The sequence below is a fragment of the Kitasatospora cheerisanensis KCTC 2395 genome, assembly GCF_000696185.1.
Lineage (GTDB): Bacteria > Actinomycetota > Actinomycetes > Streptomycetales > Streptomycetaceae > Kitasatospora > Kitasatospora cheerisanensis.
Map to the genome: position 1 here is coordinate 4,337,565 of NZ_KK853997.1, position 57,671 is coordinate 4,395,235.

A 57,671-nucleotide genomic window follows, 5' to 3' on the forward strand; every position below is an offset into this window, starting at 1 on the left:
GTTGGCGGAGTGTGCGAAGGCGGGGGCCGCCGCGCCGGCTATCGCCAGGGTCGCGATGGCTCCGGCCGCGATGCGACCGATGGTCTTCTTGATGGTCATCTGTGCCTCGTTCCGTGAGTTTGAACGGGACTTGCTATGACTGGGGTGCATTGTTCGGGGCGCCGTCAAGAGGTACCTGGAAATCGATTCAACGGAATCCCCTGCCCCCGTTGAAAACAGTAACACGGAAGAAGTGGAGAGTGTGTGCGAATCTAGAACTCCGCCTTATTGTCCGGCTGCATCGGGGATTGTGTTGCAATGTGGGCTGTAGGACCTTCTTTCGCATGAGACTCCTATTGCCTGCTTTGGGTGTTGTCTTTACCGTCTTGGGGGGAATGTCGGGTCGTCGGGCGGCTGACGGGCCCGGCACCGACGACCGGTCCGAGGCGGCCGAGGCGGGTCGAGTGGATCCGGGGCACACGGCCCCGTCGGCGGAGCGGCGGCTTTCCGGGACGCGGGTGAGCGGGCACCGATAGCGTGATCGGCCACGAGGTGTCGGAGTTCGGCCGAGTGGGAAGCGGGCACAGTGGCGCGCGAGCGGGTGACCGATCTGGTGGTGGTGGTGCCGGGGATCCTCGGCAGCCGGCGTTCGACTCCGACGGCCGTGAGGTCTGGGGGCTGTCCGGGCGGGCGCTCTGGCGGGGAATCAGGACGTTCGGCGGCTCGGTCCGGCAGCTGGAGCTGCCGGCGGACCTGGGGGACGAGCATCCCGGCGACGGTGTGACGGCCCGGGGCACGCTGCCCGACCTGCACGCCCTGCCGGGGATCTGGTCGGTGGTGGACGGGTACAGCGGACTGCTCGACTGGCTGGAGCAGAACTTCACGCTGCGCCGCCGACTGCCCGACGAGCCCGCCGCCACGGCCGTCAACCTGGTCGAGTTCGGGTACGACTGGCGGCTGTCCTGCCGCTACAACTCGCTGCGGCTGAAGCGGACGGTCGACGAGGAACTGGCCCGCTGGCAGGAGTCGGCCCCGGAGCGCCGCGAGGCGCGCGTGGTGCTGATCTGCCACTCGATGGGCGGCCTGATAGCCCGTCACTTCGTCGAGTGCCGGGGCGGGGACGAGGTGACCCGTCGGCTGATCACCCTGGGCACGCCGCACCGGGGCTCGCTGGACGCCCTGTTGACGCTGACCCGTGGTCTCCGGTTCGGCCCGCTGGACCTGGGCGGGTTCGCCCGGAGCCTTCCGTCGCTGCACCAGCTGGTTCCCGACTACGCCTGCCTGCTCTCCGACGGGGCGCTGCTCCACCCCGGCGAGCTGGCCGGACTGCCCGGCGCGGACCACGAGTTGCTGCGCGACGGCCGCCGGTTCCACCAGGAGATCCGGGAGGCGGCGCAGGCCCGGACCGAGGCCCGCCACCTGTTCGTGCCGGTGTCCGGGGTGCGGCAGCCGACGCCGACCACCGCCGTGGTGGAGGGCGACGGGCTCCGGCCGCTCGACACCATCGAGGGGCTGGACGAGGGCGGCGACGGCCGGGTGCCGCGGCTGTCGTCCCGCTCGCCGCTCGCCCGGGGGGCCGACCTCGCCCTGCGCACCGTGACCGAGCAGCACGGCTCGCTGCAGAACAACCGGGGCGTCCGCGACATCGTCTGGGGCGCGCTCGCCCCGGAGCCCCCGTACCACCGGGGCGACGGCGACGAGGAGTTGACGCTGAGCGTCCGCGCGCCGGAGCTGCTGACCGAGGGCGAGCCCTACGAGATGCTCGTCTCGGTGCCGGAAGCGGCGGGCGGCGGCGACGCGGGGCCCGCGCTCCGGCTCACCGTCCGCGGCGCGGGCCCGGCCGCGACCGGGACGACGCGCACCCTCGAACGGCTGGGCGGCGGGCGCCACCGGACGGCCGTCACCGGCCTGGGGCCCGGAGCGTACCGGGCGGTGGTGGAAGCGGTCGGCCGGCGGGAGAGCGCGGTGACCGCGCTGCTGCTGGTGATCGGACGGGACGCGTGACCGCTCGGCAGGACACCGGGGACGAGCTGTTCGTCGGCCGGCGCCGGGCGCTGGCGGAGCTCGTCGGGTGGCTCGGGCGCGGCGAGGAGGGACTCTTCCTGCTGACCGGCGGCCCGGGGTGCGGAAAGTCGGCGCTGCTCGGCCGCCTGGACCGCCTCGCGGACCCGGGCGCCCGAGCGCGGCTGATCGCCCGCGGCGAGCTGCGGGCGGGCGACCCGGACCCGGGCGAGCGGGGCGTCGACGCCCTGGTGCCGCTGCGCGGGCTGACGAACCGCCAGGTCGCCGCCGCGCTCGCCGCCCGGCTCGCCCTCCCCGAACCCCGCACCCCCGCCGAGGCCCTCGCCCTGCTGGCCGCCGGCCGGCACCGGCCCGGCCGCCCGCCGGTGCTGCTGCTGGACGGTCTGGACGAGGCAGCCGAGGCTCCCGAACGGCTGGTCGAGGAACTGCTCGACCCGCTGAGCCGGCTGGCGACCGTGGTGGTGGGGCTGCGCTCCGACCTGCTCCGCAGGCTCTCTGCGGCGACCCCCGAGACGGCCGCCCAGTCCGTCCTCCGGAAGGCGCGGCTGCTCGACCTCGACCAGGACCCGGAGACCGAGGCCGACCTCGCGCGGTACCTCCGCCTGCGGCTGACCGCGGCGGGCCGGACCGCGGCCGACGCGGACGAGGCCGCACGCTCGTTGGCCGGGCTGTGCGTCGGCAGCGGTGGCGGCTTCCTGTTCGCCCACCTGCTGAGCACGCTGGCCACCGCGGAGCCGGAGGACGGCAGGCCCGCCGGTCGGCCGGACTCCGTGGAGGCGGCGTTCGCCCGGATGCTCGACGCCCGCCCGCCGCGGCGGCCCGACGGCACCCGGCCGCCCGGAGCGCTCCGCACCCCGCTCACCGCGCTGGCCTGGAGCCGCGGCGCCGGCCTGCCCGCCGACGAGGTCTGGGCGGCGATGGCCACCGCGCTGGAGGAGACCGGCCGGACCTGGTCCGTCGAGGACGTCCGGCTCGTGGTCGAGCACCACGGGCACCTGCTGGTCTCGACGACGGACGCTTCCGGCACCGTCCACCGGCTCTCCCACGAGGTGCTCGCCCGGCACCTGCTGGACCGGACATGGAACCCGCCGGCCCGGGACGGCGAACCGCCCGCCCTGGCGATCACCCGGGCCCTCGCCGACCTGACCCTCGACCGCTGCGCCGGGCAGCAGCCGCCGGCGCCGGTGCACCGCTACGTCGCCGACCACCTCGCGGACCACGCCGCCGACGCCGGAACGGCCGGCGTCTCGCTGCTCCGGGCGGCCGCCGAGACCGCGCCCGCCGTCTTCCGGCCGGTGCTCGCGTCCGCGCTGGAGCGCTTCGCCGTCCGACTGTCGCACCGCGGGGAGCGGTGGTCCGCGGTCGCCCCCGCCGACGAGGCGGTGGCCCTGCGCCGGATCCTCGCCGGGACGTACACCCCGGACGCGGTGCGCGAACTCGCCGACTCGCTGGTCGTGCTGGCGGACGTCCAGGCCGGCGCCGGGGACCGGTTCGGGGCCCTGCTGGCGGCCTCCGAGGCGGTGTCCGTCCGGCGCGGGCTGGCGGCGGCCGACCCGGCGGCCTTCCTGGCGGAACTCGCCGCGGCGCTCAGGACCCTGGCGGAGCGTCAGGCCGAGATGGGGGACCGGGCCAGCGCGCTGAGCTCGGCCACCGAGTCCGTCGACCTGCTGCGGGAGCTCAACGCGGCCAACCCGACCGCCTACCGGCCCACGCTGGCCGGCGCCCTGAACAACCTCTCGGTCCGCCAGGCCGACGCCGGCGACAGGCGCTCCGCACTGGCCACCGCCACCCGGGCCGCCGCGCTGTACCGGGAGGTGGTCGCCGCCGAGGGCCGGGGATTCCTGCCCGGCCTCGCGCACGCGCTCGGCAACCTGGCGACCTGCCGGAGCAAAGCGGGGGAGCGGCTCTCGGCGCTGGCCCCCGCCCGGGAATCGGTCGAGCTGCTCCGCGGTCTGGCCCAGGAGGAACCGGCGCGGTTCCTGCCGGACCTCGCCGGGCGCCTCAGCACGCTCGGCAGCGTGCTCGCCCTGAACGGCGACCGGGCGCAGGCGCTGGCCGCGACGACCGAGGCGGCCGCGCTGATGCGCGGACTGGCCGACTCCGACCGGGAGACCTTCCGGCCGGACCTCGCCGGCATCCTCGACAGCCTGGCGGTCCGGCAGGCGCAGGTCGGCGACCGCGAGGGCGCGCTGGCCACCGTCCAGGAGGCCGCCGTGCTGTACCGGGAACTCGCCGCGAGCCACCCGGACGCCTTCCTCCCCGAACTCGCCCGCACGCTCAACAGCCTGGCGGTCCGGCAGGCGCAGGTCGGCGACCGCGAGGGCGCGCTGGCCACCGTCCAGGAGGCCGCCGTGCTGTACCGGGAGCTCGCCGCGAGCCACCCCGACGCCTTCCTCCCCGAACTCGCGGGCGTGCTGAACAACCTCGGCAACGCGCTGGCCCGGGTCGGCGAGCACCAGGTGGCCCTCGACACCGCCCGGGAGGCGACCGGGCTGTGCCGAAGACTGGCGGAGACGGACCCGGACGCGTTCCTGCCGACCCTCGCCGGGGCGCTGAACAACCTGGGCAACCGGCTGGCCCGGGTCGGCGAGCACCGGGCCGCCCTCGACGCCGTCCGGGAGGCGGGGCGGCTCCGCCAGGTGCTGGCCGAGCGGAACCCGAACGCGTTCCTGCCCGAACTCGCCCGCACCCTGAACAACCTGGGCAACCGGCTGTCCCGGGTCGGCGAGCACCGGGCCGCCCTCGACGCCACCACCGAAGCCGCCCTGATCTACCGGCAGTTGGTGGACAGCGGCCCGGACGCGTTCCTGCCGAGCCTCGCCGGGGCGCTGAGCAACCTGGGCAATCGGCTGGCCCGGGTCGGCGAGCACCGGGCCGCCCTCGACGCCACGCAGGAGGCGACCGCGCTGCGCCGGCGGCTGGCCGAGGCGAACCCGAACGCCTTCCTGGCCGAACTTGCCCGCACCCTGAACGACCTGGGCGACCGGCTGGCCCGGGTCGGCGAGCACCGGGCCGCCCTCGACGCCCTCACCGAAGCCGCCGCCCTGCACGGCGAGTTGCCCGACACCGAACGCGAGGTCTCGCTCGGCCGACTGGTCGCCGGCGTGAACCACCTCGCGGAACGGCTGCACGGCGAGGCCGGCGCCGGGCAGGCCCTCGCCGTGTACGACGCGGTGGAGCGGTCCCTGGGGCGCGCCGCCGCGGAGGCCCGCCGCCTCGGCTACGAACGGGCCGCCTTCCGGATCCGGACCGGCGAGCCGGGCGCCGGCGCCGAGGAGCTGATCCCGCTGCTGTCGGCCGAGCCGGCCGAGGCCGCGGACGCGTACACCCGGCAGCTGTGCCGCTCGGCGCTGCGCACGCTCGCGACGGGCTCGCCGGAGGGCGCCCGACTGGTCTCCGCGGCCTGGGCCCGGGCCGGTCACGGCCCCGAGCCCGGCTGGCTGCGGATCGACGAGGAGTCGCTGGCGCTCGTCGACGCCTGGATGGCCTGCCCCACCTGGACCGACTCGCAGGCGTTCTGGGAAGCCCACGAGACCGCCCTGCGGACCGCCCGGGTACAGGCCGCGCTCGGTGAACGCGCCCTGCTGGAACCGGATCTGGTCGACCTGCACCGGGTGCTCCTGGACCGGGCGGCCGAGCGCGGCGCCGAGGAGGCGTTCCGGCCCTTCGTGCTGGGCGAACTCGCCGCGGACTGGATGGCGGCACCGGACTGGCGGCGGTCCGGAGGCTTCCTCGCCGAGCACGCCGACCGGCTGCTGCACCCCGACGCCGCCGCCGCGCTGGGGGACAGCACCGAGCCCGAGGTCCTCGTCCACCTGGCGCTGCTGCGGCTTGCCGGTGCACTGGGCGTCCCCGGCGCGTACGCGTGCGTGGAGGACCGGGCGGCACTGCACCGCCAGGTGCAGCACACGCTCCGCGGTGCGGACGCGGAGCTGCTGGCCGCCTGCGCGGTGCTCGAACGCTTCGTGTTCCAGGACGAGTTCGCGGGCGCCGTGCACGAGTCGGCGGCCGCCGTCCTGGAACGGCGCCCGTGGGCGCTCCGGGCGGAGTCGGACGCCCCGGTGGACGACACCACCCGGAACCGGACCGCCGCCGAGATCGCCGAGTTGCGGCGCCGGAGGCCGGAGCTCGCCGACGAGCTCGGCCGGCTGCTCGACCTGGTGCTGGCGGAGGGCGCGCCGGTGACGGTGCCCCGGCCTCGCCGGCAACCCTCGGACCGCACGGCGAGCCGGCCGTGACGGATGCCCCGCCCCCCACGATCCTGCTCGTCCAGGCCGCGGCCGACCGATCGGTCGCACTGGACGAGGAGCACCGGCAGATCTCGATGGCACTGAACCGGAGCACCTACGGCGACATCTTCGGGATCCGCACCCTGCAGGCGGCCCGGGCCAGGGACCTGCCCGAGCACCTCGCCCGCGAGGTCCCGATGGTGATGCACTTCTCCGGGCGGGGCACCCCGAACAGCGGCCTGCGCTTCGTCACCGACGACGGCTCCGAGGCGCCCACCTCGATCCCGGCGCTGTGCAAGCTGCTCGCCGAGTACACGGCGGACGGGCTCGGGCTGGTGGTCCTCAACGCCTGCTGGACGGTCGCCCTGGCCGAGGCGCTGTCGGAGGCCGTCGGCTGTGTGATCGGGACCTCCGGGCCGATCCCGGACCAGGACGCGATCAGCTACTCGTACGCGCTGTACCGGAACCTCGGCTGCGGGCACTCGGTCGGCCGGTCCCATCGGCGGGCCTGCGCGGAGGTCGAACTCCTGGGCGCCGACGAGCGGTACCTGCCCGAGCTGTTCGCCGGGCCGGGCATCGACGCCGACACGGTGTTCCTGGTCGACGCGGGCTCCCGGACACCGCTCCCGCAGCGTCCGCACAAGCCGCACGACAGCGGCTCAGCAGCCAGGCTGCGCAAGCCGGTTGTCGGTCGGCCGGTCCGTGCCGCCGCACCTCGCTGGGACGCGCCCGGCCGGTAGCCCGGGTGCGGTCCCGCGGAGGACCGGGCTCCGCACCCCGGGTGAAACACCTGACGCCTTCTGTGCATCTATTAGGGGGAAGAAAGCTCGGAAGGGCCGGGCGACGGGGGTGCGATGTGATACGCGGACAGGCCGGGGGCGTCGAGGCGGCGGCGGACGGGTCCGAGGGCGCCGTGCCCGGGCCGCGGGAGGGGGACGGGGGACGGGCGGCCGCGCGGCGGGCGGCGAAGCGCGGGCGGGGCGCCGGCGGCGGGGGTTGAAGATCGCCGCCTGGAGCGTGGCCGGGCTGGTGGTGGTGACGGTCGGGACGGGCGGGTACCTGTACGTCCGGTACAACGGGAACATCAAGTCCGCGCCGCTGTACGCGGGGGAGAGCGGTGACGCCGGGCACGAGGTGCCGGACGAGTTCGGGCGCACCCCGATCAACGTGCTGGTGATCGGCTCCGACGGGCGCGACAACCCGGAGGACTGCGAGATCGGCGGCAGCGAGTGCGGCACCGGCGCCAACGCCGACGTCCAACTGCTGCTGCACGTCTCGGCGGACCGCTCGAACGCCACCGTGATGAGCATCCCGCGCGACCTGATGACCAACCTGCCGGGCTGCGTGGACAAGGAGCACAAGACCTCGTCCAAGGCGGGCCGCGGGCAGATCAACTCCACGCTGCAGTACGGCCCCGGCTGCACCGTGGCGGCCGTGCACCAGCTCACCGACATCCCGATCGACCACTTCATCAAGGTGGACTTCGTCGGCGTGATCAAGATGTCGGACGCGGTGGGCGGCGTCCCGGTGTGCGTCAGCGACGACGTGTACGACCCATACTCGCACCTCAAGCTGGCCAAGGGCTCGCACACCCTGAAGGGCATGGCGGCGCTGCAGTTCGTCCGCACCCGGCACGGTTTCGGGGACGGCGGCGACCTCGGGCGGGCTGGTGCCCAGCACGCCTTCCTCGGGTCGATGATCCGTCAGCTGAAGAGCGCCGGGACGCTCACCGACCCGGGCAAGGTGCTGTCGCTGGCCGACGCCGCCACCAAGGCGCTCACCGTGGACCCCGGCCTGGACGGGATCACCAAGCTGGTCGGCCTGGCCGACGACCTCAACAAGGTGCCGCCGGCCCGGGTCACCTTCACCACCATGCAGACCGACGCCGACCCGAAGGACGAGAACCGGCTGGTGGCCGGCCCGGACGCGAAGAAGCTGTTCACGTCGATCAAGAACGACCAGTCGCTGAGCGCCGGCCAGTCCGGCGCGGCCACCGCGCCCTCCTCGCCGCCGCCCGTCGCGCCGTCCTCCAGCGCGCCGGCCGCGCCGCCCGCGGACGCGACGCCGCGCAAGAACATCGCCGTCGTGGTGCGGAACGGAAGCGGTGCGGCGCACCGCGCCACCGCGCTGGCGGACGCGCTGAAATCGGCCGGATTCTCCCGTGAGACCTCCACCGGCAACAACACCACCGCCGAGCACACCGAGGTCCGCTACCCGGCCGGGAAGGAGGCCGACGCCAAGCAGGTGGCCGCCGCCCTCGGCGTGCCCGAGAGCGCCGTCCAGGCCGGTACCGGCAGCGCGATCGAGCTGGTCGTCGGCGCCGACTGGAAGCAGGGCACCAGCTACCCCGCCGGCGCGAACGGCGGCGCCCGGCCGCCCCCGCCGACCCCGCAGCCGCGCTCAAGGGCGCCGACGCCGTCACCGCCGACAATGACGGGAACTGCACCCAGGTCAGCCACGACAAGACCGTCAGCCTGCCCGGCCTCGGCAGCATGACCCCGATCCAGGCCTTCGCCCGCAGCAAGGAGATACCGGTCTCCGCACCCTGACCACGAGCTCCAACGGCCGTTCCCACCACGGGGATCGGCATGCCCGCCCCCGGCGGCACGGCGATGGAGAGCGGCCGCGCCCGCGCGGGAGGGTTCGGACGACGTGGCCGGTCATCGGGGCCTCGCCGGCCGAGCCGGACCGCTTCGGCGGGATGTTCGACCGGCACGCCGTCGCGGTCCACCGCCACCCGGCCCGCCGGGTGGGCACCGTCGTGGCGGACGACCTCACCTCCGAGAACATCCTGTCCGCCCGGCGAACGGCCACGCAGGCCGCGGAGCGCGCCGAACGCACAGGTGAGGGGCGGTGCCCCCGGCGCGTCGGGGCCGGATAGGGGTCCGATAGCCGGGTCGGTTCGGGGCGATAGAGGCAGCCGGGAGAGTTGAGCTCACAAGAGGCGAACCTCCGCCGAATCGTGAGGACTCGGATGATGATCGATTACCAGAACCGTACGGCGTCGAGGGGGACGACGTCGCCCCTGGCGGCTGAACTCTCCAGTGTGGTCAAGCGGTTCACCAACGCCAAGGGCGAGGTGTTCACCGCCGTCAACGGGCTGGATCTGCGGATTCGGCGGGGCGAGGTGGTGGCGTTCCTCGGGCCGAACGGCGCCGGCAAGACCACCTCGATCGACATGCTGCTGGGGCTGACCCGGCCGGACGAGGGCGAGGTGCGGCTGTTCGGGGTGAGCCCCGAGCAGGCTGTGCGGGCCGGGCGGGTGGCGGCGGTGCTGCAGTCCGGCGGCCTGCTGCCGGACCTGACGGTCGAGGCGACCGTGCACATGCTGGCCTCGCTGCACCCCGGGGCCGATCCCGAGCGGTGCATGGCGCGGGCGAACATCACCGAGCTGCGGGCCCGCCGGGTGGCGGCCTGCTCGGGCGGTGAGCAGCAGCGGCTGCGGTTCGCGCTGGCGCTGCTGTCCCGGCCGGACTTCCTGGTGCTGGACGAGCCGACGGCCGGCATGGACGTGGTGGCGCGACGGGACTTCTGGGCGGCCGTCCGGGAGGACGCGGCGCGCGGCATGACGGTCATGTTCGCCACCCACTACATGGAGGAGGCGGACCAGTTCGCCGACCGGGTGGTGATGATCAACAAGGGCGCGGTGGTGGCCGACGGCTCGGCCTCCTCGATCCGCGCCGCGACCAGCGGCCGGACCGTCTCGGCGGTGCTCAGCCCGTACGAGGCGGGCGTGGTGTCCCGGACGCCGGGCGTGCGCTCCACCGCCGTCCGCGGCGACCGCACCTTCTTCACCTGCACCGACTCGGACGCGCTGCTGCGGGTGCTGGTCGGCGAGACGCAGGCGCGGGACATCGAGGTGGCGCCGCGCAGCCTGGAGGAGGCCTTCATGGCCATCACCGAGAACGCCGGCCGCGCCGAGAGCGCCGCCAACGCCCTTAAGGAGAACGTCTGATGGCCGCCGTCACGGCGCCCGCCGCCGCCCGTACCTCGGTCTTCAACGGGGTGAACCCGACCTTCGTCCGCCACGAGCTGCGCCGCCGGTTCAACCGGCAGACCACGATCTTCACGGTCCTGCTGCCCGCGGTGCTGTACCTGGCGCTGTTCCGCACCGCCCCGTCCGGCGGGGCGAGCCTGCCGCACGGCAACTTCGCCGCCTGGATGATGATCGGTCAGGCGGTGTACGGCGCGGCCACCGCGGCCGTCAGCTCGGCCGCCACCATCTCGGTGGAGAAGTCCGTCGGCTGGATGCGGACCATCGCGATGAGCCCGCTCACCCCGCCCGGCTATCTGCTGGTCAAGGTGCTCTGCTCGGTGCTGATGGCCGGCGTGCCGGTCGCCATCGTGGGAGCGCTGGGTGCGCTGACGGGTGCTCAGGCCGACGCGAACGTGTGGGTGGTCTCGCTGCTGGTGGCCTGGATCGGCGCCGCGGTGTTCGCCGCGCTCGGCATCGGCATGGGCCTGGCGATGAAGCCCGACGTGGTGATGCACATGCCGGGCCTGACCATGACCGCGCTCGCCTTCCTGGGCAACCTGTTCATCCCGCTCAGCGGCGTGATGCTGGAGGTCTCCCGCTACACCCCGATGTACGGGGTGGCGACGCTGGCCCGGTACCCGCTGAACGACGGCTTCTCGTTCCACGGGGAGCACTCCAGCGTGGCCGGCGCGGTGTTCAACCTGCTGGCCTGGTTCGCCGGCTTCTCGTTCCTGGCGATCCGCCGCTTCCGCAAGTCCACCGGCCGCCCGTAACCGGCCGCACCGAACGCCCGCGGCGGGGCGGTTCCCCGCCCGGGCGCAGGCCCCACTCGAAAGGAGGTTCGAACTAATGTTCGCATTCATTGCGCCGGGCCAGGGCTCCCAGACCCCGGGCATGCTGGCCCCCTGGCTGCGCGACCCGGCCACCGCCGAGCGGGTGCGGGCCTGGTCCCAGGCCGCCGACCTCGACCTGGTCCACCTCGGCACCAAGGCCCCGGCCGCCGAGATCGCCCGCACCGAACACACCCAGCCGCTGCTGGTGGCCGCCGGACTGCTCGCCCACCACGCCCTGGCCGGCGCCGTCCGGCCGGGCGGCGCGGTGGCGGCCGGCCACTCGGTCGGCGAACTCACCGCCGCCGCCTACGCCGGCGTGCTGGAGCCCGCCGACGCGGTGCGGCTGGCCGCGATCCGCGGCCGGGCGATGGCCGAGGCCTGCGCCGAGGCCGCCACCTCGATGGCCGCCGTGGTCGGCGGCGAGCAGGACGAAGTCCTCCTCCGCATCGCCGAGTTGGAGCTCACCGCGGCGACCTTCAACGGCCCCGGCCAGATCGTCGCGGCCGGCGCGGTCGACGCCCTGGAGCAGCTGGCCGCCGCCCCGCCCGCCGGGGCCACCGTCAAGCCGCTCAGCGTGGTCGGCGCCTTCCACACCCCGTACATGGAGTCGGCCCGGCGGACCTTCGCCGCCGCCGCCGAGGCGGTGCCGTTCGCCCCGCCCACCCAGCTGCTGCTGTCGAACAGCGACGGCGCACCGGTCGACGACCCGGCGGAGATCCGCCGCCGGCTGGTGCAGCAGGTGGTCAGCCCGGTCCGCTGGGACCTGTGCCTGGACCGGCTCGGCGAGCTGTCGCCGGACGTGACCGTCTCGCTGCCGCCCGCCAAGACGCTCGCCAACCTGCTCAAGCGCCGCCACCCCGCGCTCGACGTGCTGTCCGTGAACACCGCCCGGGACGTCGCCCGGGCCCAGGAGCGGCTCGCCGCCCCCGTCCGCGAGGGAGTGGCCGTCCATGCCGGTGTCTGACCTCCTCGACCACCCGCTCACCGAGCGGGCCGACCACCCCGCCGTGATCGACGCCGACGGCACCCTGACCTACCGCCAGCTCGGCACCGCCGTGGACCGCGCCGTCGGCTGGCTGCGCGGCCAGGGCCTCACCGCCGGCGAGCGGGTGGTGTACTCCGGCGGCAACGACCGCTCCTTCCTGGCCCTGTTCTGGGCCACCCTGCGGATCGGGGCGATCTTCGTCCCGGTCCACCCCGACCTGACGGACCACCAGATCGACCACATCGTGGCCGACTCCGAGGCCGCCCTCGCCGTCTGCCGCCCCGCGGCCGGCCGCCGCGCCGCCCGCACCGTCGACGTGGAGGAGGCCTGGCAGCAGGTCCTCGCCACCGCCGAGGACGGCTTCCGCGCCGACCTCGACGAGGACGAGGTGGCGATGCTGATCTACACCTCCGGCACCACCGGCCGCCCGAAGGGCGTGGTCTGCCCGCACCGCCAGATGCTCGCCGCGCTGGACGCGATCCACGCCTGCCTCGGCTACGACGAGGACGACGTGGTGCTGTGCCGGCTGCCGCTCTCCTTCGACTACGGCCTCTACCAGGCCCTGATGTCCGCCCTGGTCGGCGGCACCCTGGTGCTGGCCCGCCGCAGCGAGGACGTCGGCCTGCTCCGGCTGATCGAACGCACCGGCGTCACCGTCGTCCCGCTGGTGCCCTCGCTGGCCCAGATGCTGACCCTGCTGCAGGGCAAGCTGCACCGGCCCACCCGGGTCCGGCTGTTCACCAACACCGGCGCCCGCCCCGGCCGGGCCGTGATGGCGGAGCTGCTGGAGGTCTTCCCCGGCTCCGAGTTCGCCTCGATGTACGGCATGACCGAGTGCAAGCGGATCTCCATCCTCGACCCCGCCGAGTACGCCGAGCACCCCGACTCGGTCGGCCCGCCGATCCCCGGCGACCGGGTCCGGATCCTCGCCGCCGACGGCGCCGAGCTCGGCCCGCGCGAGACCGGCGAGATCGTGGTCAGCGGCCCGACCGTGATGGCCGGCTACTGGCGGATCCCGCTGGAGGCGCAGAACCGTTTCGTCCGCCGCCCCGACGGCTCCCTGGAACTCCACACCGGCGACCGCGGCTGGCTCGACGAAGCCGGACGGCTGTACTTCGTCGGCCGCGACGACGACGTGATCAAGCGCCGCGGCATGCGGGTCGCCCTCACCGAGATCGAGGACGCCGCCGAGCGCCTCCCCGGCGTCACCGCCGCCGTCGCGCTCCGCCCCGAGCCCGAGGACGGTCCGCTGCTGCTGGCCGTGCACGGCACCCTCCCGCCGGAGCAGGTCCGGGCCGCCCTGGCCGGCCGGCTCGACCACAGCCGGATGCCCGACCGGGTCGTCCCGCTGGACACCGTCCCGCTGACCGCCAACGGCAAGCCGGACCGGGCCGCCGCCAAGCGCCTGGTCGACGCCGCCGCCGCGGCGTCCGCCCCGGCGGCCGACCACCACCGAAGCACCCGGACCACCACCGCATCCCCGAGGAGCAGCCATGAACCAGTCGCAGTTTGACCAGCTCGTCGAGCGGATCTGCTCCGTGCAGGTCACCGACTCCGAGACCCCGCTCGTCGACCTGGGCGTGGACTCCCTGCACACCATCGCCCTGGTGATGGCCGTCGAGGAGGAGTTCGGCATCGAGGTCGACCCCGACGCCCTCGCCGACCCGGCGCTGGCCTCCCCGGCCGGACTGTTCCGCTACGTGCAGGCCTGGGCCGCCGACGCCGCCCCGGCCCGAGTCTGAGGGAACACCAGCCATGTGGACCGACACCAGACCCGCGGCCGAACTGCCCCGGCTGTTCGAGAAGGGCGCGGACGTCATATCCCTGGCGGGCGGACTGCCCGACCTGGACGTCCTCCCGCTGGGCGACATCTCCCAGCAGCTCGCCCGGCTCGTCCGGCTCGGCGGGAAGCTCGCCCTGCAGTACACCACCCCGCACGTCGCCAAGGCCCTCGTCCCCGCCGTCGCCGACCTGATGGCCCGTGAGGACGGCCACGCCGACGCCGGCAACCTGATCCCCACCAGCGGCTCCCAGATGGGCCTCACCGCCGTCGCCCTCGCCCTCGGCACCCCCGGCGACACCATCCTGGTGCAGACCCCCGCCTACCCCGGCGCCACCGCCGCCTTCCGCACCGCCGGCCTCGACCTGCACGCCGCCGGCGAGGACGCCGACGGCCTCTGCCCGCAGCAACTGCGCACCACCGTCCGCGAGTTGCGGGCCGCCGGCCGCACCGTCCGGCTGCTGTACGTCAACCCGACCTTCCAGAACCCGACCGGCGCCACCCTCTCCGTCCCGCGCCGCGCCGAGATCCTCACCGCCTGCCGCGAACTCGACCTGCTGCTGATCGAGGACAACCCGTACGGCCTGCTCGGCTTCGACGGCACCACCACCACGCTGTTCCAGGCCCTCGACCCGCAGCAGGTGGTCTACCTCGGCACCTTCTCCAAGATCTTCGCCCCCGGCCTCCGCTCCGGCTGGATCGCCGCCCCCGAACACCTGCGGTACGACCTCGCCCGGGTCGCCGAGATCATCTCGCTGTCCCCGTCCGCCCTCGCCCAGGGCGCCCTCGCCGCCTACTACTCCCGCTCCGGCTGGACCGAGCTGATCGACCGCTACCGGGACAGCTACCGCGAACGCTGCACCCTGATGGCCGACGCGCTGGACGCCGAGCTCGGCGCCGACAGCCCCTGGACCTGGCAGCGCCCCGGCGGCGGCTTCTACCTCTGGCTGCGCCACCGCGACGGCGCCGACGCCACCCGCTACGCGCAGGCCGCCGCCGCGCACGGCGTCTCCTTCGTCCCCGGCGGCCACTTCTCGATCGACGGCGAGCACAACGACGGCCTCCGGCTGTGCTTCAGCAACGTGCCCCGCAAGAAGATCACCGAAGCCGTCACCCGGCTCGCCGCCGCCCTGACCGAAACCCCCGCCGTCGCCCGCGAGTTGGCGGAGGTGTCGGGATGACCGCGCCCGCCGTCGAGGCCGCCCGCGCCGTGGACTGGGCGGACTTCGGCCCGCGCCACCCGCTGGCCGGCTCCGACTGGCAGGTCTGGGGCGTCGGACTGCTCCGCAACGCCGGCTTCCCGGTCTCCGGCCTCGACCTGATCGGCGGCACCCGCGCCCGGCCGCCGCCGCCCGGCTCGCCGCCGGCGACGGCACCGACGAGGACTTCGCCCTCGCCTACCGCGCCGACGTGGACGCCGAGGCCGCCCGGCTCGCCGCCCTCGCCACCGACCCCAAGCTCCGCCTCGCCATCGCCTGGCAGAACCGCACGGTCTTCCGCATCCTCGACTCGCTCGCCGCCCCCGGCGGCAAGGAGACCAAGCGCCGCCAGCGCGAACGCACCCTCGCCATGTACTGGCTGCGCTACTGCGCCAAGGCCGAGACCATCGGCTTCTTCGGCCCCGGCGCCTGGATCGGCGTCGGCCGCACCCAGCAGGCCATCGGCATCGACCACGGCCCCGCCCTGGTCGCCGCCGCCCGCACCTCGCTGGAACGCTGGACGGTCGCCGCGATCGCCGACTGGATGGCCGAACAGCCCGGCGCCCGCTGGTGGTTCCCGCCGATGCTCCGCCCCGACGTCCACCTCGACGGCGAGCAGCTGGTGCTCGCCAACCGCAAGACCGTCCGCCTCCGCCCCGAGGACGGCCAGGTGCTGCGGCTCGCCGACGGCGACCGCAACGCCGAGCAGATCGCCGACCTGCTGGTCGCCGAGCACGGCTGGGACGCCGCGGACGCCCGCGGCGCCGTCGACAAGGTGCTCAACCGCCTGCTCCGGCAGCGGGTGCTCGGCTGGGACGCCAACATCCCGGTCGACGTCCGCGCCGAGGAGGTGCTGCGCCGCCGCGTCGACGCCATCGGCGACCCCGAACTGTTCGTCCGCTACGACGCGGTGCTCGCCGAACTCGCCCGCCACAAGGGCGAGATCGACCGGGCGGAGACCGCCGAGCAGCTGGTCGAGGCGCTGGACGCGCTGGACGCGTACTTCGTCGGGACCACCGGCCAGGCCGCCTCCCGCGAGGAGGGCAAGGCCTACGCCGGCCGCACCCTGCTCTACCAGGACACCCTGCGGGACTGCCGGATGGAGCTCGGCCGGGACTTCCTGGACGGCATCGCCCGCCCGCTCGCCCTGGTCGCCGACGCCGCCGACTGGTTCGGCAACCGGCTCGCCGAACTGGTCGAGGCCGAGGTCGTCGAGCTGGTCCGCAAGGCCGCCGCCCGGCTGCGCCCCGGCACCGCCGTCACGCTGGCCGACGTCTGGCCGCAGACCCTGGCGCTGTTCTGGGGCGAGCACAACCACCCCGTCCAGCAGGCCGTCCACGAGCTGGCGCTGAAGTGGCGTCAGGTCATCGGCGAGGTGCCGGAGGGCGCCACCCGGGTCGACCTGAGCGTCGACCGGATCGCCCGGCAGGCGCGGGAGGTGTTCGCCACCGGACCGGTGCGCTCCCCGCACCTCGCGGTGCACAGCCCCGACCTCCAGATCGTGGCCCGCTCCGCGGACGCCGTCAACGCCGGCGACCACCTGGTGGTGCTCGGCGAGCTGCACGCCTGCCTGGCCACCCTCGACCTGCCGTTCCTGGACTGGACCGCCGACCGCGGCACGCTCCGCGACAAGGTCAACCGGGCGATCGGCGGCGAGCGGCTGGTGCCGCTGCTGCCGGTCGGCTGGAAGCGCAACAGCGGCCGCATGGTGCCCGCCCCGATCGGCGCCGGCGACCGGCTGATCGGCTTCACCCGCGCCCCGTTCGACCAGCGGGACCGGATCGAGCCCGCCGTCGCCATCACCCTCACCGAGACCGACGGCACGCTCACCGCGACCACCTCCGACGGCCGCACCCGGACCCTCTCCGAACTGCTCGCGGTGCTGATCTCGATCATCGCCTGCGACGCGTTCAAGATCGGCCTGGACCGCCCGCACGCCCCCCGGGTCACCCTCGACGACCTGGTGCTGTTCCGGGAGACCTGGCGGCTGCCCGCCGCCGGCGTGGCCCTCGCGCCCAAGGCCGACCGGCACCGCGACTACCTGGCGGTGCGCCGCTGGGTCACCGACAACGCCCTGCCCGACCGGGCCTTCGTCAAGTTCCCCGAGGAGACGAAGCCCTCCCTGGTCGACTTCACCAGCCCCACGCTGGTGCTCTCCTTCGCCAACCTCGTCCGCCGGGCGGTGCAGTCGGACCCCGACGCCAGGGTGACCGTCAGCGAACCGCTGCCGGCCCCCGAGGAGTCCTGGCTGCCCGACGCCGACGGCGAGCACTACGTCAGTGAGCTTCGGCTCCAGATCAGCCGAGAGGTGCCGGAATGACCGTGCTCGTCCCCGACGGCGCCGAGGTGCGGGTCCGCCCGCACCGCCCGTCGGACCCCGACATCGTCGCCACGATCGGCGGCACGCCGCTGGTGGCGCTGGACCGACTCTTCCCGCCCGCCCGCTTCCAGGTGTACGCCAAGTGCGAGCGGTTCAACCCCGGCGGCTCCATCAAGGACCGCGCCGCCAAGTCGATGGTCGAACAGGCCATCGCCACCGGGCGGATCGTCCCCGGGGTGTCCACCGTGGTGGAGTCCTCCTCCGGGAACCTGGGCATCGCGCTCGCCCAGCTGTGCAACTTCTACCGGCTCGGCCTGGTCATCGTGGTCGACCCGCGCACCACCCCGCAGAACCTCGCCATCATGCGGGCCTACGGCGCCCGGGTGGAGGTGGTCGAGCACCGCGACCCCGCCACCGGCGAGTTCCTGCCCGCCCGGATCGCCCGGGTCAAGCACCTGCTGGAGACCGTCCCCGACGCCTGGTGGCCCAACCAGTACGCCAACGAGGACAATTCGCGCGCCCACCGCGCCACCATGCGGGAGATCGTCGAGGCCCTCCCCGAGCCCCCCGACTACCTGTTCCTGGCCGCCGGCACCACCGGCACGCTGCGCGGCTGCGCCGAGTTCATCCAGGACCAGGCCCTGCCCACCCGGGTGGTCGCCGTGGACGCCGTCGGCAGCGTGATCTTCGGCCCGCCGGAGCCCTGGGAGTCCTCCCACAAGCGCACCATCCCCGGCCACGGCGCGGCGGTCGTCCCCGCCCTGCTGCGCCCGGGCCTCGCGGACCGGGTGGTCAAGGTGACCGACTCGGAGTGCATCCGCGGCTGCCGCCGCCTGCTGGCCGAGGAGTCGATCCTGGCCGGCGGCTCCTCCGGCGCGGTGATCGCCGCGCTGACCCAGTCCGCGTCCTGGATCGAACCCGGCACCACCTGCGTGGCCGTGCTCCCGGACGGCGGGGACCGCTACCTCGACACCATCTACGACGACCAGTGGGTGGAGTCCTACCTCCGGCAGTACCTGCCGCAGACCGACCAAGAAAGGAGCCAGTCATGAGGATCCTCGGCCGCGAGGACGTCCGGGCCGCGCTCGCGGACCTCGACTCCACCGTCGTCGACCTGGTCCGCAACGCCTACGTGCTGCACAGCCAGGGCAAGTCCGACCTCCCGTTCTCCACCTTCCTGCGCCCGCTGCACCGCTCCGACTCGCGGATCATCGCGCTGCCCGCCTACCTCGGCGGACCGGCCCCGGTGATGGGCCTGAAGTGGATCTCGTCCTTCCCGGAGAACACCAACCGGGGCATGCAGCGGGCCAGTTGCCTGTGCATCCTGAACGACCTGGAGTCCGGCTACCCGCTCGCCCTGATGGAGGGCAGCCAGATCTCCGCGGTCCGCACCGCGGCCGGCGCGGCGCTCGGCTCCGGGCTGCTGAACGCCGGACGCGAGGTCCGCACGGTCGGCCTGGTCGGCTGCGGCACCATCAACAGCCAGGTGGTGCACTTCCTCGTCCAGGTGCACGAGGGCCTGCGCACCGTCCTGCTGCAGGACGCCTTCCCGGAGCGGGCCAAGGTGTTCGCCGCGGAGCTCGCCGCCGCGTACCCGGACGTCGAGTTCCGGGCGGTGACGCTGGGTCAGGCGCTGACCGCCGACACGGTGTCGATCGCCACCACCGACTCCTCGTACTGGCTGGACCTGGCCGACCACCCGAACCGCCCGGACGGGCAGGTGATCCTGCACCTGTCGCTGCGCGACCTGTCGGTGGCCTCGGTGCTGGGCGCGGTCAACGTGGTCGACGACGCCGACCACGCGATCCGCGAGCAGACCTCGCTGCACAAGGCCGAGCAGCAGGCCGGGCACCGCCGCTTCGTCACCGCCGAGATCGGCGCGCTGCTCGACGGCACCGCCGAACTGCCCGACGCCCGCACCGTGGTGTTCTCCCCGTTCGGGCTGGGCGTGCTGGACCTCGCGGTCGCCGAGGCGGTGCTGAACCACGCCGAGAAGCACGGCCTGGGCACCGAGGTCGACGGCTTCGACCCGGGCAGCCACAAGGTCACCTCCAACCTCGCCGGGAGCGCGGCATGAGCCAGCAGCTGTTCACCGAAGGCACCAGGGCCGTCGTCACCGGGGCCTCCCGGGGCATCGGCGCGGCGATCGCGCTGCACCTGGCCGAGCACGGCTGCGACGTCGCGCTCAACTACCGCTCCAGCGCCGGTAAGGCCGAGCAGCTGGCGGAGAAGATCGAGGGCCTCGGCCGCAAGGCGCTGCTGGTGCGGGCCGACGTGTCCGACGAGGCGCAGGTCGCCGCGATGTACAAGGAGATCCGCACCGCCTGGGGCGGCGTGGACGTCGCGGTCCTCAACTCGGGCATCACCGCCGACGGCCACTTCGCGGCGATGAGCGCCGCCAAGTGGCAGGAGGTGATCTCCACCAATCTGACCGGCGCGTTCCTGACGGCCCGTGAGGCCACCAAGCAGATGTACGCGAGCGGCGGGTCGATCGTCTTCATCGCGTCCACCTCGGGCATCGCCGGCCGGGTCGGCCAGGCCAACTACGCCGCCTCCAAGGGCGGGGTGATCGCGATGGCGAAGACCCTGGCCTACGAGGGCGCGCCCAAGGGGATCCGGGTCAACGTGGTGGCGCCGGGCTTCATCGACACCGACATGGTGAAGAAGGTGCCCCGCGCCCAGCTGAAGGAGGCCGCGGCGGCGATCCCGCTGGGCCGGATGGGCACCCCGGAGGAGGTCGCCCAGGCGGCGGTCTTCCTGGCCAGCCCGGCGGCCTCGTACATCACCGCCAAGGTGCTCACGGTCGACGGCGGGATGCTCTACAGCTGACCGCCCCCCAATCGAACTGACGTTCCATCAACTCCCAACGGAAAGGCACACCATGTCCACCGCCACCTTCGAGGACGTCCGGACCCAGGCCGAGCAGCGCCTGGAGAAGAACCTCAAGATCAAGTCGATGATCATCGACCGCCTGGGCCTGGACGCCGAGGCCGAGGTCGTCTCCGACAACCAGCCGCTGTTCGGCCGCGGCCTGGAGATGGACTCGCTGGACACCCTGGAGATCGTCGTCATGATCAACAACGAGTACGACGTGCTGATCAGCGACGACGACTTCGAGGCCTTCGGCTCCATCAACGCCCTGGTCGACTTCATCGAAGCCCGCGAGGTCTGACCATGACCACCGCGATCGCCCCCGCCCGGGCCGCCGCCGGCAAGGAGAAGCCGAAGACCTTCGCCTACTCCTCCGACGACATCAAGCGGATGCTGCCGCACCGCTGGCCGATGCTGATGATCGACCGCGCCTACGACGTGGTCCCCGGCGTCTCCGGACGCGGCGTCAAGAGCGTCTCGGTGAACGAGCCGTTCTTCGCCGGCCACTACCCCGACCACTCGATCATGCCCGGCGTGATGATCGTCGAGGCGATGGCCCAGCTGGTCGCCGTGGTCTACGTGGCCGAACTCCTGGAGGCCCCGACCCCGGCCGAGGGAGACCCCTCGGGCAGCGTCGGCTACCTCGGCTCGATCAGCTCGATGAAGTTCTCCCGGCTGGTCGTCCCCGGCGACCAGCTCACCCTGGAGGCCAAGCTCGGCCAGAAGCTCGGCGGCCTGCGCTCCGTCTCGGTCCGCGCCTCCGTCGGCACCGAACTCGCCGCCGCCGGCTCGCTGATCGTCACCACCGAACGCAAGGGCTGAGCAGCCCTCCCGTCCCCACGACCAGAGCAGACAAGGAGGTGTGGAATGTCCATCACGATCCGCCCGTACCAGGAGGGCGACGCGCATGACATCGCCGAGCTCTACAACCGTCACCGCGACAACCCCAACCCGGTGGCGGGCGGAATCACCGGCGACGAGCTCGAACGCGAACTCGCCGAACGCGACACCGCGACGTTCCTGATCGCCGTCGACGACGGCCGGGTGGTGGGCACCTTCGGGCTGTTCCACAGCACCGGACGGCGCTCCGCCCGGGCCGGCGAACTGATCGCCGACATGTTCTTCGTCGCCCCGGCGTACCGCAACGGCGTCATCACCGGACGGCTCTTCACCGAAGCCGTCGAATGGATGATGCGCTGCGGCTGCCTGGTGCTCCGACTGACCGTCAACCCGGCCAACACCGTCGCCTTCAAGCTCTACCGGCGGGTCGGCTGCGTCTCCGTCGGCGAGACCGTCCCCGGCGAGGACGGCAACGTCGAGCTGCACAACTACATCCCGCTGATCCTGCGCAGCGTCTTCCACGACCTCGACCCCGAGGCACTGGCGGCGCTCGGCCAGCTCAGCAGCTTCGGCAACGTCGCCGGCGGCCGGGACGACGAACTCCGTTCCGACGTACGGGTGGTGGACGGAATCCGGACCGTCGCCTACGCTCTGGCCCTCGGCGAGTTCAAGCTCACCGCCACCGTCGACGTGGACCGCGGCCTGATGCTGGACGCGGCGCTCACCACCCCGGACGGCGCCACCCGGCCGCTGCGGATCGCCGAACCGCCCTACGAGGTCCGGATCCAGGCGCCGGTCGAGCCGCACCGCTTCGGCGACAGCGGCCTCACCGCCGAGCTGGACGCCGCCGAAGGCACCCTCACCGTGCACGCCGAGGGCCACCACGGGCCGGTGTTCGTCTCCACCTGGCCCAGCGCCGAGGCCGACCGCTCGGCCGGCTGGCGCGAAGGCCAGGCCCGGGACCTGGAGATCCACCCCGTCGAGCACGGCGTCCGGGTCAGCGAGACCACCGGCGGCAACCGGGTCACCGGCACCCTCACGCTCCACCGGGGCGTGCTGGAACAGCAGTTCACGTACACCACCCGGCCCGGCCGGATCTTCCAGACCGTCGGACTCCGCCAGGGCCACTTCGCCCTGACCGGCCCCGACACCACCACCGTCCAGCACCTGATCGGCACCGGCATCGGCGTCCGCGACACCTCCGAGGTGGTCGCCGCGGCGCAGACCGCCCCGCCGGCAGCACCCTCGCCTGGACCGACGGCACCACCCGGATCACCCTCCCGGCCGGCCGCCCGGTCCGGCTGATCCACACCACCCTGGTCGAACGCCACCTGGAGCCCGACGCCGACGGCACCGCCCGGCTGCGCACCGAACTCCGCACCGGCGCCGACCAGGACCGCACCACCGGCACCACCACCGCCCCGCAAGCCGCCACCGGCGAGCGGAAGCTGACCGTCAAGGCCACCGCCGGCGGAATCACCGGCTGGACCGAGGACGGCAAGAAGGTCCTGCGCAGCCCCGCCCCCGCAGCCGCGCCTTCGGCTGCAACCCGCGGTGGAGCGCCGGCGCCTGGGTCACCCTGGAGCACCACCGGCACTCGCTCGCCACCGGCCTCGGCTGGGGCGTCCCGACCGCCCGCGAGTGGGAGCAGAAGCACCCGCTCGGCCTGGCCGCCCCGCAGGAGCGGATCAGCTGGGAGGTCACCGCCCCGAGCAGGCCGCCGAGCCGGTCCGGATCGACGTCCACGCCCCGGCGCGGACGAGGAGACGGTGCTCTGGCTCACCCCGGACACCCCCGCCGACACCCCCGTGGTGCTGCGCTCCGCCGGCGAGCGCCACCGGCTCGACTCCGCCGCCTTCCGGCAGGTCTGGGCGTCCACCGCCGCGATCCGCCTCGGCAGCGGCCACTGGCTGCACCTCGCGCCCGCCGACCCCGACGCGCCCGGCGCGCCCGAGATCGTCCTGCGCACCACCTCCTCCGGGCTGCTGATCGGCTGCGCCACCGCCGCCGGCGAGGCCGCCTGGCAGCTGTCCGTCCACCCCGAACCCGCGATCTGACACCCCGTCATCACCCTCGAAAGGACCACCGAAGCCATGACCACCACCGTTGCCGTGCGCACCGCGCAGGACGACTACACCACCGTCCGCACCACCGTGGGCGTCTACCCGATCACCGCCCCGCTGGTCCGGATCTCCGGCGGCGACCGCTACGAGTTCCTCGACCTGTTCCTGGCCAAGTCCAGCGAGTACGTCGAGCCGGACACCGTCCGCGAGGCGCTGGCGCTGAACCAGGACGGCTCGCCGTTCGCGATCGTGCTGCACTTCGAGATCGGCGACGACTCCTGGCTGCTGCCCCGCACCCCGGTCTCCACCGAGGCGCTGACCGGCTACCTGGCGGCGCTCGACGCGCCGTCCGACGTCACCGTCGAGATCGCCCCCGAGGGCTGGGGCGCCACCGCCTTCGAAGGCCCGCAGGCCTGGGCCGCGGCCGCCGCGTTCGTCGAGTTCGACATCTCCGGCCTGACCCTGCACGGCGTCACCGAGGCCGTCGTCCCGGAGGCCGACGCCGCGCTCGCCCACCTCGCCCGGGTCGGCACCACCGGCGAGTACGGCTACCTGCTGCTGTCCAACGACCCCGAGGCCGGCCACCGCGCCGCCGTCGAGGCGGTGCTCGCCCAGGACGGCGCCGAGGTCGGCCCCGAGGGCCTGGCCCGGGTCCAGGCCGAGGCCGGGATGGCCGTCTACGCCGCGGGCTTCGCCGGCCTGCCGGTGCACGAGGCCGACCTGGCCTGGATGGTCGACTGGAACCGGATCGGCGAGTTCCTCGGCTCCGAGGAACTGGTCAAGCCCACCGCCGAGACCGCCCGCATCACCGCCCTCGCCGCCCCGGTCGGCGCCGCCTTCACCGCCGGCACCCCCGTCACCGCCGGCGGACAGCAGGTCGGCACCGTGATCTGGCAGGCCCCGTCCGCCAACGCCGACGAGGAACTGGTCGTCGCCCTGCTCGACGCCCCGTTCTGGGTGCCCGGCCTGGAGCTCGCCGCCGACAACCAGGACGGCGCCGCCACCCCGGTGCGCACCGTCACCCAGCCCCGCGTCATCGCCCGCTCGCTGACCACCCGGATCCACTGATGACCAAGACGACCGAACGCATCGCCCTCACCGGCCTGGGCCTGATCACCGGCGCCGGGGACGACGTCGAGAAGAGCTGGGCCGCCATCTCCCAGGGCGTCTCCGGCATCCGGACCAACACCCTCTTCGACACCACCGAGCTGCTCACCGACTGGGCCGGCATGGTCACCGCCGAGCAGCCCGCCGACCTGGACCGCTGCTACGCCCTGGCGGCCACCGCGATCCGCGAGGCCCTGCGCAACTCCGGCCTCGACCTGGACACCGTGGACCGCGACCGGGTCGCCGTGGTGGTCGGCTCCAGCCTCGGCGCGATGCCCACCCTGGAGACCGTGCACAGCGGCCTGGTCAACGACGGCGTGCTCGACGCCGTCCAGGCCGCCGGCTCCCAACTCCCGTGCGTGGGCGACTACATCGCCGCCGAGTTCGACCTGCGCGGCCCCCGCGTGGTGCTCTCCAACGCCTGCGCGGCCAGCGCCGTCGCCCTCGGCTACGCGGCCGAACTGCTCTGGAAGGGCGAGGTCGACTACGTCATCTGCGGCGGCGTCGACCCGCTGGCCCAGCTCTCCGCGTACGGCTTCTCCGCCCTCGGCGCGCTCGACCCCGAGCCGTGCGCGCCGATGTCCGCCTCCACCGGGCTCACCCTCGGCGAGGGCGCCGGCTTCATGGTGCTGGAGTCCGCCGAGCGGGCCGCCGAACGCGGCGCCGCGCCGCTCGCCGAACTCGGCGGCTACGGCCTCTCCTGCGACGGCTACCACCAGACCGCCCCCGACCCCAGCGGCAAGGGCGCCGCCGCCGCGATGGCCCAGGCCCTGCGCACCGCCGGACTCGCGCCGGAGGACGTCGACTACGTCAACCTGCACGGCACCGGCACCCCCGCCAACGACGTGTCCGAGCCGAAGGCCGTGAAGCTGCTGTTCGGCGCCGAGGTGCCGCCCGCCAGCTCCACCAAGTCGATGCTCGGTCACACCCTGGGCGCGGCCGGCGCGGTGGAGGCGATCGTCTCCACCATGGCGATCGACCGGGGCGTCATCCCGCCGACCGTCAGCACCCGCGGCGTCGACTCCCCGTTCGGGCTGGACATCGTCCCCAACACCGGCCGGCCCGCCCCGCTCGAAGTGGTCGCCTCCAACTCCTTCGCGTTCGGCGGCAACAACGCCACCGTCGTCCTCAACAAGCCCGGACGGCCCGCCCGTTCGGCCCGGCACACGCAGCCCGTGCACCACGTCGTGGTCACCGGCGTGGCCGGCCTGGCCGGCTCGGCCGGCTCCACCGCCGAACTGACCGCCGCCCTCGCCGAGGGACGGGTCGGCTTCGACACCCTGGAGCAGGTCGCCGGCCTCGGCGAGCGCCCGATCGGCCGGATCGACGTCAGGGCCGTCGCCAAGAAGCTCAACCCCAGCAAGGCCCGCCGGATGGACCCGCTGGGCGTGCTCGCCGCCGGCGCCGTCGGCGACCTGTACGAGCGGTACGGCAAGCCGTCCCGCGCCGAGGCCGAGGGCACCGGCATCGTCTTCGCCACCGGCTACGGCCCGGTCACCTCGGTGCTGGACTTCCACCGCGGCGTCCTCACCAAGGGCATCACCGGCGCCAACCCGGCGACCTTCGCCAACACCGTGGTCAACGCGGCCGCCGGACACGTCGCGATGCTGCACCGCTACCGCGGCTACACCGCCACCATCGCCAACGGCGGCACCTCGTCCGTCCTCGCCCTCCAGCTGGCCGCCCGGGTGATCGCCCGCGGCATGGCCGACCGGATCATGGTCGTGGTCGCCGACGAGTTCCCCGAGCAGGCCCTGGCCACCCAGGCCCGGCTGCCCGGATACGCCAAGACCCCGCACGTCGTCCCCGGCGGCGGCACCGGCACCGTGCTCTCCGAGGGCGCGGCCGCCATCCTGCTGGAGTCCGAGGCCTCCGCCGCCGCCCGCGGCGCGCACGTCCTCGCCGACGTACGGGGCTTCGGCGCCTCCGGCGAACCGGCCGGCATCGGACGGATCGGCCGCGACGGCGAGGCCTGGGCCCGCGCCCTGCGCGCCGCCCTCGCCGAGGCCGACTCCGCGCCCGGGCAGATCGACACCGTGGTCTCCGCCGCCTCCGGCTACCGCCTGGTCGACGTCGCCCAGTCCCGCGCCCTCGCCCTGGCCGGCCTCGCCGACCGCCCCACCGCCACCCCCAAGGCGCTGATCGGCGAGACCTACGGCTCGGCCGGCGCCCTCGGCCTGGTCGCCGCCCTGGCCGGCGACGCCCCGCCGGACGCCTGCTGCTGTCCAGCTTCGCCTACGGCGGCTCCTACGCTGCCGCGGTGCTCGACGCGAGGCCGTGATGGGCGCCGTACGAGAGGCCCTGCGGGCCGCGGGGAGCTGGCTGGACGGCGGCACGCCGGCCGACCCGCTGCCCTGGGCCCGCCAGCTGGGCCCGGTGCTCGCCGCGGCCGGGCCGGCCGCCGACCGGGCCACGGCCCGGCGCGCACCGCCCGCGGGCCGCCGGGAACTGGCTGGAGGAGCAGCGCCCGGAGACCGACCTGGTGGAGCTCCCCGGACCCGGGGCGACGGCGCTCGCGCCGTCCCGGGCGCCGGAGCCGGTGCCCGGCGGGGCCCGGACTCCGGCCGGGTGCCGGGCGGCGGCCCGGCACCCACGCCGACCCACCGTCAGCCCAGCCGGGCGGCAGTCGGACTGACGGTGCGTCGGGCGGCGGCGCAGGCGCTGTCCCGCCCCGCCCGGCCCGCCCGCCGCCCGGCGGCCGACTTGTCGCCCGCCCGCCCCGAGCCGCTCACCACCGCGGCCCGGCACGGCGGTCCGGACGAGGAGGCGGCCATCGACTGCCTCGTCACCCGGCACCCGCACCTGCCGCGCGACCGGATGGGCCACCGGCTGAACGACGCCGGCCGGTGGCTGATCACCGAGGCCGTGGCGAGCCTGTACGGGGTCCGGCCGAGCCCCCGCGAACTGGCCCGCGACGAGCACCGGCGGTGGAGCGTGCCGGAGCTCGGCCTGACCGCCTCGGTCGCGCACTGCGCCGCGTACTCGACGGTGGCGCTGGTGTCCGGCCAGACCGTCGGCGTGGACCTCCAGGACCACCGCGACCGCCCGTACGCCATGCAGTGGCTGGGCGCGCTGCTCGGCCGGCCGGACGGCGAGCCCGCCACCATGCGGGACTTCGCCGAGTGCGAGGCGCTGATCAAGACCTCGCACCTGCGCAAGGAGACCTTCGCCGGCGTCCGGCTGCCCGACTGGCGGCCGGGCTGGCGCCCCACCAACACCGGCCACCTGGTGCGCTCCGCCGACCTCGGCCACGGCCTGCACCTGGCCCTGGCCACCGACGCCCCCGCCGCCGTCCGCTGGTGGTGGCAGCCGCAGCCGTCCGCCCCGGCCGTCCGCACCGAGGCGCTCACCGTGGAGGCCGTCGCATGACCACCGCCGCGCCCGGCGCCCGCCGGGGGCGGGACCGCTCGGCCGGACCCGGCGCCCCCGCCCCGGACCTCCCCGCCCCGACCCTGGAGCTCGCCGCATGACCGCCACCGCCACCGCCGCCCCGGCCCGGGCCTACACCCGGCGGATCTCGCAGATCGAGCGCGGCTACCTGAACGCCAACGCCACCGGCACCCCGCAGCTGATCCAGATGGTGATCGACGGCGAGGGGCGCATCGACCCGGACGCCCTCGCCGACGCGGTCCGGCGGGCCACCGCCGCCAACCCCGGCCTCGCGGTCCGCCGCAAGGGCCCCAACTGGCGGGCCGGGGACGCCCTCCCGCCGATCACCGAACTGCCCGCCGACGCCGGCTTCGCGCACCCGTTCTTCCACCGCGACCTGGACGTGGTGACCGGCCCGGTCTGCGAACTCGGCCTCGCCAACGGGCCGTCCACCAGCCGCCTGGTGGTCCGGGCCAGCCACATCGTCACCGACGGCCGCGGGCTGCGGTACTGGATCGAGGACCTGTTCCGCGCGCTGCGCGGCGAGCCCCTGGCCGGCGCCGACTCCACCGTCGACGACACGCACTTCCGCGCCGCCGCCGCCCCCGTCCCGGCCGCCCCCGTCCCGGCCCGGGCGGAAGGGTTCCCGGCGATCCTCGGACAGGGACCGGCCGACGGCACCGCGCTGTGGCTGCGCCGCTCCGTCGCGGCGACCCCGTCCGCCGTCACCGCCCGGATCGGCGCGGCCGTGTCCCGGCTGCTGACCGCCGACAGCGGCCGGCTGATCATCCCGGTGGACCTGCGCCGGCACGACCGCGCGGTGCGCTCCACCGCCAACCTGACCTCCCAGCTGGTGCTCGACCTGCACCGCGAGGACCGCTGGAACCGGCTGCACAGCCAGCTGCTGGCCGCGATGCTCCGCAAGCGCGAAGTGGCCTCCCTGGAACGGGACTTCCTCCGCAACAACCCGTTCGCGAACTCGCTGCGGGAGGCCCAGGAGCTGGACGGCACCCGCTTCCCCTGCACCGCGATCCTCACCGACCACGGCCGGATCGACACCGAGCTGTTCCGCACCGCGCACTTCCGCCCCACCGAGTACTGCACGCTGCCGATGCTCGTCCCGTACGCCGAGATGTTCCTGAGCACCTGTCAGCTCGACGGCCGCACCGAGCTCACCCTCTCCTGCCGCAACCGGCCCGACGCCCGCCCGGCCGCCGAGGCCGTCCTGGACGAGGTCGAACGCGCCCTGCTCGCGGCCGAGTGACCCGGCCGACCCCTCCTCCCCGCCGATGAAGGACCTGCGAAGATGCCCACCAAGCAGCCCGCCCGCACCACGGTGAACGCGGTCAAGGGCAAGGCCCGCCGCAAGCCGGGCCCGGCGCGCACGCCCGCCGCGAAGCCCGCCGCCGCGAAGCCCGCCGCCACCACGAAGAAGCCCGCCGCCCGAAGACCACCGAGCCGAAGACCACCGAGCCGAAGACCACCGAGCCGACCGAGCCCGCGGCCGTCGCCGTCGCCGTCGCCGAGCCGGAAGCGACCGAAGCGGCCGAAGCGGCCGACACCACCGGAGCGGCCGGAGCCGCGGAGGCGCCCGCCGCCCCCGCGGCCGAGGAGCCGGCCGGCGAGGGCCGCCCGCCGCAGGACGCCCCGTCGAAGGCCGCGCTGATCACCATGGCCGCCGCCATCGCCGGCGGGTTCGTGGCGCTGCTCGACACCACCATCGTCAACGTCTCCATGCAGGAGACCACCGCCCGGTTCGGCGGCATCAACCAGGTGCAGTGGGTGGTGACGGCCTACCTGCTGGCGCTGGCCGCGACCATGCCCGCCACCGGCTGGCTGGCCACCCGGTTCGGCACCAAGCGGGTGTTCGCCGCGGCGACCGCCCTGTTCGCGCTGGGCTCGCTGGGCTGCGCCGCCGCCCAGTCGCTGGACCAGCTGATCGCCGCCCGCGGCCTGTCCGGTGCGGCGGCCGGCATCCTGACCCCGGCCTCGACGATCCTGCTGACCCGCGGCGTGCCGCGCGAGCACCTGGCCAAGGTGCAGGGCCTGAACGGCTCGGTGATGCTGATCAGCCCGCTGCTCGGGCCGACCATCGGCGGACTGCTGGTCGCCTGGGGCGGCTGGTCGGCGGTGTACGTGGTCAACATCCCGTTCTGCGCGGCCCTGCTGGCCGTCACGGTGCGCTTCGTCCGCAAGGACGCCCCGCCGGCCGGCGGGGCCAAGCCGCTGGACCTGCTGGGCCTGGTCTCCTCGGCCACCGCCACCGTCTGCGCGGTGCTGGCCATCCACGCCTACGCCGAGCGGGGCGCCGACGCCGGCGCCGCGCTGCTGGTGCCGCTCGGCCTGGCCGTGCTGGGCGCGGCGGTGTTCGTGGTGCGCGAGCTGAAGGCGAAGTACCCGCTGCTCGACCTGCGGCTGTTCCGGATCCCGGTGTACGCGGCCGCGGTGGTGAACATCTTCTGCCTGGGCTTCGTCCTGTACTCGCCGATGATGCTGATCCCGCTGTACTTCGAGGACGCCCGCGGCGAGTCCGCGGTGACCACCGGCCTGCTGATGTCCACCGGCGGCCTGGGCGTGGTGACCGCCGCCTGGCTGTCCCGGGTGCTGCTCCGGAAGATCGGCGGCGGCGCGACCGTGCTGATCGGCATCTGCCTGACGATGATCGCCACCGTGCCGATGACCGGCCTGACCGGCGCCACCGCCTACCCGCTGATCTGCGGCAGCCTGGTGATCCGCGGCCTGGGCACCGGCCTGACCATCGTGCCGACCATGACCCGGGCGTTCCAGTCGATCCGTCAGGAGTCCATCCCGGACGCCTCCTCGCAGCTCAACCTGACCCAGCGGATCGGCGGCGCGCTGGCCATCGCGGTGGTCACCGTGGTGCTCACCGACTCGGCCCGCAGCCACCACGGCATGGTGCCGGAGGCGTTCGCGCACTCCTTCGGGTGGCTGCTGGGGGTCTACGGACTGACCCTGCTGCCCGCCCTGGCGCTGCTCCTGGCGGATCGTCGGGAGAAGCGCCGGCAGGCGGTCTGACGGAACGTCGGCGGACGCCCGCGGTCAGCGCGTGGCGGGGAGCCAGCCGTCCTGGACGGCGTGCACTCCGGCCTCGAAGCGGCTGCGGGCGTCCAGGCGTTCCATCAGGTTGGCGGCGAACCGGCGGGCGGTGCGCGGGGAGACGCCCATCCGCTTGGCGATCGCCTCGTCGGTGTGGCCCTGGGCGAGCATCTTCAGCACCGCCAGCTCGTGCGGCGGCATCTCGTTCTCGTCGCAGCAGCGGGGCGCGTCGCCGACCGGGATCGCGCTCGCCCAGACGCCCTCGAACAGGGCGCACAGCGCGGCCACCGTGCCCGCGCCGCGCAGCACCACCGCGCCGGCCCGGGCGTCCTCGGTGTCGATCGGCAGCACCGCCTGCTGCCGGTCGAAGATGATCATGCGGATGGGGAGCTCCGGCACCGTGCGGACCTGGCCGCCCTGCAGGTTCAGCCAGGTCACGTGGTCCAGGGTCGGCCGGTGGTTGCGGACGCTGTCCAGGTAGACGGTGCGCATCTGCACGCCGCGCTCCAGCAGCGCCGCGTTCGGCTGCCGGCTGGCCCGCAGGTCCTCCTCGCTGTGGGCGCCGCCGGGGGCGAAGGTCGCCACCTCCTGGCGCACCGAGCCGGCCAGTTCGGCCAGCCGCTCGCGGATCATCTCCGGTCCGGCCAGCTGCTCGGAGGAGGCGTCGGTGGCGGTCGGTCGGAACGCCGAGCACTCCGCGATCAGCTGGGCCGCCGCGGCCCGGGAGGCCTCCACCCGCAGCTGCTGGGCGGCCAGTTCCGCCTGCTGGCGGGCCAGCAGGACCTCCATCGCCGTCTCCGGGCCGACCGCCCGGAACCCGATGCCCTCCCGGGCCGACGGCTGGATCAGGGCCAGTTCGCTGAGCCGGTCGAGTCCGGTGCGGACTCTGTCCTCGCTCAGCCCCAGGGCTCTCGCGAGCGCGGCCACCCCGGCCTGCGGGTCGGCCAGCATCCGGCGGTAGATGGACTCGGCCTCCGCATCGAGCCCCAGAACGTCCAGCATGGATCGGTCCCCGTTTCGATCAGCGCCAGTAGATGAGGTCTACATCATTTCCTGAGCTTACTGACACACGGCAACCACATACCGGCCCTTGCCTTCCGGCGAGATGTCAGGACAACGGCGGCCCGGACACGACCGGTGAAACGTTCGGAAGCACCGTCAGACGGCTGCTGTGACCAGCAGTTGACTGCCCGTCATGACAGCCGGGTCGGGCTGCTCCGGCAGCAGCCGGGAGCAGTCCCGGACCAGGCTGTGGAACGAGAACAGCGCCGCCGCCTCCTGCCGGACCAGGTTGTTCTCGAACAGCGCGTCGAGGCAGCACTCCACCTCGTCCGCGCTCAGCCCGGTCACCGCCGCCGCCCGGTCCACGTCGAAGGAGCCCGCGGGCTGACAGCACATCAGGCGGCTGAACCGCTGCTGTGCCAGGTCCAGGTACTGGTACGAGGCGCGGAGCAGCGCCATCAGGTCGCGGTCCGCGGTGCGCAGGCAGCGGGCCCGGCGCTCCGGATCGGCCAGCCGCTCCACCAGGTCCGCCACCGTCCAGGCCGGACGGTCCCGCAGCCGGGTCGCGGCGATCCGCACCGCCAGCGGCAGGTAGCCGCAGAGCGCCACCGCCTCCGCCGCCCGGGCCGGCTCCCGGCCGACCCGGCGCTCGCCGGCCACCCGGGCGAACAGTTCCACCGCGTCGCCCGGCGGCAGCACGTCCAGCGGCAGCGCCACCGAGCCGTCCAGCGCGCTCAGCTTGCGGCGGCTGGTCACCAGCACCAGCGTCTCGCCGGCGCCCGGGAGCAGCGGGCGCACCTGGGCGCTGTCGGCCGCGTCGTCCAGCACCAGCAGGCAGCGCCGGCCGGCCAGCCGGGAGCGCCACAGCGCGGAGCGCTCCTCCAGCGAGGCGGGGATCCGGTCCTGCGGCAGGCCGTCGGCGCGCAGCAGCGCGGCCAGCGCCCGCAGCGGCGACACCGGCGGCCGGGACTCGTCGAAGCCGTCGAGGGCGGCGAAGAACTGGCCGTCCGGGAAGTCCGCGGTCGCCCGGTGCGCCAGCCGCACCGCCAGCGTGGTCTTGCCGACGCCGCCCATGCCGTCGATCGCCAGCATCAGCGGCGATCCGGCCGCCCGACGGGCCACCGCCTCCTGAAGCAGCGCCAGTTCGGCGATCCGGCCGGTGAAGTCCGCCAGGTCGTGCGGCAGGCAGTTCGGGTGCGGGCCCGGCGCCGCCTCCTCGGCGGCCGGCGGACGCACCTCCACCGGGCCGGGCGCGTCGTGCACGCCGGGCGCGTCGGCGAGGATCTCCGCCTGGAGCGCGCGCAGTTGGGGGCTGGGCTCCAGGCCGAGCTCGTCCGCCAGGTAGCGGCGGCCCTCCTCGTACACCGCCAGCGCGTGCGCCTGCCGGCCGCTGCGGCACAGCGCCGTCATCAGGCTCCGCCGCAGCGAGTCGCGCAGCGGGTACTCGGCCAGCAGCGCCGTCAACTCGCCCACCAGCGAGGAGGTCTCACCGACCCTCAGGCGCAGCGCCATCAGGTCCTCGAGCGCGGTCAGCCGCTGCTCGTGCAGTTTCACGGCCGCGCTGGTCACCGCCGGGCAGTGGATGCCGGCGAAGGCCTCGCCGCGCCACAGGTCCACCGCGGACTGCAGCAGCCGGATCGCCTCCGGGAACCGCCCGTCCCGTTCGGCGGCCCGCGCCTCGCGCACCTTGCGGGTGAACCGGTGCGCGTCCACCGCGTCCTCGGGCACCACCAGCCGGTACCCGACGTCCACCGTCACCAGCCGGTGCTCGCCGACGGCCAGCACCCGTCTCAGGTCGCGGATCGCGTTGTGCACCTGCGGTCTGGCCGACGGCGGCGGGTCCTCCCACAGCTCGTCCACCAGAAAGTCCATCGGCACCACCCGGCCGGCGTTCAGGAGCAGCAGCGCCAGGAGTCTCTGCTGCCGCATGCCCCGGACGTCCACCAGGACGCCGCCCTGGCGCGTCTCCAGCGCGCCCAGGACCAGGAATTCCATCGTCTTCACCCCCGTGAGTGCGATCGGTCGGACGGTTCGGATGTGCTTCGCGGGGCTCAGCCGCCCCAGGTGACGTCGCCGTTCGGGCCGACGACCGCGCTCGCGCCGTCCGCGACGGTCAGTCCGGCCGCCGCGGGGTTGGCCGGGGACTGGCCCCAGGTGACGTCCCCGTTCGGGCCGACGATCAGGTTCGCGCCGCCCGCGGCGGCCTTCACGGCCAGGTCGGGGTCGACGGGGCTCTGGCCCCAGGTGACGTCGCCGGCGACATTCCCGGAGTATTCCACCGACGTCGCCGAAATGGCCACGGCTGCGATTGCGGCGACCGAGAAAGCGACCAACTTGGAGACGCGGGTGACCATCACGGGAATTCTCCTGAAGGATTGTGGTGGGTTTCTCCGGGGTGGTTTCCCGGAGTTCCGGCCGGCGGCTGCTCCCGCCGACACCACTACTGTGCTGCACCCGCGGCCCGGAGGGAACAGGTGTCGGCTGGACGGAACATGCACTGTCCTAAGCCGTCCACGGTCCGCCTACTCGAACCCCCACCAGGGCCCCGGAACCAGGGCCGCCCCCACGCTCAGCACGGCGAAACCGGCCAGGCCGGGCTCCGCCTCCACCGCCCGTAAGAGCACCCGGGCGGCCCGCCCCTCCGCCTCCGCCAGGCTCTCGGCCAGGACGAACACCCCCACCGTGACCTCCTCCGACCCGGTCGGGTGGACGCTCACGTGCTCCACCGCGTCCCGGTCCTCCGCATGAGAACGAACCAATTCCGCCAGGTCGGGCGGAACGCCCCCGCCGGCCGGTGCGCGAAGCCTCGCATGAACCAGATACATGCTTCCATAGTGGGCTCCGCCATTAGGTGCCCGAACGATTTCGCGCTGGTCGCTTTATGCCATGTCATAAACCGACCAGGAGAAGGCAGGTGAAAACTGCGGGAAGATCGCGGGACGCCCCGGTGCCCGGTCGCTCAGCGCGCCCCGGTGCCGCCGCTCTCCAGGAACTGGCAGAGCGGCAGCGTCGCCGCGCCCAGCGTCACCGCGTCCGGGCCCAGCTCGCTGAGCGCGAGGGCGGTGCGGGAGCGCGGGAAGGCCAGGGCGTGACGGGTCGCGGACTCCTCGATCGCGGGCAGCAGGCGGGGGCCGAGCAGCAGGCCGGCCCAGCCGCCGATGACGACCCGCTCGGGCGCGAACAGGTTGACCAGGTCGGCGACGGCCGCGCCGAGCAGCTCGGCGGCCTCGTCCAGCAGCGCGACCGCGCCGGGCCGGCCGGCCTCCGCGGCGGCCAGCAGGGCGGCCAGGCCCGCCTTCTCGCCGACGCCGGGGAGGGCGCCGTCCCAGCGCTCGACCAGCGCCGCGGCGCCGACGTAGGCCTCCAGGCAGCCGCGGGCGCCGCAGCGGCAGGGGCGGCCGCCGACGTGCACCTTGGTGTGGCCCACTCGCCGGCCGAGCTGCTCGCGCCGCGGAAGCGGCGGCCGTCCGCGACCACGCACGCGCCGATGCCGGAGCCGAACAGCGCGACCACGGCGTCCCGGCAGCCGCGGCCCGCACCGAACCACATCTCGGCCTGGCCGAGGGTCTTGGCGCCGTTGTCGATGTGCAGCGGCAACGGGGTGTGGGCGCGCAGCAGGCGGCCGAGCGGGACGGCGTCCCAGCCGAAGGTCGGGCCGTGCACGACGGCGTCCGCGCCGGGGTCGGGGCCGGCGCCCTGCTCGACGATGCCGGGCACGCCGAGGCCGACGCCGAGCACGCTGCGGGCCGGGACGCCCGCCGCGTCGAGGACGTGCGCGAGGCCGGCGGCGATCAGCCGGACCACCCGGCCCGGGTCCGGAGCGTCGTCCAACGGCCGGTCGGCGGAGGCGAGTTCGGTGAGCGCGAGGTCGAACAGGGTGACCCGGACCTGGGTCTCGCCGACGTCGATGCCGACCAGGTGGGCCCGGCCGGGGGCGACCCGGAGCAGGATCCGCGGCCGCTTGCCGTCCGACTCGACGGAGCCGCACTCCTCGATCAGCCCGTCGGCGAGCAGGTCCCCCGTCACGTTGGTGATCGACCCGGCGCTGAGCCGGGTGGCGCACCCGAGTTCCTGCCGGCTGAGCGGGCCGTGGAAGTACAGGTGGCGCAGCAGGGTCGAGCGGCTGGCGCGGCGCAGGTCGCGGACGGTCTGCTGGGCTCGGGGCGTCATGGGTGTGGTGTCCTCCTCCGGCGCGAATCTACGCGTTCGCGCCGCCCGCCGTGCGCCCGTCCGCCGGTGGCCGGAACGCGGGCCCGGTCGCGGGCCGAGGGCAGGCCGGGGCGCAGGGGGACCGGCGGCCGGAGACGGCAACGGGCCCGGGAGCGGGGTGCGCTCCCGGGGCCCGGCCGCCGTTCACTGTCCACAGGGCTGTGGACAACGTCTCCGGCGGAGGGTCAGCGGCCCTGGAGGGCCTTGACGTTGTCGCCGAAGCTCCAGCCCTTCGAACCGTCCCAGTTGATGGACCAGTCCATCAGGCCCTTCAGCTGGCCGTTGAAGGCGTTCCAGGACTGGCTGACCAGGCCGGGGGCCATGTAGCCGCCGCCCGCGCCGGGCTGGGCGGGCAGGCCCGGGACCTGCTTGTCGTAGGGGACCTTGATGGTGGTGCCCTGGATGGTCAGGCCGTTGTTCAGGCAGGTGGTCTGCGCGGTGAAGCCCTGCACGGTGCCGGCCGAGTAGGAGTCGCCGGAGCAGCCGTACATCGAGCCGTTGTAGTACTGCATGTTCAGCCACCACAGCCGGCCGTTGTCCACGTACTTCTTGATGATCGGCAGGTACGCGCCCCAGATCGAGCCGTAGGTGACGCTGCCGCCGGTGACGTACGCGGTCTCGGGCGCCATGGTCAGGCCGAAGCCGGCCGGCATCTGGGCCAGCACGCCGTCGATGATGCGGATCAGGTTGGACTGCGAGGCGGACAGCGTGCCGATGCTGCCGCTGCCGGACAGGCCGGTCTCGATGTCGATGTCGATGCCGTCGAAGTTGTACTTCTTCAGGATCGGCACCACGGTCGCCACGAACCGGTCGGCGACCGCGCTGGAGCTCAGGTCGATGCCCGCGGCGGCGCCGCCGATCGACATCAGGATGGTCGCGCCGTTCGCCTTGGCCTGGCACATCTCGGCCGGGGTGGAGACCTTGACGCCGGCGTCCATGCCGTCCTGCCAGAGCACGGTGCCGTCGGAGAGGATCACCGGGAACGCGGCGTTGATGACGTTGTAGCCGTGCGCGGCCATCCGGCTGTCCGTGATCGGGGTCCAGCCCATGCCCGGGTGCACGCCGTTGGAGGCGCCGTCCCAGTTCTCCCAGTAGCCCTGCAGCACCTTGCCGGCCGGCCGGGGCTTGGTCGGGCAGGTGGCGTCACCGGAGGTCGGGCTGCCGGACGGGCTGGACGAGGCGCTGCTCGACGGGCTCGACGAGGCGCTCGACGACGGGCTGGAGGACGGGCTCGACGAGGGGCTGCTCGACGCGCTGCCGGACGGGCTGCTGCTCGGCGAGGGGCTGCTGCCGCCGGGGCCGGCCAGCGAGACGTCGTCCGCGTAGTAGGCGGGCTGGCCGTACCAGCCGTGCACGTAGACCGTCACCGAGGTGGTGCTCGCGCCGGTGGTGAAGGAGACGCTGAGCTGGCCGTACGAGGCGTTGCCGGCCGTCCAGGTGGACGGGGCGGTGGTCAGGCCGGTGCCGGTCGCGCCCAGGTAGACGTAGCTGCCCTGGACGAAGGCGCTCAGCGTGTACTGGGAGTTGGGCTGCACGCTGACGGTCTGGCTGCACTGCGCGGTGTCCTGGCCGGTGGGGGTGGCCTTGAGCGCGGAACTGCCCGCGTGCACGGGGCTGCTGACGGCCGAGCCGGAGCCGCCGGTACAGGTCCAGCCGGAAAGGCCGTCCTCGAAGCCGGAGTTGGCCACCAGGTTGGTGGTGGCGGCGCCGGCCGTGACCGAGCCGGCCACGGCGAGGCCGGTGCCGACCACGGCGGCCGCGCACACCCCGGCGAGGGAGCGCTTCAGCACGGTCGGGCCGGACTGCGGGCGGTGCAGGTGCACGGCGCGTGCCACGGCCGCCTGCTGCGGGCGTGGGGAACGCGACCTCCGACGGAACATGTGGTGCTCCCTTCCCGCCGGGCGACATGGGCGTGGCCATGCGCGTGGGGGCGTGACGCCCGGCTCTGGGTGAGGTGGGGGACAGGTGGGGCTGTGCGACCGGATCGTAAAAGCGCTGGCAAGACGCGTCAATAGGTCTGGACCAAAGGCAAGGGTGGTCTGGACCATGCGCGAGGGGCGCACCGCCGCCGGCCCGAAGTCCCTTACCGGGCAAGCGGCGTGGAGTCTGCTTCCGTGCGCCCTTGGGGCGCTTCGGCGCGCTGCGGCAAGCTGGCCACGGCCCCGGACAGAAGGGAAGGCCCCGGACGTGGACTGCCGCAACCCCGCCGGCCTGCTGGCCGAAGCCTGCGCCGCCGCCGGCCGCCCGAGCGCCGGCGCGGAACTCATCCGGGCCGGCGAGAACACCCTGTGGCGGCTGCCCGGCAAGGTCGTCGCCCGGGTCGGCCGCCCCGGCCAGACCGCCGTCGCCGTCCGCGAGTTGACGGTCGCCCGCTGGCTGCACCGGCACCGCGTCCCGGCCGTCCGCCCGCTCGCCGAACCGGCCGGCCCGATCGAGGTCCGCGGCCGGCCCGTCACCTTCTGGCACGAACTGCCCCCGCACCGGCACGCGACCGCCCCCGAACTCGCGGCCGCCCTCCGCCGGCTGCACCGACTGCCGCCCCCGGAAGCCGGGTTGGCCCCGATCGACCCGTTCGTCCGGCTCCCCGCCCGGATCGACGGCGCCGCCACCCTCGGCGCCCCGCAGCGCCACTGGCTGCACGACCGGCTCGCCGAACTGCGCACCGCCTGGCACGAACTCGACGGAGCGCCCGCCCCCTCCACCGTGGTGCACGGCGACGCCTGGGGCGGCAACCTGGCCGTCACCGCCACCGCCGCGCACCTGCTGGACTTCGAGCGGACCGCCCTCGGCCCGCCCGCCTGGGACCTCACCTCCACCGCCGTCGCCCACCAGTCCTTCGGCACCCTCGCCGCCCCCGGCTACGCGGCCTTCTGCGCCGCCTACGGCGCGGACGTCACCGAGTGGCCCGGCTACCCCGTGTACCGGGCCATCCGCGAACTCCGGGTCGCCTGCTACGCCCTGCAGCAGGCCGCCGCCGACCCCGTCCGCCACCGCGCGCAGGCCCACTACCGGCTGGCCTGCCTGCGCGGCGAGCACGGACCGCGGCCCTGGCGGTGGACCGCGATCGACTGACACCCGGTCAGTTCACGCAGGGCACCCCGTCCCAGACGAGCGGCGCGGGCTGCAGCGTCACGGTCGCCCCCGGCCGCCGTTCCCCGAGCGGCGCCGACGAGACCGCGGCGGTCGGCGCCGGACCGGTCAGCAGCTGCTTCGCCGCCCCCGGTACGGCCCGCGGCCGGATCCCGTCGAGGGTCACCGGCAGGGTCACGGCGGTGCCCCCGCCGGCCGCCAGTGCCGGCACCTGGCGGAGGAAGTCCACCGGGCTCCAGCCCTGATCGACCACCAGCTGGTCGGAGAGCGCGTCGTACAGCCGGCCCAGCCGCTGCGGATCCGACAGCAGCCCGCCGGACCGCAGCTTCGCCACCACCCCGGCCAGCAGCGCCTGCGCCCGGACGGTCCGCTGGATGTCGGAACCGTCGCCGACCCCGTGCCGCTGCCGGACGAACGCCAGGGCCTGCGCCGGGTCCAGCTCCTGGCGCCCGGCGGGCAGGTCGGTCCCGCTCCAGTCGTCCCGCGCGGGGCGGTTCAGGCAGACCGGCACCCCGCCCAGGGCCTGCGCGGCCCGGTAGAAGCCGGCCATCGACAGTTCCGCGTAGTGGTCGACCGGCACCTCGGAGAGCTGCTCCACCGCCCTCAGCAGCGCGATCCGCCCCGCGCCCCGGCCGCGTTCCAGCAGCTCGGACTCGGGCAGGCCCTCCTGGCGCAGCCGGTCCCGCTCGGCCGTCTCCGCCGTCGGGTACACCGAGTTGATCGTCACCTGCCCGCCGTGCCCGTCCGGGACCAGCACGTCCCGGGGGATCGACAGCTGCCGGACCTCGCCGCCCCCGGCCGGGATCCGCACCAGCATCAGGGTGTCGGTGGTGTTCCGCTCCAGCACCGCGGCGTGCAGGTCGCCGTGCACCAGCTCGGGCGGCGCCGGCCGGCCCTTCGCGTCGACGGTGGAGTCCAGCCCCACCAGCAGCACCGTCACGCCCTTCTCCAGCGGCTGCGGGGGCGGCGGCGACGCCGAATGCGCCGCGTCCAGCACGTCCGACCGCTGCCCCGGCACGCCGTGCGGCACCGTCAGCGCCCCCGCGCCGACCACCACCGCGGCCGTCAGCGCACTCGCCAGCAGCACCGCGCGCCGCCGCCGGGCCCGTCGGCGGCGGCCGATCGCCAGACCGCCGTCCACCAGCCGGGCCGTCACCTCCGGACCCGGCCCGCCACCCGCCTGCCCGAAGGCCGCCCCCAACTGCACCTCGAACTCCCCGTCCCCGTCGTCCACGCCGCCACTCCCTCGCCCGAGATTCCCGCTCACCGCGCCACCAGCTCCGCCAACTCCGCCCCCAGCAGCACCCGCAGCTTGGCCAGCGCCCGCGAACACCTGGTCCGGACGGCCGCCGAACTGTCCTTCACCATCGCCGCGGTCTCCTCCACGCTGCGGTCCTCCCAGTACCGCAGCACCACCACCGCCCGGTCCCGCGGCGGCAGTTGGCTCAGCGCGTCGACCAGCGTCAGCCGCAGCGCCGAGTCCGGCGCCTGCTCCGCCACCTCCGGCAGCGCCCGGCTCGGCCGCTCGCTGCTGCTGCGCCGCCGCTGGTGCGTCAGGTACGCCCGCACCAGCACCGTCTGCGCGTACCCCGCCGGATTGTCGATCCGGCCCGCCCAGCTCGGGCGGTGCAGGCGGTGCCACTGGGCGTACATCTGACCGAGCGTCTCCTGCACCAGGTCCTCGGACAGGTGCGCGTCGCCGCCGGTGAGGAAGTACGCCGAGCGGTAGAGCTGCCCGGACCGGGCCGCCGCGAACGCGACGAACTCCTCCTCCAGGGCCGCCCGCCGTCGAGCTGTGGCCACGTTTCCGCTCCCCTCGCCGAATCCGCCCTATGACGGTCCAGCAGGTCCAGGATGTTTCATCCGACTTCGGGAGCGTTCCGGACCCTGTCCGGTAACGGACGGCTCCCGCGGCCCCGCCCGCTGGAAGGATGGAACGGCACCGCCGTTCGCCACCCGCACGGGAGTTCCCCCATGACCCTCGACCACGACCCGCTCACCGGCAGACTCGTCCGGCTCAGAGAACTCCGCGAGACCGACCTCCCCCGCCTCACCGCCTGGTGGCGCGAACCCGGCCTCGCCATCCAGCAGCTCACCGGCCCCGTCCACCCGCAGCCCGACGCGCGGCTCGCCGAGATGTTCCGCTCCTGGAGCCAGAACACCGGCACCGACCTCGGCCTCGCCGTCGAGACCCTCGACGGCGGCGACCTCGCCGGACACGTCACCCTCTACGGCGCCACCCCCAAGGACCGCTGCGCCACCCTCGCCATCATCATCGGCCCGCCCCACCAGGACCGCGGCCTCGGCACCGACGTCCTGCGCACCACCATCCGCTACGGCTTCGAGGAACTCGGCCTCCACCGCATAGAACTCACCGTCAACAGCTACAACACCCGCGCCCTCGCCGCGTACCGCCGGGCCGGCTTCACCGAGGAGGGCCGCCGCCGCGAAGCCGTCTTCCGGGCCGGCAGCTGGCACGATCAGGTCCAGATGGGCGTCCTCAGCACGGAGTGGCACGACCGGTAGCCCTCACCCCCGACGGTTGCCCGGGCCCCGGGCGGGCGGGATCGTGGGGTTGAGGTGAGTGCGATGGCCGAGATCGCCCTGCAGATCGACGTCGCGGCGTCCCGGGCCCGCCTGCTGGCGGCGTTGGACAGCCGGGCGGGGCTGACATCGTGGTGGAGCACCGGGATCGACCGGGACGGCGAGGACCTGCTGGTCACCGTCCCGGACGCTCCGCAACCGCTGCGGCTGCGCCGGGAGCGGGCCGACCAGGACCGGGTGGCGTGGCGCAGCGTCGGGGTGTACCCGCCGTCCTGGCAGGGCACCACCGTGACCTGGGACCTGTTCGACCATCCCGACGGGCCCCGGCACACCCTCCTGCTGCTGCGCCACCTCGGCTGGGCGGCGGACGCCGCGGCCTCGGTGCCGGCCGCGGCGGGCGGCTGGGCGGAGGCGATCGTCCGGCTGAAGGACTACGCGCAGAGCGGCCGCCCGCAGCCGCTGTACGTCCCCACCCCCCACCCGCACCCGGGGGTGCACGCCGCGGCAGACTAGGCCCTCTCTTTCGGATCTTGTCGGATCAGCGTGCGGCGTCGGGCGCCCGGCTGGGCGTGCCGGCCGAACGTCCTCGTACTGGACGTACTTGGATGTTTGGCCGGTGCGTCCAGGCGGGATGATCCGGCGTCGCGCGCCCGGCAAGATCCGAAAGAGAGGGCCCAGCGCGCGGGACCCGCGACGCGCCGTTTCCCGCGATGACCGGCATGGAGCGGCGGCGGCGGGTCAGACTGACGTCATGTTGGGAGTTCCGGACCGCATCAAGGCCTTCCTGTTCGACCTGGACGGGGTGCTGACCCAGACCGCGAAGGTGCACGCGGCCGCGTGGAAGGACATGTTCGACGCCTTCCTCCGGTCCGAAGCGGCGCGCACCGGAGGGGAGTTCGTCCCCTTCGACCCGGTCGCCGACTACGACCGGTACGTGGACGGCCGGCCCCGGCTGGACGGCACCCGGCAGTTCCTCTCCTCCCGCGGCATCGACCTGCCGGAGGGCGCCCCGCAGGACCCGCCCGGCACCCGGACGGTCAACGGGCTGTCCGCGGCGAAGAACGACACCGTGCTGCGGATGATCCACGAGCAGGGCGTCCAGCCGTACCCGGGCTCGGTGGCGTACCTGCACCGCCTGCGGGAGCTCGGAATGCCGCGCGCCGTGGTCTCGTCCAGCGCGAACTGCCGGGACGTGCTGCGGGCCGCCGGCATCGACGACCTGTTCGACGTGGTGGTGGACGGCGTCACCGCGGCCCGCGACCACCTGGCGGGCAAGCCCGCCCCGGACACCTTCCTGGCCGCCGCGAAGCAGCTGGACACCGCCCCCGGGCACGCCGCCGTGTTCGAGGACGCGCTGGCGGGCGTCGCCGCCGGCCGGGCCGGCGGGTTCGGCGCCGTCGTCGGGGTCAACCGCACCGGGCAGGCCGAGGCGCTGCGCGAGCACGGCGCGGACCTGGTGGTCGACGACCTGGCCGAGCTGCTCGGGGAGCGCGGATGAGCCCGTCCGAGGCGTTCACCGTCGACCCGTGGGGAATCAGCGAACACGGACTCGACCTGCCCGGGCAGGCCCGCGCCGAGTCGGTGTTCGCGCTGTCCAACGGCCACATCGGGCTGCGCGGCAACCTCGACGAGGGCGAGCCGCACGGCCTGCCCGGCACCTACCTGAACGGCGTGTTCGAGCTGCGCCCGCTGCCCTACGCGGAGAGCGGCTACGGCTTCCCGGAGTCCGGGCAGAGCGTCATCAACGTCACCAACGGCAAGCTGATCCGGCTGCTGGTCGACGACGAGCCCTTCGACCTGCGCTACGGCGAACTCCGCAGCCACCGCCGCAGCCTGGACTTCCGGGACGGCCTGCTGCACCGGGAGGCCGAGTGGACCTCGCCGGCCGGCCGCACGGTCCGGGTCAGCTCCCGCCGCCTGGTGTCGCTGACCCAGCGGGCGGTGTGCGCGATCCACTACACGGTGGAGGCCGTGGACGGCCCGGTCCGGATCGTGCTCCAGTCGGAACTGGTCGCCAACGAGCAGCTGCCGGGCGGCGGCGACGGCGACCCGCGGGCGGCGGCCGTGCTGGAGGCCCCGCTGACGGCCGAACTGCGGCACGCCGACGGCACGAAGGGCGTGCTGGTGCACCGCACCCGGTTCTCCGGCCTGCGGGTCGCCGCCGGGATCGACCACGTGATCGACGGGCCGGAGCGGATCGACACCGCCGCCGAGTCCTCCGACGACCAGGCCCGGATCACCGTCACCACCGTGCTGAACGCCGGTCAGAAACTGCGCCTGGTCAAGTTCGTGGCGTACGGCTGGTCGGCGACCCGCTCGCTGCCCGCCGTCCGCGACCAGGTCGAGGCCGCGCTGACCGCCGCCCGGTACACCGGCTGGGACGGCCTGGTCGCCGAGCAGAAGGAGTTCCTCGGCCGGTTCTGGGGCGAGAACGACGTCGCCATCGAGGGCGACGTCGAACTCCAGCAGGCCGTCCGGTTCGCGCTGTTCCACGTCCTGCAGGCCGGCGCCCGCAGCGAGGAACGGGCCATCCCCGCCAAGGGGCTGACCGGCCCCGGCTACGACGGCCACTCGTTCTGGGACACCGAGACCTTCGTGCTCCCGGTGCTCACCTACTGCCTGCCCGAGGCCGTCAAACAGGCGCTGCGCTGGCGGCACACCACCCTCCCGATGGCCCGCGAGCGCGCCGCCCAACTCGGCCTGGCCGGCGCGGTGTTCCCGTGGCGGACGATCCGCGGCGAGGAGTGCTCCGGCTACTGGCCGGCCGGCACCGCCGCCTTCCACATCGGCGCGGACATCGCCGCCGCCGTGGTCCGCTACGTCCGCGCCACCGGGGACACCGAGTTCGAGCGCACCCACGGCCTGGAACTGCTGGTGGAGACCGCCCGGATGTGGCGCTCGCTCGGCCACCACGATGCCAAGGGCAACTTCCGGATCGAGGGCGTCACCGGGCCCGACGAGTACAGCGCGGTCGCCGACAACAACGTCTTCACCAACCTGATGGCGCAGTCCAACCTGTGGAACGCCGCCGACACCGCGCTCCGGCACCTGCACGAGGCCTCCCTCCTCGGCGTGGACACCGAGGAGGCCGCCGCCTGGCGCGACGCCGCCGACAAGATGTTCGTCCCCTACGACGAACAGCTCGGCGTGCACCCGCAGGCCGACGGCTTCACCGACCACCAGCTCTGGGACTTCGACGCCACCCCGCCCGAGAAGTACCCGCTGCTGCTGCACTACCCGTACTTCGACCTGTACCGGAAGCAGGTCGTCAAACAGGCCGACCTGGTGCTCGCCATGCAGACCCGCGGCGACGTCTTCACCGCCGAGCAGAAGGCCCGCAACTTCTCCTACTACGAACGCCTGACGGTCCGCGACTCCTCGCTGTCCGCCTGCACCCAGGCCGTCATCGCCGCCGAGGTCGGCCACCTCGACCTGGCCTACGACTACACCGCCGAAGCCGCCCTGATGGACCTGCACGACCTCGGCGGCAACACCCGCGACGGCCTGCACATGGCCTCGCTGGCCGGCGCCTGCATCGCCCTGGTCGCCGGCTTCGGCGGCCTGCGCGACCACGGCGACCAGCTGTCCTTCCGGCCCCGGCTGCCCGCCGGACTGCAGCGCCTGTGCTTCTCCATGAGCGTGCGCGAACACCTGCTGCGGGTCGACATCACCCACGCCACCACCACCTACACCCTCCGCCGCGGCAGCGTGCTGCAGGTCCTGCACGACGACGAACTGCTGCGGATCGAGGCCGGCAAGTCCGTCGCCCGGCCCACCGCCAGGATCACCGCCCCCACCGAACGGCCCACCCAGCCGCCCGGCCGCGAACCCGCCCGCCGGCACAGCCAGGCCGGCGTTCAGGTCGGCGGCGTCGACCATCTGCCGGCCGAGTGAGAGCACGCATAAAAAGCTGACGCAGCGTCAACACTCCCTGCACGAACCGTGACCGGCGGTGCAGGGGTTCCACTCGTCGCCTCCGGCCAGCCGTCCCGACCGGAGGCCCGCTCTTGCGCACCCTCGCCCTCACCGCCGCCGCCCTGCTCACCCCCCTCGTCGCCGCCACCCCCGTGCACGCCGACAGCACCCGCTGGGTGCACAGCTGCGCCGCGCCCAGCCAGGCCGACACCGCCAGCTGCAACGCCCTGCGGGTGGTCGGCGGCGCCGCCGGCGCCTTCGCCGCCCAGCAGGGCTACGGCCCCGCCGACCTGCGCTCCGCGTACGGCCTGCCCGCCGACGGCGGCGCGGGCACGACCATCGCCGTCGTCGACGCCTACGACAACCCGAAGGCCGAGGCCGACCTCGGCGTCTACCGCAGCCACTACGGCCTGCCCGCCTGCACCACCGCGAGCGGCTGCTTCCGCAAGGTCGACCAGCGCGGCGGCACCGCGATCCCGCGCGGCGACACCTCCTGGGCCGGCGAGACGGCGCTCGACCTCGCCATGGTCTCCGCGGTCGCCCCGCGCGCCAAGCTGATCCTGGTCGAGGCCGACAGCGCCTCCGTCAGCGACCTCGGCACCGCCGTCAACACCGCCGTCTCGCTCGGCGCCAAGTACGTCTCGATCAGCTGGGGCGCACCCGAGAACTCCAACGCCGCCACCTACGACAGCCGCTACTTCAACCACCCCGGCGTGGTCATCGCGGTCGCCTCCGGCGACGCCGGGTACGGCGTCAACTTCCCCGCCTCCTCCCCGCACGTCACCGCCGTCGGCGGCACCACGCTGCGCCGCGACAGCTCGGCCCGCGGCTGGGGCGAGACCGTCTGGTCCACCAACTCCACCGAGGGCAGCGCGAGCGGCTGCTCCGGCCGGCTCCCCAAGCCGGGCTGGCAGACCGACAGCGGCTGTCCCCGCCGCACCGTCGCCGACGTGGCCGCCGTCGCCGACCCCGCGACCGGCGTCGCCGTCTACCAGACCTACGGCGGCAACGGCTGGTATGTCTACGGCGGCACCTCCGCCTCCGCCCCGATCATCGCCGCGACCTACGCCCTGGCCGGGGCCCCGTCGAGCGGCAGCAGCCCGGCGAGCTTCCCGTACGCGAACCCCGCCGCGCTCAACGACGTGACGGTCGGGTCCACCGCCACCTGCAACCCGGCCTACCTCTGCACGGCCGAGCCCGGCTACGACGGCCCGACCGGCCTCGGCACCCCGGCCGGCGTCGCGGCCTTCCGCGGATAGGACGCCGGCCGCTCCACCGGGGGCCGCGCGGCGGCGCCCGGTGGAGCGCCTCCCGGTCCGCTACCGCGGGGCCGGGGACATGCGCGTGGTGACACCCACCCGGTTGAGCGCGTTGATGGCCGCGATCAGGCCGATCAGGTGGGCGAGTTCGGTCTCCGAGAAGTGCTTCGGGTTGGCGCTGCTGACACCGGCCCACCAGTACCCGCTCGGGATGCCGCTGCGGGCCGGCCGGCGGGTGGAGGCGGTGGACTGGGCGCGGCAGGTCGGCGGCTACCTGCTGGAGGACGACTACGACGGCGAGTTCCGCTACGACCGGCACGCGATCGGCGCGATGCAGGCCCTCGACCCGGACCGGGTGGTGTACGCGGGCACCGCGTCCAAGTCGCTGGCCTCGGGCGTGCGGCTGGGCTGGCTGGCGCTGCCGGCCGCCCTGGTCGGGCCGGTGATGCGGCACAAGCGGCTCGCGGACGGGCAGAGCGGCGCCCTGGAGCAGCTGACCCTCGCCGAGCTGATCGACTCCGGCGGCTACGACCGGCACGTCCGGCGCAGCCGCCAACTGCTGCGCCGGCGCCGCGACCGGCTGGTCGAGGTGCTCGCCGAACGCGCCCCGCGGGTGCGGGTGACGGGGATCAGCGCGGGCCTGCACGCCGTCCTGGAACTGCCCGAGGGCTCCCCGGGCGAGGACGAACTCCGGTCCCGCGCGCTCCGTTCCGGCCTGCGGGTGCACACCCTGGGCTGGAGCCGGGCCGGGGGCGACGACCGGCCGCCGGAGCGGCCCCCGGCGCTGGTGATCGGCTACGGCACGCCGCCCGACCACGCCTTCGAGGCCGCCCTGGACGCGCTCTGCGCCCTGCTCGAATCCTGACGGGCCGTCAGTGGCCGTGCCGGCCGACGTAGAACAGCAGGAACAGGAAGCCCACGAAGCCGTGGCCCGACACGATGTAGATCCACACCCGGATCCACACCCGGTTGGAGGCGCGGTAGCCCGCGTCGACGGTCTCCTTGTACTGCGGAACGGCGGGGTGGGCGGGTTTGGCGGTGTCGGCCATGGCAGTCTCCTGACGGTGGTGGCGGACGGGTTCGGGGGCTACAGGCGCGGGGCGTCGCCGAGGCACAGGTCGCCGGCGGGGCTCTGCAGCAGGGTGTGGACGAAGATCAGGTCGAGACCGGCCTCGGAGTCCGCGGCGATGCAGTGCGGGGTCAGCGAGTCGAAGTGCGCCGAGTCGCCCTCGCCGAGCAGGTGCACCCGGTCTCCCAGGGTGAGCCTCATCCGGCCCTTGGTGACGTACAGCCACTCCTCGCCGGGATGCACCCGCACCACGGCGTCCTGCGAACCCGGCGGGACGTGCACCCGCAGGGCCTGCATGGCACGGCCCGGCGCACCGGCCCGCCGGTACCCCCAGCCGCCGGCCCGGCCGGGTTCGACCACGCCGCCGCGGATCACCGGATCCGGCTCGGCCGCCTGCTCGCCGAGCAGCCCGGACACGCTGGTCCCGTACGCCCGGGCCAGGCCGAGCAGCACCGGCAGCGAGGGCTGCCGCCTCCCGGTCTCCAGGCGCGACAAGTAGGCTGGGGACAGGCCGACCCGGGCCGCCGCGGCCTCCAGCGTGAGCCTGCTGGAGACCCGCTGCTCCCGGAGCCGCGCGCCGAGGCCCGCGACCTCCTGGTCGTCGCCGAACGGACTGTCTGTCATGACTCCAGTCCACACCCTTCGTGCCTCACGGGCAACAAACTTGCCCCACAGGCAAAAGCTCAGGGGCGGGGCACGTTGCGCAGGTTCGACCGGGCCAGGTCGACCATCTTGCCGACGCCGCCGGACAGCACCGTCCGCCCGGCCGCCAGCGCGAAGCCCTTGAGCTGGGTGGCGGTGATCCGGGGCGGGATGGACAGCGCGTTCGGATCGGTCACCACGTCCACCAGCGCCGGGCCGGGCCGCTCCAGCGCATCGGACAGCACCTCCCGGACCTTCGCCGGATCGGTCACCCGCTTCGCCGGGATCCCGCAGGCCCGGGCGATCGCCGCGTAGTCCACGTCGCCGTTGTCGATCTCCCACTCCGGATAGCCGGAGACCAGCATCTCCAGCTTGATCATGCCGAGTGCCCCGTTGTTGAACACCACCGTCTTCACCGGCAGCCGGTGCTTGGCCACCGTCAGCAGCTCGCCCAGCAGCATGCCCAGCCCGCCGTCGCCCGACATCGACACCACCTGCCGCCCCGGGAAGGCCAGTTGGGCGCCGATCGCGTGCGGCAGCGCGTTCGCCATCGACCCGTGCAGGAACGAGCCGATCACCCGCCGCCGCCCGTTCGGGGTCAGGTAGCGGGCCGCCCAGACGTTGCACATGCCGGTGTCCACGGTGAACACCGCGTCCTGCGCGGCCACCTCGTCCAGCACCGAGGCCACGTACTCCGGGTGGATCGGCCGGTGCTTCTCGATCCCCTTGGTGTACGCCCCCACCACCGTCTCCAGGGCCCGGTAGTGCCGGGTCAGCAGACCGTCCAGGAACGACCGGTCGGTCTTCTGCTCCAGCAGCGGCAGCACCGCCCGCAGCGTCGCCGCCACGTCCCCGTGCACCGCCAGCTCCAGCGCGGTCCGCCGGCCCAGCCGGGTCGCGTCGTGGTCCACCTGCACCGTCCGGGCCTGCGGCAGGAACGAGTCGTACGGGAAGTCCGTCCCCAGCAGCAGCACCAACTCGGCCTCGTGCAGGGCCTCGTGGCACGCTCCGTAGCCGAGCAGCCCGCTCATCCCGACGTCGTACGGGTTGTCGAACTGGATCCACTCCTTGCCGCGCAGCGAATGCCCCACGGGCGACTGCAGCACCCCCGCGAGCTTCATCACCTCCTCGTGCGCGCCCCGGACCCCCGCGCCCGCGAACACCGTCACCGTCCGCGCCGCGTTCAGCGCCTCGGCGAGCGCCTGCACCTGCGACCAGGGAGGCGCGGCCACCGCCTGCTCGGTCAGGAAGGTCGACCGGCCGGTCGGCGACGGGGCGCTCAACGCCGCGATGTCGCCCGGGAACGCCAGCACCGAGACGCCGCGGGCGCCCAGCGCGTGCTGGATCCCCACCCGCAGCAGCCGCGGCAACTGCGCCGGGTTCGACAGCAGTTCGCACCAGCCGCTGCAATCGGTGAACACCCGCTCCGGGTGCGTCTCCTGGAAGAACCCGGTGCCGATCTGCGCCGACGGGATGTGCGAGGCCAGCGCCAGCACCGGGACGCCGCTGCGGTGCGCGTCGTACAGGCCCTGGATCAGATGCGTGTTGCCCGGGCCGCAGCTGCCCGCGCACACCGCCAGCCGCCCCGTCAGCTCGGCCTCCGCCGCCGCGGCGAACGCCCCCGCCTCCTCGTTCCTGACGTGCACCCAGGAGATCCCCTCGGCCCGCCGGATCGCGTCCACCACCGGATTGAGACTGTCCCCCACCACCCCGTAGACCCGCTCGACCCCCGCCTGCTGGAGCACTTCCACCATCTGGTCGGCCACGCTGCCCACGGGGATCACCTCATGCCACTAGGAAACGGACATTCGGCACCATATCGGGAGGGGGGAGGCGAGGGTGCGAGGCACCGCGCGAGTCGGAAGGCGCCCGCCGGCAGGACCGCGACGCGGCCCGGCGGCCCGCACCTGTCCGCGACCCTGCCGGCGCCTGCTCCTCACCCGTTGCCGTCGAGAGTGGTTCCGAGCGCCTCGCAGGTGCCCGTCGCCTCGTCGGCGAGCGGGCCCACGATCGGGTACTGGGCGAGGTCGCGGTGGCACAGCTCCGTGGTGGAGGGCATCTCGCCGTGGTAGCCGGTCTCGACGCCGTGGGCTTGGGAGAGGCTGCCGGTCTGGACGATCGGGGTGGCGTTCGCGGGGCCGCGGCGAGGGCGAGTCCGGTCAGGGAGAGGGCGCCGAGTGCGGTGAGCTTCTTCATGGACGGTGCAACGAGAACCGCCCCCACCCGGTCACGTGCATTGACCCGGCGGGGGCGGCGGCCCGACGCGACGTCAGGAGGTGCGCACCATCAGCGTGCTGACGCTGTTGCTGACGAACGAGGCGATCGGCTTCGGGTCCGCGCCGTCCGCGAGCCGGAGGCCGGGGAAGCGGGTGAAGAGCTCGCGCAGCGCCGTCTCGGCCTCCAGGCGGGCCAGCGAGGAGCCGATGCAGAAGTGCGGTCCGTGCCCGAGGGAGAGGTGCCGGTTGCCGGTGCGGGTCAGGTCGAAGCGGTCCGCGTCGGCGTAGTGGCGGTCGTCGCGCCCGGCGGCGGCGTAGGAGGCGAGCATCGCCTCGCCGCGGCGGATGAGCACGTCGCCGACCCGGATGTCCTCCAGGGCGTAGCGCATCGGGAACTGGCCGACCGGGCCGTCGTAGCGCAGCGTCTCCTCGACCACCGCGGACCAGCCGACCTCGCCGTTCAGCACCAGCGCCAGCTGGTCGGGGTGGGCGAGCAGGGCGCGCACCGCGTTGCAGATCAGGTTCAGGGTGGTCTCGTGGCCGGCCACGACGAGCTGCATCAGGATGCCGATGAGCTCCTCCTCGCTGAGCCGGTCCTGCTCCTCGCGGGCGGCGATCAGCGCGGTGGTGAGGTCGTCCGCGGGCTCGGCCCGCTTCGCGGCGGCGACCCGGGCCAGCAGCCCGCCGAGGTTGAGCGCGGCGGTGGCCCCGGCGCCGGGGGTCGCGGAGGAGCTGACCAGGGTGTTGGACAGCTCGTGCAGCAGGTCGGCCTGCTCCTCGGCGAGGCCGAGGAGTTCGCCGATCACCTGCATCGGCAGCGGCAGCGCGAAGTGGGTGCGCAGGTCGAAGTCGCCGTCCAGGGCGGCGACGCCGTCGAGCAGGCGGGCGACCCGCTGTTCGATGGCGGGGGCCAGCGCGGCGATCCGGCGCGGGGTGAGCGCCTGCGAGACCAGGCCGCGCAGGCGGCGGTGGTCGGCGCCGTCCGAGGTGGTCATGCCGGGCACGGTGATGAAGGTCATCAGCGGCCAGCCCTCGGGGAGCCGGCCCTCCCGGTACAGGTTCCAGTGCTTGGCGTTCTTGGCGACCCGCGGGTCGGCGAGCAGCTCCTGCAGGGTGTCGTGGTGGGTTATCGCCCAGACCACCACCCCGCCAGGGAGCTCCACCAGCGTGGCCGGACCGTTGGCGCGGAGCCGCTGGTTCTCGGCGTGCTGGTCGGACCCGACGGGGTCGAGCCCGACGGGCCGTAGCTGGTCGGCGGTGGTGTCCATGCGGTCTCCTCGGGCGGTGCGGGGCGGGGCGGGACGAAGGCGCTGTACAGCACCGGCAGGCTGACCAGGGCGCGCGACCAGGGCGACGGACGCCACGTCAACTCGTGTGCGGGAACGGCGAGCTGAAGGTCCGGCAGGCAGTGCAGCAGGGTCTCGATCGCGGTCTCGACGATCAGCCGGGCCGGGTCCTGGGCGGGGCAGACGTGCCGGCCCGCGCCCCAGGCGAGGTGCGCCCGGTTGCCCGCGATGCCGTCCGGCCCGTGCGCGGCCGGGTCGTCGTTGGCGCCGGCCAGGCCGAGCACCAGCATGTCGCCGGCGCTGATGTACTGGCCGCCCAGCACGGTGTCCGAGACCGCCCACCGGCCGGGGAAGTTCTGCACCGGCGGGTCGCGCCACAGCACCTCGTCGAGGGCGTCCGCGACGGTCGCCCGGCCGCCGGTCAGGGTGGTGCGGAAGCGGCGGTCGGTGAGCAGCAGCCGGACGGTGTTGCCGATCCAGTTGATGCAGGGCTCGTTGCCCGCCACCAGGATCACCATCAGGTGGTGCACCACCTCCTCGTCGCTGAGCCCGACGGGGTGGGTGAGCAGCCAGGACGCCAGGTCGGCGCCGGGCCGCTCACGGCGGCTGAGCACCAGGTCGGTGAGCAGGCCGAAGAACTCGGCGGCGGCGCGCTGCGAGTCCTTGCTGCTGTCGACCAGGTCGGTGATCAGGCCGACCAGGTGCGGGCCGTCCTCCGCGGGCAGGCCGAGCAGCCGGGTGAACACCAGCAGCGGCAGCCGCTTGGTGAACTGGCTGATCAGGTCGGCGGTGCCGTCCGGGCCCCAGCTCTCGATCAGCCGGAGCGCCGCGTCCTCGGTGGTGGCGCGGAGCAGGTGGTGGTCGATCCGCGCCAGGGTGTCCGCGACGGCGGTGCTCAGCCGCTGGTGGGCGGCGCCGTCCATGCTCTGCAGGGTGGGGCGCCAGGTGGTCATCGGGATCAGGTGCGAGTCGGCGCGCAGCCGGCCCTCCTGCTGCACCCGCCAGCGCCGCGAGTCCTTCGAGAACAGCTGCTCGTTGCGGGTCAGTTCGAGCATCTCCGGGTAGCCGAGGACCAGCCAGGCCTCCACCCCGGGCTCCAGCTCGATCGGCGCGACCGGCCCGTGCTGGGCGCGCAGCCGGGCGTACAGGCTGTGCGGGTTCTCGGCGACCGCCGCCCCGTACAGGGGCGAGCCCTGCGCGCGGGTGTACGGGCAGCCGGGGGCCTCCCGGTGGTCGGGGACGGTCACGGCAGCTCCTCGGCGGCGGCCCGCAGGTGGTCGACGAAGGCGATCAGCAACTGGTGCGCGGCGTCCGGGTCGCGGACGTCGCAGGTCAGGATCGGCACCCCGGGCAGCAGGTCCAGGGCGGCCCGCAGTTCCTCGTCCGGGTAGGCGGGGGTGTCGGGGAAGACGTTGACCGCCACCACGAACGGGATGCCCTGCTCCTCCAGCAGGCCGAGGACGTCGAAGCACTCCTCGATCCGGCGCGAGTCCACCAGCGCGATCGCGCCGAGCGCGCCGCGCGACAGGTCCTCCCACAGCGGCCAGAACCGCTGCTGCCCGGGCGTGCCGAACAGGTACAGCGCCAGGTGCTGGTTGAGGGTGATCCGGCCGAAGTCCAGCGCCACGGTGGTGGTGGTCTTCTCCGGACGGCCCGTCAGGTCGTCCACCGCGGCGCCGGCCGTGGTCATGGTCTCCTCGGTGCGCAGCGGAGCGATCTCGCTCAGCGCACCGACCAGTGTGGTCTTGCCGACCCCGAACGGGCCGGTGACCAGGATCTTGACCGCACCCTGGACGGTGGACGGCAGATAGGTCGGCTCAACGGAGCTGACGGAGGCCAACCAGCACCTCCTCGAGCAGTGAGAGCGGGACCTGCTCGGCCTGCCGCACCGGCGGCAGGACCTGAACGGCCCCGAGGTCCAAGAGATCGCCGACCAGCACCTTCAGCACACTGATCGGCAGGCCGAGGTGGGCGGCCACCTCGGCTATCGACAGCAGTTCCCGGCAGAGCGCCAGGATCGCCTGCTGTTCGCGGTTCAACGCCGTCGGGTCGACCGCGGCCCCCGGCACGGTCCGCACCAGGCTCTCGAACTCCAGCACGTTGCGGCTGGCCCGGCTGCGTCCGCCGGTGATCACGTAAGGCCGAACCGGCCCCCGCCTCACCGCAGGTCCCCGGCGGCGGCGTGCTCCTGCCGCGGTGCGGCGGTCAGGTGGCTGCCGATCCGCTCGACCAGCGTCTGCATCTGATAGGCCACCAGGCCCGCGTCCACCGCCTCGGTGGCCAGCACCGCCAGGTGCGTCCCGGCGCCGGCGGCGACCACGAACAGGTACCCGCCGCCGAACTCGATGATGATCTGCCGGGTCGGCCCGTCGCCGAAGCCCTGCGCCACACCCCGGGACAGCGACTGCAGCCCGGAGCAGGCGGCGGCCAGCCGCTCGGCGTCGTCCCGGCCGATCTTCGGGCTGCGGCCCATCTCCAGGCCGTCGTTGGACACCACGACGGCGTGCTGGACCTCAGGGACGGTGACGATGTCGGTCAGCAGCCAGCCGAGATCAGGGGTTGTGGTCATGGGAGTCTCCCGAGCGCTGGGGAAGTTGAGGGGAAGCGGGGAATGCGTCGTGGCGGCCCTGCTCGGGCCGCCGGTCCTGCTGGGCGGCCGAACGGCCGCTGGCGGTCCCGGCCTGGAACAGCGACATGAACGTCTGCGCCTCGCGCGCACAGCGCGGCGGCGGCGCGGGCTGCTCCGGGGCCCGGGACCCGGTCTGCTGCGGGGCGCTGCCCCGGCGGTTGACCCGCCGCGGCAGGGTGCCGCCCTGCGGGGGAACGGCCGGCCGCGCGGCGTCCGCGGCGACGGACGGCCGGGGGGCCGCCGACGCCGTGCGGACGGCCACCGGCTCGGTGCGCGGGGCGCTGCTCGCGGGCCCCGGCAGCGAATCGGTGAGCAGCGCGGACGGCAGCAGCACGACCACCCGCACCCCGCCGTACGGCGAGGGTGCGGAGTTGATGGTGACCCGGAAGCCGTACTGCTCGGCGAGGCGGCCGACGGCGGCCAGGCCGAGCTGCGGGACCTCGCCGATCCGGGACACCTCCAGCGAGCCGCCGCCGGCCAGCGCGGCGGCCGCCTTGGCGACCGTCACCTCGGTCATGCCGACGCCGCAGTCGTCGATCTCGATGACCGCGCCGTTGTGGACCGGCATGAGCGTGACGTAGACCTGCGAGCTGGGCGGCGAGTAGCGGGTGGCGTTGTCCAGCAGTTCGGCCACCGCGTGGATCAGCGCCTCCGCGGCGGCGCCGAGGACGGCGGTGTCCACCCGGCTGTTCACGATCACCCGCTGGAACGGCAGGATGCGCGACTGGGCGCCGCGCACCACGTCCTCCAGCGCGACCGGCTCCGGCCAGTGCCGGCCGGCCCGGGAGCCGCACAGCACGGCCAGGGTCTGCGCGAGGCGGGCCTGCTGGGCGGCCGCGTGGTCGGCCCTCAGCAGTCCTTCGAGCAGCACCGGGTCGTCGTGGGTGCGTTCCATCTCGTCCAGGCCGGCCTGCTGGTCGTGGGCCATCACCAGGATGCGGCGGGCCACGCTGAGGAAGGCGCGGCGGGTGGCCGCGTTCATCTCCTGCTCGCGCAGCGCCGTCTCGGCACCCGCCTGACGGTCCGCCAGTTCGGCGGCCAGCCGCTCGCGGACTCCGGCGAGCTCGGCCTCGGCGTCGGCCAGCCGGCCACGCAGGGTGCGGGTGACGGCGCGGGACCGAGCGGTGGCCGCGAGAGCGAGAAGAGCGAGCAATGCGGCTGCTGCCAAGCACCATTGAGTGGTCGTCACGCGCGAATTCTAGGGTGGTATTCCTACTGACGTATGAACTGATCGAAGCATTGCTGTTCAGAGCGCGTCAATACTGGACAGAACCGGCGGAGCCGGACGTCCGTTCCGTGGCGCTCCGGTGGAGCGGAGGCAACGCCGCGTCGCCCCACCGGATCTCACGCTCCGTCATGTTCACCACCGTCAGTGGCGGTTGGCGCGGGGGGTCGTCACCCGCGCCCGGGCCGGGCGGCCGCTACTGGCCGTCCACCTCGCCGTAAGGCTGCGGCTGCTTCGCCGCCACCGGCTGCAGCGAGCGCAGGCTCCGGGCCACGGCGAAGCAGCGCGCGAGCGCCGAGCCCCATCCCTCCGGCCGCGGCGCGTCGGCCCGCGGGGTCGCGGCGGCCCCGTCGGGGCCGTCCGGGGGGCGGGGATCAGTCCCGTGCCGGGCTGGATGTGCTGCGTCGCCTGCGGCATGTGCTGTCCTCCGTGCTTGTCGGTCACACCCGTGGAAGGTCTCTACGCGGTATGACTTCCCGACCGGAGGACAGTGTTACGCACCGGTGGTGACAGAAAGGTGGGGGACAGGTTGCGAAACGGTGAGGAGGGGCGCGCCGCGGCAGATGTGCGCAGGTGGGCGCCGCTGTCAGGCCGGCGAGCCGTCCTCCTGCACGTTCTCGGCGAACGGCCGGTCCGGGGCGGAGAGGGTGTCGGTGTGCGGGGCGGTGCCGCCCGCGTCCTCGTGGGCGGCGTGCGCGCTGGGCGCGGTGAGCGAGGCGACCACGCCGACGGCGAGCGAGGCAAAGGCGAGCAGGCTGCGCTTCTTCATACCGGGTAGAACGCGGCAGGCCCCCCTCAGGTCACGCCCCGCGCGCACCCGGCCAGCCGGCCAGGCCGTCCACCAGCACCCGGGTCAGCCGCTCCAGCGTCAGGTCCGTGTCCTCGGCGAGCTGGAACGCCCCCGCCGTGGTCAACGAGGCGAATCCGTGGGCCGTCGCGCGCAGCGTCCGTGCGGCGTGCACCGCCTCGGAGCCCTCCAGGCCGTACCCGCGCAGCACCGCGAACAGCACGTTCACCAGCCGCTCGCCGGCCGCCGTCAGCTCCGGGTCCGGGTCGGGCGCCTGCGGCAGCGCGGCGTAGCGCCGCGGGAAGCGGGTGGCGTACTCGGCGTAGGCGGCGAGCAGCGCGGCGACCGCACCGTCCCGGGAGTGGCCGAGGACGGCGGCGGCGAGGTGGTCGGTGAGGTCGTCCACGGTGCGGACGGCGACCAGGCGGCGCAGCTCCGGCAGGCCGCCGGCGACGTGCTTGTACAGCGAGGGGGTGGCGACCCCGGCCCGGGCGGCGACGGCGGCCAGGGTGAGCGCCTCGGCCCCCTGGGCGTCGATCAGGTCGAGGGCGTGGTCGACCACCGCGGTGGGGGAGAGTCCGGCGCGAGCCATCAGCGGGCGACCTCGTTCAGGAAGGGGAGCAGGGCGTCGGCGACCGCCCGCGGGTGGCCGGCCATCGGGTAGTGGCCGCCGTTCTCGATCATCACCTTACGGCCGCGCAGCGCGGCGGCCTGCCGGTCGGCGATCAGCTCGGGGTCCGGGAAGTCGGGGTCCTTGGAGCCCATCAGCACCAGCGCCGGGGTGTCGACGGCCGCGCACCAGCCGACCGGCGCGGAGTCGCCCGCGAGGTAGCCGCGCAGCGCGGCCCGGCGCTCGGGCTCGCGCAGCATCGCGGCGAGGCCGGCCCGGTAGGCGTCGAAGTCGGCGGGCCGCTCGGTCGGGTAGTAGAACTTCTGCATCGCGCCCCACAGGCCCGGGAAGCGCGCCACCAGCGGGCCGGCCGCCGCGAACAGCGCCTTCTGGAAGGCGTTCAGCGGGAGGTTCTCGATGAAGGCGTCGATCAGCACGATGCCGCCGGTGCGCTCCGGGGCGAGCGTGGCCGCCCGGACCACGGTGGCGCCGGTGTAGGAGTTGCCGACCAGGACGGCGCCGTGCAGGTCGAGGTGGGCCAGCAGGGCGACCAGGTCC

49 protein-coding genes and 1 pseudogene (2 of these 50 cut by a window edge) are annotated in these 57,671 nt (G+C 74.2%); 29 read left to right on the forward strand and 21 right to left on the reverse strand.

Annotated elements, in window-relative coordinates; all coding sequences use genetic code 11:
- Positions 1 to 99: the beginning of a hypothetical protein gene (locus tag KCH_RS19810; protein ID WP_035864744.1), read on the reverse strand. Its footprint begins 240 nt before the window's first position; 99 of the gene's 339 nt are visible here — the first part of the coding sequence; the start codon lies at positions 97 to 99; the stop codon falls past the left edge of the window.
- Between the two features lie 660 nt (positions 100 to 759).
- On the opposite strand from KCH_RS19810, the gene KCH_RS19815 reads away from it, so the two are divergent.
- The 22 genes from KCH_RS19815 (at position 760) to KCH_RS19930 (ending at position 30,609) form a co-directional block, all read left to right on the forward strand.
- Positions 760 to 1,983 carry a lipase/acyltransferase domain-containing protein gene (locus tag KCH_RS19815; RefSeq protein WP_244305372.1) on the forward strand — a complete coding sequence of 408 codons (1,224 nt, stop codon included), beginning with the start codon at positions 760 to 762 and terminating at the stop codon, positions 1,981 to 1,983.
- Positions 1,980 to 6,239: a tetratricopeptide repeat protein gene (locus tag KCH_RS37565; RefSeq protein ID WP_051653246.1), complete on the forward strand. Its 4,260-nt coding sequence runs from the start codon at positions 1,980 to 1,982 to the stop codon at positions 6,237 to 6,239. Before KCH_RS19815 ends, KCH_RS37565 begins: the two co-directional genes overlap by 4 nt.
- Positions 6,236 to 6,970 (forward strand): CHAT domain-containing protein, encoded by a 735-nt coding sequence (locus tag KCH_RS19825; protein ID WP_157032120.1) that lies wholly within the window; start codon positions 6,236 to 6,238, stop codon positions 6,968 to 6,970. The genes KCH_RS37565 and KCH_RS19825 overlap by 4 nt, the downstream gene beginning before the upstream one ends.
- A gap of 256 nt (positions 6,971 to 7,226) precedes the next feature.
- Entirely contained in the window at positions 7,227 to 8,726 is a 1,500-nt protein-coding gene (locus tag KCH_RS46110) for an LCP family protein (protein WP_279635889.1), read from the forward strand.
- Positions 8,727 to 9,207: 481 nt separating this feature from the next.
- Positions 9,208 to 10,185: an ABC transporter ATP-binding protein gene (locus KCH_RS19840; protein WP_035872904.1), complete on the forward strand. Its 978-nt coding sequence runs from the start codon at positions 9,208 to 9,210 to the stop codon at positions 10,183 to 10,185.
- Positions 10,185 to 10,979: an ABC transporter permease gene (locus KCH_RS19845; RefSeq protein ID WP_035864749.1), complete on the forward strand. Its 795-nt coding sequence runs from the start codon at positions 10,185 to 10,187 to the stop codon at positions 10,977 to 10,979. The genes KCH_RS19840 and KCH_RS19845 overlap by 1 nt, the downstream gene beginning before the upstream one ends.
- Before the next feature lie 76 nt (positions 10,980 to 11,055).
- Positions 11,056 to 12,003, forward strand: a complete 948-nt coding sequence (locus tag KCH_RS19850) for an ACP S-malonyltransferase (RefSeq protein ID WP_035864756.1) — start codon at positions 11,056 to 11,058, stop codon at positions 12,001 to 12,003.
- Positions 11,990 to 13,537: a class I adenylate-forming enzyme family protein gene (locus KCH_RS19855; RefSeq protein ID WP_035864759.1), complete on the forward strand. Its 1,548-nt coding sequence runs from the start codon at positions 11,990 to 11,992 to the stop codon at positions 13,535 to 13,537. The genes KCH_RS19850 and KCH_RS19855 overlap by 14 nt, the downstream gene beginning before the upstream one ends.
- Positions 13,518 to 13,766, forward strand: a complete 249-nt coding sequence (locus tag KCH_RS19860) for an acyl carrier protein (RefSeq protein ID WP_035864761.1) — start codon at positions 13,518 to 13,520, stop codon at positions 13,764 to 13,766. The genes KCH_RS19855 and KCH_RS19860 overlap by 20 nt, the downstream gene beginning before the upstream one ends.
- A 13-nt stretch (positions 13,767 to 13,779) precedes the next feature.
- The gene (locus tag KCH_RS19865) at positions 13,780 to 14,985 is read left to right on the forward strand and encodes an aminotransferase-like domain-containing protein (RefSeq protein WP_035864763.1); all 1,206 of its coding nucleotides are present in this window, start codon (positions 13,780 to 13,782) and stop codon (positions 14,983 to 14,985) included.
- A gap of 229 nt (positions 14,986 to 15,214) precedes the next feature.
- Positions 15,215 to 17,323, forward strand: a complete 2,109-nt coding sequence (locus tag KCH_RS19870) for a lantibiotic dehydratase (protein ID WP_035864765.1) — start codon at positions 15,215 to 15,217, stop codon at positions 17,321 to 17,323.
- A complete protein-coding gene (gene sbnA / locus KCH_RS19875) occupies positions 17,320 to 18,375 on the forward strand; it encodes a 2,3-diaminopropionate biosynthesis protein SbnA (RefSeq protein WP_035864768.1) in 1,056 nt (351 codons plus the stop codon). The genes KCH_RS19870 and sbnA overlap by 4 nt, the downstream gene beginning before the upstream one ends.
- On the forward strand, positions 18,372 to 19,400 hold the full coding sequence (sbnB, locus tag KCH_RS19880; protein WP_035864769.1) for a 2,3-diaminopropionate biosynthesis protein SbnB: 1,029 nt from the start codon (positions 18,372 to 18,374) through the stop codon (positions 19,398 to 19,400). Before sbnA ends, sbnB begins: the two co-directional genes overlap by 4 nt.
- Positions 19,397 to 20,152 carry a 3-oxoacyl-ACP reductase FabG gene (gene fabG, locus KCH_RS19885; protein ID WP_035864771.1) on the forward strand — a complete coding sequence of 252 codons (756 nt, stop codon included), beginning with the start codon at positions 19,397 to 19,399 and terminating at the stop codon, positions 20,150 to 20,152. Before sbnB ends, fabG begins: the two co-directional genes overlap by 4 nt.
- Before the next feature lie 52 nt (positions 20,153 to 20,204).
- Positions 20,205 to 20,495 carry an acyl carrier protein gene (locus tag KCH_RS19890; protein WP_035864774.1) on the forward strand — a complete coding sequence of 97 codons (291 nt, stop codon included), beginning with the start codon at positions 20,205 to 20,207 and terminating at the stop codon, positions 20,493 to 20,495.
- Between the two features lie 2 nt (positions 20,496 to 20,497).
- A complete protein-coding gene (gene fabZ, locus KCH_RS19895) occupies positions 20,498 to 21,016 on the forward strand; it encodes a 3-hydroxyacyl-ACP dehydratase FabZ (protein WP_051653247.1) in 519 nt (172 codons plus the stop codon).
- A 45-nt stretch (positions 21,017 to 21,061) separates the two neighbouring features.
- The gene (locus KCH_RS44675) at positions 21,062 to 22,339 is read left to right on the forward strand and encodes a GNAT family N-acetyltransferase (protein ID WP_035864776.1); all 1,278 of its coding nucleotides are present in this window, start codon (positions 21,062 to 21,064) and stop codon (positions 22,337 to 22,339) included.
- Between the two features lie 464 nt (positions 22,340 to 22,803).
- Positions 22,804 to 23,091: a hypothetical protein gene (locus KCH_RS44680; RefSeq protein ID WP_035864777.1), complete on the forward strand. Its 288-nt coding sequence runs from the start codon at positions 22,804 to 22,806 to the stop codon at positions 23,089 to 23,091.
- 36 nt (positions 23,092 to 23,127) lie between these two features.
- A complete protein-coding gene (locus KCH_RS19910) occupies positions 23,128 to 24,165 on the forward strand; it encodes an aminomethyltransferase family protein (protein WP_035864780.1) in 1,038 nt (345 codons plus the stop codon).
- Positions 24,165 to 27,674, forward strand: a complete 3,510-nt coding sequence (locus KCH_RS19915) for a beta-ketoacyl-[acyl-carrier-protein] synthase family protein (protein ID WP_244305373.1) — start codon at positions 24,165 to 24,167, stop codon at positions 27,672 to 27,674. Before KCH_RS19910 ends, KCH_RS19915 begins: the two co-directional genes overlap by 1 nt.
- Positions 27,671 to 28,837: a hypothetical protein gene (locus KCH_RS19920; protein ID WP_035864782.1), complete on the forward strand. Its 1,167-nt coding sequence runs from the start codon at positions 27,671 to 27,673 to the stop codon at positions 28,835 to 28,837. The genes KCH_RS19915 and KCH_RS19920 overlap by 4 nt, the downstream gene beginning before the upstream one ends.
- Before the next feature lie 407 nt (positions 28,838 to 29,244).
- Entirely contained in the window at positions 29,245 to 30,609 is a 1,365-nt protein-coding gene (locus KCH_RS19930; protein WP_035864786.1) for a DHA2 family efflux MFS transporter permease subunit, read from the forward strand.
- A gap of 24 nt (positions 30,610 to 30,633) precedes the next feature.
- Here the strand turns inward: KCH_RS19930 and KCH_RS19935 are convergent, their stop codons facing one another.
- From KCH_RS19935 to KCH_RS19960, 6 genes and pseudogenes are all read right to left on the reverse strand, one after another.
- Positions 30,634 to 31,632 carry a helix-turn-helix domain-containing protein gene (locus KCH_RS19935; RefSeq protein WP_035864787.1) on the reverse strand — a complete coding sequence of 333 codons (999 nt, stop codon included), beginning with the start codon at positions 31,630 to 31,632 and terminating at the stop codon, positions 30,634 to 30,636.
- 156 nt (positions 31,633 to 31,788) lie between these two features.
- The gene (locus tag KCH_RS19940) at positions 31,789 to 33,627 is read right to left on the reverse strand and encodes an AfsR/SARP family transcriptional regulator (RefSeq protein WP_051653249.1); all 1,839 of its coding nucleotides are present in this window, start codon (positions 33,625 to 33,627) and stop codon (positions 31,789 to 31,791) included.
- Positions 33,628 to 33,683: 56 nt separating this feature from the next.
- Positions 33,684 to 33,989: a hypothetical protein gene (locus tag KCH_RS19945; RefSeq protein WP_157032121.1), complete on the reverse strand. Its 306-nt coding sequence runs from the start codon at positions 33,987 to 33,989 to the stop codon at positions 33,684 to 33,686.
- 165 nt (positions 33,990 to 34,154) lie between these two features.
- Positions 34,155 to 34,358 (reverse strand): hypothetical protein, encoded by a 204-nt coding sequence (locus KCH_RS37575; RefSeq protein WP_051653250.1) that lies wholly within the window; start codon positions 34,356 to 34,358, stop codon positions 34,155 to 34,157.
- A 233-nt stretch (positions 34,359 to 34,591) separates the two neighbouring features.
- Positions 34,592 to 35,802 (reverse strand): annotated as a pseudogene (locus KCH_RS19955) (ROK family transcriptional regulator).
- Positions 35,803 to 36,026: 224 nt separating this feature from the next.
- Positions 36,027 to 37,721, reverse strand: coding sequence for a carbohydrate binding domain-containing protein (locus KCH_RS19960; RefSeq protein WP_035864789.1), 1,695 nt, complete (start codon positions 37,719 to 37,721; stop codon positions 36,027 to 36,029).
- Between the two features lie 307 nt (positions 37,722 to 38,028).
- On the opposite strand from KCH_RS19960, the gene KCH_RS19965 reads away from it, so the two are divergent.
- A complete protein-coding gene (locus KCH_RS19965) occupies positions 38,029 to 38,913 on the forward strand; it encodes a phosphotransferase enzyme family protein (protein WP_051653251.1) in 885 nt (294 codons plus the stop codon).
- 7 nt (positions 38,914 to 38,920) lie between these two features.
- Here the strand turns inward: KCH_RS19965 and KCH_RS19970 are convergent, their stop codons facing one another.
- Positions 38,921 to 40,165, reverse strand: a complete 1,245-nt coding sequence (locus KCH_RS19970; RefSeq protein ID WP_051653252.1) for an LCP family protein — start codon at positions 40,163 to 40,165, stop codon at positions 38,921 to 38,923.
- Between the two features lie 29 nt (positions 40,166 to 40,194).
- Complete coding sequence (locus tag KCH_RS19975) at positions 40,195 to 40,734, reverse strand: SigE family RNA polymerase sigma factor (protein ID WP_035864791.1); 540 nt, start codon at positions 40,732 to 40,734, stop codon at positions 40,195 to 40,197.
- 171 nt (positions 40,735 to 40,905) lie between these two features.
- Here KCH_RS19975 and KCH_RS19980 point away from each other — a divergent pair, with 171 nt between their 5' ends.
- From KCH_RS19980 to KCH_RS20005, 6 genes are all read left to right on the forward strand, one after another.
- The gene (locus KCH_RS19980; protein WP_035864792.1) at positions 40,906 to 41,457 is read left to right on the forward strand and encodes a GNAT family N-acetyltransferase; all 552 of its coding nucleotides are present in this window, start codon (positions 40,906 to 40,908) and stop codon (positions 41,455 to 41,457) included.
- Positions 41,458 to 41,520: 63 nt separating this feature from the next.
- The gene (locus KCH_RS19985; RefSeq protein WP_051653253.1) at positions 41,521 to 41,988 is read left to right on the forward strand and encodes a hypothetical protein; all 468 of its coding nucleotides are present in this window, start codon (positions 41,521 to 41,523) and stop codon (positions 41,986 to 41,988) included.
- Positions 41,989 to 42,226: 238 nt separating this feature from the next.
- Positions 42,227 to 42,973 carry an HAD family hydrolase gene (locus KCH_RS19990; protein WP_035864794.1) on the forward strand — a complete coding sequence of 249 codons (747 nt, stop codon included), beginning with the start codon at positions 42,227 to 42,229 and terminating at the stop codon, positions 42,971 to 42,973.
- Complete coding sequence (locus KCH_RS19995; protein ID WP_035864797.1) at positions 42,970 to 45,369, forward strand: glycoside hydrolase family 65 protein; 2,400 nt, start codon at positions 42,970 to 42,972, stop codon at positions 45,367 to 45,369. Before KCH_RS19990 ends, KCH_RS19995 begins: the two co-directional genes overlap by 4 nt.
- Positions 45,370 to 45,482: 113 nt before the next feature.
- On the forward strand, positions 45,483 to 46,649 hold the full coding sequence (locus tag KCH_RS20000; protein WP_035864799.1) for a S53 family peptidase: 1,167 nt from the start codon (positions 45,483 to 45,485) through the stop codon (positions 46,647 to 46,649).
- A gap of 79 nt (positions 46,650 to 46,728) precedes the next feature.
- Positions 46,729 to 47,514 (forward strand): aminotransferase class I/II-fold pyridoxal phosphate-dependent enzyme, encoded by a 786-nt coding sequence (locus KCH_RS20005; protein ID WP_425268787.1) that lies wholly within the window; start codon positions 46,729 to 46,731, stop codon positions 47,512 to 47,514.
- Positions 47,515 to 47,521: 7 nt separating this feature from the next.
- Here KCH_RS20005 and KCH_RS43415 read toward each other — a convergent pair whose 3' ends face one another.
- From KCH_RS43415 to KCH_RS20060, 12 genes are all read right to left on the reverse strand, one after another.
- Positions 47,522 to 47,698 carry a DUF6126 family protein gene (locus tag KCH_RS43415; protein ID WP_157032122.1) on the reverse strand — a complete coding sequence of 59 codons (177 nt, stop codon included), beginning with the start codon at positions 47,696 to 47,698 and terminating at the stop codon, positions 47,522 to 47,524.
- A 38-nt stretch (positions 47,699 to 47,736) separates the two neighbouring features.
- Positions 47,737 to 48,342, reverse strand: a complete 606-nt coding sequence (locus KCH_RS20010) for a helix-turn-helix domain-containing protein (RefSeq protein ID WP_035864801.1) — start codon at positions 48,340 to 48,342, stop codon at positions 47,737 to 47,739.
- A 59-nt stretch (positions 48,343 to 48,401) separates the two neighbouring features.
- The gene (locus KCH_RS20015) at positions 48,402 to 50,114 is read right to left on the reverse strand and encodes a pyruvate dehydrogenase (RefSeq protein WP_035872929.1); all 1,713 of its coding nucleotides are present in this window, start codon (positions 50,112 to 50,114) and stop codon (positions 48,402 to 48,404) included.
- A 182-nt stretch (positions 50,115 to 50,296) separates the two neighbouring features.
- The gene (locus KCH_RS46115) at positions 50,297 to 50,419 is read right to left on the reverse strand and encodes a hypothetical protein (protein ID WP_279635890.1); all 123 of its coding nucleotides are present in this window, start codon (positions 50,417 to 50,419) and stop codon (positions 50,297 to 50,299) included.
- A gap of 210 nt (positions 50,420 to 50,629) precedes the next feature.
- Positions 50,630 to 51,844 (reverse strand): cytochrome P450 family protein, encoded by a 1,215-nt coding sequence (locus KCH_RS20020; RefSeq protein WP_035864803.1) that lies wholly within the window; start codon positions 51,842 to 51,844, stop codon positions 50,630 to 50,632.
- Between the two features lie 1,261 nt (positions 51,845 to 53,105).
- Positions 53,106 to 53,702 carry a GTP-binding protein gene (locus KCH_RS20030; RefSeq protein WP_035864805.1) on the reverse strand — a complete coding sequence of 199 codons (597 nt, stop codon included), beginning with the start codon at positions 53,700 to 53,702 and terminating at the stop codon, positions 53,106 to 53,108.
- Positions 53,680 to 53,997, reverse strand: a complete 318-nt coding sequence (locus KCH_RS20035) for a DUF742 domain-containing protein (protein WP_244305374.1) — start codon at positions 53,995 to 53,997, stop codon at positions 53,680 to 53,682. The genes KCH_RS20030 and KCH_RS20035 overlap by 23 nt, the downstream gene beginning before the upstream one ends.
- A gap of 23 nt (positions 53,998 to 54,020) precedes the next feature.
- Positions 54,021 to 54,431, reverse strand: coding sequence for a roadblock/LC7 domain-containing protein (locus tag KCH_RS20040; protein WP_035864809.1), 411 nt, complete (start codon positions 54,429 to 54,431; stop codon positions 54,021 to 54,023).
- Complete coding sequence (locus tag KCH_RS20045) at positions 54,415 to 55,680, reverse strand: sensor histidine kinase (RefSeq protein ID WP_157032123.1); 1,266 nt, start codon at positions 55,678 to 55,680, stop codon at positions 54,415 to 54,417. The genes KCH_RS20040 and KCH_RS20045 overlap by 17 nt, the downstream gene beginning before the upstream one ends.
- A 622-nt stretch (positions 55,681 to 56,302) precedes the next feature.
- Complete coding sequence (locus tag KCH_RS20050) at positions 56,303 to 56,485, reverse strand: hypothetical protein (protein WP_035864810.1); 183 nt, start codon at positions 56,483 to 56,485, stop codon at positions 56,303 to 56,305.
- A gap of 31 nt (positions 56,486 to 56,516) precedes the next feature.
- Positions 56,517 to 57,095, reverse strand: a complete 579-nt coding sequence (locus tag KCH_RS20055; protein ID WP_035864812.1) for a TetR-like C-terminal domain-containing protein — start codon at positions 57,093 to 57,095, stop codon at positions 56,517 to 56,519.
- Positions 57,095 to 57,671, reverse strand: the 3' portion of a protein-coding gene (locus tag KCH_RS20060; protein ID WP_035864814.1) for an alpha/beta fold hydrolase. The gene runs 245 nt beyond the window's last position; 577 of the gene's 822 nt are visible here — the last part of the coding sequence; its start codon lies beyond the right edge, outside the window; its stop codon occupies positions 57,095 to 57,097. The genes KCH_RS20055 and KCH_RS20060 overlap by 1 nt, the downstream gene beginning before the upstream one ends.

Coding starts and splice junctions, on each gene's coding strand:
- KCH_RS19840 (WP_035872904.1), top strand. CDS start 9,208: ATGATCGATTACCAGAACCGTACGGCGTCGAGGGGGACGACGTCGCCC.
- KCH_RS19845 (WP_035864749.1), top strand. CDS start 10,185: ATGGCCGCCGTCACGGCGCCCGCCGCCGCCCGTACCTCGGTCTTCAAC.
- KCH_RS19850 (WP_035864756.1), top strand. CDS start 11,056: ATGTTCGCATTCATTGCGCCGGGCCAGGGCTCCCAGACCCCGGGCATG.
- KCH_RS19855 (WP_035864759.1), top strand. CDS start 11,990: ATGCCGGTGTCTGACCTCCTCGACCACCCGCTCACCGAGCGGGCCGAC.
- KCH_RS19860 (WP_035864761.1), top strand. CDS start 13,518: ATGAACCAGTCGCAGTTTGACCAGCTCGTCGAGCGGATCTGCTCCGTG.
- KCH_RS19865 (WP_035864763.1), top strand. CDS start 13,780: ATGTGGACCGACACCAGACCCGCGGCCGAACTGCCCCGGCTGTTCGAG.
- sbnA (WP_035864768.1), top strand. CDS start 17,320: ATGACCGTGCTCGTCCCCGACGGCGCCGAGGTGCGGGTCCGCCCGCAC.
- sbnB (WP_035864769.1), top strand. CDS start 18,372: ATGAGGATCCTCGGCCGCGAGGACGTCCGGGCCGCGCTCGCGGACCTC.
- fabG (WP_035864771.1), top strand. CDS start 19,397: ATGAGCCAGCAGCTGTTCACCGAAGGCACCAGGGCCGTCGTCACCGGG.
- KCH_RS19890 (WP_035864774.1), top strand. CDS start 20,205: ATGTCCACCGCCACCTTCGAGGACGTCCGGACCCAGGCCGAGCAGCGC.
- fabZ (WP_051653247.1), top strand. CDS start 20,498: ATGACCACCGCGATCGCCCCCGCCCGGGCCGCCGCCGGCAAGGAGAAG.
- KCH_RS44675 (WP_035864776.1), top strand. CDS start 21,062: ATGTCCATCACGATCCGCCCGTACCAGGAGGGCGACGCGCATGACATC.
- KCH_RS19910 (WP_035864780.1), top strand. CDS start 23,128: ATGACCACCACCGTTGCCGTGCGCACCGCGCAGGACGACTACACCACC.
- KCH_RS19915 (WP_244305373.1), top strand. CDS start 24,165: ATGACCAAGACGACCGAACGCATCGCCCTCACCGGCCTGGGCCTGATC.
- KCH_RS19920 (WP_035864782.1), top strand. CDS start 27,671: ATGACCGCCACCGCCACCGCCGCCCCGGCCCGGGCCTACACCCGGCGG.
- KCH_RS19930 (WP_035864786.1), top strand. CDS start 29,245: ATGGCCGCCGCCATCGCCGGCGGGTTCGTGGCGCTGCTCGACACCACC.
- KCH_RS19935 (WP_035864787.1), bottom strand. CDS start 31,632: ATGCTGGACGTTCTGGGGCTCGATGCGGAGGCCGAGTCCATCTACCGC.
- KCH_RS19940 (WP_051653249.1), bottom strand. CDS start 33,627: ATGGAATTCCTGGTCCTGGGCGCGCTGGAGACGCGCCAGGGCGGCGTC.
- KCH_RS19960 (WP_035864789.1), bottom strand. CDS start 37,721: ATGTTCCGTCGGAGGTCGCGTTCCCCACGCCCGCAGCAGGCGGCCGTG.
- KCH_RS19980 (WP_035864792.1), top strand. CDS start 40,906: ATGACCCTCGACCACGACCCGCTCACCGGCAGACTCGTCCGGCTCAGA.
- KCH_RS19985 (WP_051653253.1), top strand. CDS start 41,521: ATGGCCGAGATCGCCCTGCAGATCGACGTCGCGGCGTCCCGGGCCCGC.
- KCH_RS19990 (WP_035864794.1), top strand. CDS start 42,227: ATGTTGGGAGTTCCGGACCGCATCAAGGCCTTCCTGTTCGACCTGGAC.
- KCH_RS19995 (WP_035864797.1), top strand. CDS start 42,970: ATGAGCCCGTCCGAGGCGTTCACCGTCGACCCGTGGGGAATCAGCGAA.
- KCH_RS20005 (WP_425268787.1), top strand. CDS start 46,729: ATGCGCGTGGTGACACCCACCCGGTTGAGCGCGTTGATGGCCGCGATC.
- KCH_RS43415 (WP_157032122.1), bottom strand. CDS start 47,698: ATGGCCGACACCGCCAAACCCGCCCACCCCGCCGTTCCGCAGTACAAG.
- KCH_RS20010 (WP_035864801.1), bottom strand. CDS start 48,342: ATGACAGACAGTCCGTTCGGCGACGACCAGGAGGTCGCGGGCCTCGGC.
- KCH_RS20015 (WP_035872929.1), bottom strand. CDS start 50,114: ATGGTGGAAGTGCTCCAGCAGGCGGGGGTCGAGCGGGTCTACGGGGTG.
- KCH_RS46115 (WP_279635890.1), bottom strand. CDS start 50,419: ATGCCCTCCACCACGGAGCTGTGCCACCGCGACCTCGCCCAGTACCCG.
- KCH_RS20020 (WP_035864803.1), bottom strand. CDS start 51,844: ATGGACACCACCGCCGACCAGCTACGGCCCGTCGGGCTCGACCCCGTC.
- KCH_RS20040 (WP_035864809.1), bottom strand. CDS start 54,431: ATGACCACAACCCCTGATCTCGGCTGGCTGCTGACCGACATCGTCACC.
- KCH_RS20050 (WP_035864810.1), bottom strand. CDS start 56,485: ATGAAGAAGCGCAGCCTGCTCGCCTTTGCCTCGCTCGCCGTCGGCGTG.
- KCH_RS20055 (WP_035864812.1), bottom strand. CDS start 57,095: ATGGCTCGCGCCGGACTCTCCCCCACCGCGGTGGTCGACCACGCCCTC.